The sequence below is a fragment of the Dechloromonas aromatica RCB genome (assembly GCF_000012425.1).
This window is the reverse complement of record NC_007298.1, coordinates 1,232,501-1,289,143: the sequence shown is the minus strand read 5'-3', so window position 1 is coordinate 1,289,143 and position 56,643 is coordinate 1,232,501. Positions and strand designations below refer to the sequence as shown.

Here is a 56,643-nt window from a genome sequence, read left to right as displayed (position 1 = left end):
CGCCCGCTCTGGCGAAAGACGCCTTCCTGAAAACCCCGGCGTACGGCTTTTGTCTGTGCTTAGCCCAGGCCGAAGCCCGCACTGCGTTCGTCAGCGGGAACAGCAAATGAAATGCGGATAGCGGTTCCTGTTTCCGATGCTGCCCGGGTCAATTGAATACTCGCCTGATGACGATCGGCGACTTCCTTGACGATAGCCAAGCCAAGTCCGGTTCCTTCGCCGGCCGCCTGATTCACTCGGTAGAAGCGTTCAAATATCCGATCCTGCTGTGCGGCAGGAATGCCAGGCCCGTTGTCTTCGACCTCGATAAAAGGCCGGCCATCGGCCAGCCCGCTGCGGACAGTGACGGTTCCGCCATCCGGCGTGTAGCGCAGGGCGTTGTCGATCAGGTTGGACAGCATTTCCCGCAACATCCACTCGGAGCCGGAAACCACCGCTGACTCCGCTTCGAAGCCGAGATCGATGTTACGGGCCAGCGCCTGGTCAAACCAGCCTGAAGCAATGGACTCCAGGAGTTTGCCAAGGTCGACCGGGCGTTTTTCCTGGACCAGATTGGCATCCGGGCCGGAGCGTGCCAAGGCCAGTAGTTGATGGGTCAGATGGCCGAGCCGCCGGGTCGCATCGAGAAGGCGCTTCGCCCGTTGCGTATATTCGCCGGGGAGTTCCTGGGCATGCAATTCAAGCTGGGTTTGCAAACCCGATAGCGGCGTCTTCAACTGATGGGCAGCATTGGCCAGAAATGCCTGCTGGGCGGCCGATGCCGAACGCAGGTCTTCGATCAGGACATCCATGGCCCTGACCAGAGGCTCCGCTTCGGCCGGGATATCGCGCTTGGGCAGTGGGCTCAGATCATGCGGTTGCCGTCGGCTGATTTCTTCGCTTAATTGCGTCAACGGCGCCAGACCGCTGCGCACCCCGATATAAACCAGGGCCAGCGTGGCGATGATCAGCAGGATATTCGGCAGCAGCATGCCCGCCAGGATTTTCGAGCCGGTACGCTCCCGTTTGCGGGTCGTTTCAGCCACCGTGACCGTCACCAGACCGGCCGCTGAATCCACCCGATAACTGGCCTTGCGGATTTTCTTGCCACGGAATTCCCCGTCAGAAAGCGCCGGATTCCGTCCTTTCACCGCCTGCTCGGGGTGCAGATCGGCATCGCCGGCCAGCAATTCATTGGCTGGCCCATGAATCGACAGGAACTCCTCATCGCTGCGATCCGTTCGCAGCACCGCCTCAGCAGCCGCCGGCAGATCGACCTGCAGCCTGGAATCAAGATAGCGGATCCGCCCCGCCAGCGCCACGGCGTCATCGGACAGCGCGTGGTCATAGGCCTCGGCTGCCGGTTCGAACGCAATGCGGTAGTCGAAAGCCAGGCTGACGATCAACAATGCAATCAGAGGCAGCAGCAGCAGATACAGCAAACGGCTGCGCAGCGTGCCAGTGGCGGCTCCTGGCAGCTCAGAGCTCATCGAGTCGGTAGCCAATACCGCGGATGGTGCGGATTTCAATGCCACACCCCTGCAACTTCTGGCGCAGGCGCGAGATGTAGATTTCCACGGCATTGGCGGATATTTCGTTTTCCCACTCGCTCAGACTTTCCGCCATTTTCTGCTTGCCTACGACGTTTGGGCTGGCCAGCATCAATTGCTGCAGAATTTCCCATTCGCGGCCGGTCAGGTCCATGATTTCGCCGTGGGCCGTGGCGACGCGTCGAGCCAGGTCGAGGCGAATGCCCCCGGCAGCCAGTTCCGAGCTGGCCGCCGAAAGGCTGCGCCGAATCAGGGCCCGCATCCGCGCCAGCAGTTCGGGCAACTGGAAAGGCTTGACCATGTAGTCATCGGCACCGAGGTCGAGGCCGCTGATGCGGTCATCCAGGCCATCCCTGGCGGTCAGGATGAGGACCGGCACCTGCAGGCCACGCAGCCGCACACGACGAATCAGCTCAAGCCCACTCATGCCCGGCAGACCGATATCGATAATGGCCAGATCGTAGTGGGTCAGGCCAAGTGCCGATTCGGCGGGTTCTGCCGCCCCCAGCCGATCGACCGTGAAGCCCCCTTTTTCGAGGCCTTCGCAGATGCTCTCGGCCAGCATGGTGTCATCTTCGACAAGCAGGATGCGCATGATTCCAGTCACTTAATCGATGGTTTGGCATGGGACTTCGATCATCATAGCGCAGCTTGCCACCAGAGATTTGCCAGTCAGAAAAGGTGGAAGGCTCCCACAGGAGCCTTCCGTGGTGCTCCCAAGAAACAGGAGAGAGTGAATCCTGGAGCACCGTGGGGGAAAGTTGAACGGCAATCAGATCCAGCCACTATCTCCGCCGTTGTCGAGGCCATCGCTCAGGCCATCGAAGCCGGAACCGCTACTGGCCAGACTGTCCGTATCGAAAAAGTTATTCACGACAGGCGTCTCGTGGGGTTGCGGCAATGCGTTGCCGCCAAAAAGGCTGGTGCTGTCGTGATGGCCGATCAGGTGTTCAATCCCCTGAAACAGGAAGGCGCCAGCCGCGACACCGGCCGCCGTTGTGGCCACATTGGTGGCCACATTGCCCAGCCAGCCCGAGCCCAACGACGGTGTCGCCATTTGGGCTGGCATTGCGGCAACCGGTGGAGCGGCGCTCGGAAAGGCCATCCGGCCAGCCGAATTGCCCCACTGGGCTGTTTCGGCAAAACTGCTGCGTGGCTGGCTGGCCCGCAGGGCATCGATTTCACCCTGCAACTGCTCGATCCGGGCTTGCGAATTTGAGACCGCCTGTTCGAGCAGGAATGCCTTCTGAACCAGCAGGTAGGTGGCATCTGGTTGCCGGGCGACCGCCTCGCGTATCAACCCATCAGCCTCGGCATCTTTCTGGCCAGCGCGAGCTGCGACGAGTTGCGACAAAAAGTTGTTCAGCTGATCACGTTCCTGAGTATTCATGCGTTTTCACTCCCAAAAGAAGACAACGCCAAGATAAGGTCGCCCCCTGTGACACTCAAGCCGCGAATTGCAACAGTTTGTCGCTGAAATCTGACACCGTTGTCAGGAATCCCGATATATGAAAATTCCATAAGGTTCATTCGCTATCGTTTTCCTGTTTGCGCCGGCGCATGCCCCAGAAGGCCAGAGGGGGCAGTAGGGTCAGGGTGAACAGGGTGGCCGTGACGACACCACCGACGATCACCACGGCGAATGGGCGTTGCGTTTCGGCGCCGATGGCGCTGGACAGGGCAGCCGGGAGCAAGCCAAGGCCGGCCATCAGCGCCGTCATCAATATCGGCCGCAGGCGGGAAACCGCCCCCTCAGTCACGGCCCGGACCAGCGAAGCGCCGTTATCGACCATGCGGACAATCTCTTCGACCATGATCACCCCGTTTTGTACCGAGATGCCGGCCACGGCAATGAAGCCGACCGCCGCCGAAATCGACAGGTGCAGACCAGCCAGGCCCAGCGCGAAGAATCCGCCGGCAATGTTGAACGGCAGCATGGCGAGAATCAGCGCGGCCAGGCGAATCGAGCGGAAGGCCCAGAAGAGCAGTGCGAAGATGCCGAACAACGAGGCCGGAACAATGACCGCCAGCCGTTTCATGGCGCGCTGCTGGTTTTCGAACTGCCCGCCCCAGACGACGCGGTAGCCCGGCGGTAATTGAACATCGCTGGCCACCTTGGCCATGGCCTCATCGACAAAACTGCCTTGGTCGCGGCCTTGCAGGTTGGCCTTGACCGAGACGTTGCGGCCGCCAGACTCACGGGAAATGCGCGAAGCGCCTTCGCGAACCTCGACCGTCGCAACATCGGATATCCGCACCGTCCCGCCATTGTTGGGCAGGGCAACCGGGACGGCGCCAACGTCTTCAACCGAATTACGGTAAGGCGCGGCAAAACGCAGCACCAGATCGAAACGCCGTTCGCCTTCGTAGAAACCGCCGACGGCACTGCCGCCCAGCGCCGTCTGCACCGCATTGTCGAGATCGGCCATCGACAGTCCGAGACGGGCCATTTTTACCCGGTTGGGCAGTACCGCCACTTCCGGCTGGCCGCTGGGCAGGATGGCGGCGACATCACGACTGCCGTGGATGGTGCGCAGGATGCCGGCAATCTGCTCCGCTTTGTCCTGCAGGATGTCGAGGTCCGGCCCAAAGACCTTGATGGCGATCTCGCCCTTGACGCCGGACAGCGCCTCTTCGACGTTGTCCTGGATCACCTGCGAGAAATTGGTCGGCAGACCGGGAATCGACTTCAGCTTGTTCGACATGTCCTCGACCAGCGCTTCCTTGTCGGCGAAGCGCCAATCGCCGCGCGGCTGCAGGTCAGCCAGAATCTCAATGTTATTCGGTCCCTTCGGATCGGTACCGTCATCGGGGCGGCCGACCTGGGTCACCAGCATCTTCACTTCCGGGTAAGTACGCAGCGTCTTCCGGACGGCACGTTCAACATCCTTGCTCTGCTCCAGCGAAGACCCCGGCGGCAGCGTGATGGTCAGCCACAGATTGCCCTCGTCCAGACGCGGCAGGAATTCGCTGCCCAGCACGGGAATCAGGGAGAAAGCCAGAAAGGCGATCACCCCGGCAATACCGAATGCCTTGCGCGGCGTGCGCTGGCAGCGCATGAGCAGACGGCGATAGGCACGCTGCAGCTTGGCCAGCCAGTCGATGTGCTTTTCCGCCAGATCGGCCTTGGCCAGCACCAGCGACAACAGCGCGGGAACGACCGTCAGCGTGAACAGCACGGCACCGACCAGCGAAAAGGACAGGATCAGCGCCACCGGCGCAAAAATTCGCCCTTCAACACGCTGGAAGGTGAAGATCGGCAGAAAGGCCAAAATGATGATGGCCTTCGAGAACAGGATCGGCTTGGTCAGGCTGGCGGTCACCCAGCGCAGGGCATCGAAGCGCCGCCCGACGGCCGATTCGATGGCCGCCGTCGGATGGTGCACGGCAAGACGGACCATCAGCGCCTCGACCAGCACCACCGCGCTGTCGATGATGATGCCGAAGTCCACCGTGCCCAACGAAATCAGGTTGGCCGGCACGCCCTTCAGATCCATCAGCATGAAGGCGAAAAGGAGGGTCAGCGGAATGATGGCTGCGACGACCAGAGCCGCCCGCCATTCGCGCAGGAAGATGAGCAGCACGGACACCACCAGCAGGGCACCGACCAACAGATTTTCACTGACGGTATGCACGGTGTGCTTGACCAGTTCCGTACGCTGGTAGATCGGCTTGATCGAGACGCCCTTTGGCAGCTGACCATGATTCAGTTCATCGACCCTCAGCAGTACATCGGCGACGACCTTGGATGGATCGCCCCCCTTGGTCATCAGGATGATGCCCTCAACCACCGAATCCTGGTCGTCGTTGGCGACGATACCGGACAAGGGACGATCACCCACCGACACCTCGGCCAAGTCGCCGACCGTCACGGTCTTGCCATCCTTGGCCAGCACCACGGCGGCGCGAATGTCGTCGAGATTGGCGAAAAGACCGACGGCACGGACGACCAGCGATTCCTCGCCACGCTTCATCAGGCCGCCGGAGGCATTCTGATTGCCATTGGCCAAGGCCTGGGAAATCTGGTCGAGTGTCACGCCATAGCGCATCAGGGCGGCCGGATTCACCCGCACCTGGTATTCCTTGACGGCACCGCCAAAACTGTTGATGTCGGCCACCCCCGCCACGCGCCGCAAGGCGGGACGAACCACCCAGTCCTGCAAGGCTCGAACCTCGCGCGGCGGCATGTCGGCCGGTGTGCTCAGGACATAGCGATAGATCTCACCAACGGCCGTCGCCAACGGCGCCAGCTGCGGCTGGATGCCAGGGGGAAAGGAGACGTTCTGCAGTTTTTCCAGGACCTGGTTGCGGGCGAAATAGTCATTAGTGCCCTCCGAAAAGGTCAGGGTGACCACCGACAGCCCAGTAATCGAAACCGAACGCACCTGCGTGGCACGCGGCACGCCGCTCATTTCGCGTTCCACCGGGATACTGATCGTGCGCTCGACCTCCTCCGGCGACTGACCTGGATATTGCGTCACCACCTGGACCTGTACATCCTGGACATCGGGAAAGGCCTCAACCGGCAGATCCTGCAAGGCGCGGAACCCGGCGATGGCCAGTGCGACCGCCATCACCAGAATAAACATCCGCTGCCGGATGACAAAAGTCGAGAAACTGGGCAGCACCTTATTCTCCCTGCGCCAGTTCCGAGGCGAGCAGCATGGCGCCACGCACAACGACAATGTCGCCTGCCTTCACTGCGGACTCAGGCGTCAGGTAGGCAAACTCAGCATCCTGGCGGGCGATGGTGACAATCCGCCGCTCGAAATCGCGCGGCCCGACCTGGACGAAGACATGCGCGGACAGGCCGCCGGTCAACACGGCGCTGACCGGAAGCCGGACCACCTGGGCGGCATCCGGCGCACTCAGCGTGGCGCGGGCAAACATTTCCGGCTTCAGGCGGCCATCGGCATTGTCGACGATGGCACGAACCGGAATCCGCCGAGTGGCGGGATCGACCACCGCGCCGACCCGATCAACCCGGCCGGCAAAGTCGATGCCGGGGTAAGCATCAAGCGTGAAATTGACGGTTTCGCCTGGTTTTGCCAGGGCGCTTGCCTTTTCCGGCAGGTCGATGTTCAGCCACAGGTGGCGCAGGTCGGAGATGATGAAGAGCGGGTTGGCCGCATCCGGACGGACTTCGGTGCCGGGATTGGCCTGGCGGTCGACCACGATGCCGGCCAGCGGAGCGCGCAAGACCAGACGTTGCCCCTCGATCTTGCTGCCAGACGGCACCAGATTGCTCAGGCGCAGGCGGGCTCGTTCGGCCTCGGCATTGGCGGCATGGGCATCGGCTTCGGCCGACTCCAAATCGCGGCGGGCCAAGGCCTCGCCTTCGAAAAGGATTTCTGCCCGGCTCAGCGCCTTGCGTCTCTGGTTACTGTCGGCCTCCGCCTTGCGCAGATCGGCAATCGCCTGGCCGAAATCGGGGGCATCCAGAATAGCCAGCGGAGCACCGGATTTGACGGGATCGCCAATCGACGCCTGCAGCGAAATCACGCGGCCAGCCAAAGGGGGGAAGATGCGGGCAGTCGAGTCTTCGGCCAGCGCCAAACGGGCATTCATCGGCTCGCTCGCTGGCAGCAACGCTGTCGCCACGGTTTCCAGTTTAAGGAAGGCCAGTTGTCCGGCCTCTTCCGGCAAGCTCAGGCGGTTGGATGGCGCATGCGGTTTTTCAACAAGCCCGACAGGCTTCGAATGGCTGGCGCGCCAAACGCCAACACCGCCGGCAAGAAGGAGCGCGGTCAGGACAACGAAAACGGTGCGCCGTACCATCGGGTCGGCCAGGCGGGAACGGAGATCAATGCTGTTTCTGGTCATGGCAGATCCGGGCGATTGGTGGCAGCCGCCCAGGCGGCTCGGGCCTTGGCCGCATCGGCCAGGGCGTTGGTGGTGTCGGTTTCGATGGCAAAAAGGCTGCGGCGGGCATCGATGACATCGAGCGCCGATGCCGCACCGTGATTGAAGGCAAGAACAACCGCGGCATGCGCTTTGCGTGCGGCAGGCAAGGCCTCGTCCTGCAGGCTGCGCGCCCGTTCGCTCATCCGCTCGGCCTCGAAGGTAAATTGTTCAAACTCGGCGGCAGCGGTCGCCCGGACGCGTTCGAGTTCATCGAGGGCGGAATCGCGATCGACATGGGCTCGGCGGATTTCGCCGCGATAGTCGTAGCCTGTAAACAACGGAACGCTGACGCCGACGCCATAAACTGAACGATTCCGGTCATCGGGAGCCCGTTCGACCTGAGCGCCCAGCGTCACATCGCGCACCTGTTGCGCCTTGGCCAGCTGGATCGAACGCTCTGCCGCCTCCAGCCGCTGACGGGCCGCAATGACATCGGGCCGCATTTCGATTTCCGGCGTCGTGATCGCCAAGCGCGAGAAGGCAGGCCAGGGATCCGCCGTGGCCAATCGGGCAGCCTCTTTTTCCATGGCTAGCAACTGTGCCAAGGCGAGGCGCGAGCGACGAAGATCGACCTGTGCCTGGACCGCATCACTCTCGATTTTGAGGGTATCCGTACGGATGCGCGCCACATCAGCCGCCGACAAATCACCCGCCCGAAGACGCAAATCAGCCTTGGCCAGTATCTGGCGGGCAAGCTGCGCCGATTCGTTGGCCAAGCGCAATTTATCTTCGGCTGCTTTCAGATCAAAGTAGGCCAGGCGAGCCAGCAGACGTTGCTGACGCAGACTGTCGGATTCATCGGAACGGTTGGCCTGGAGCAGCGAGTCGGCTACCGCCAAGCGCAGGCCGCGCTTGTTGCCGCGCTCGATCGGTTGATCAATGCGCAGGGTGGTATCTAGATTTCCACCGCTACCGCTACTCCGGCTATTGAAGCCGCTGGTATTCAGAGAGACAACTGGATTCGGTCGGGCGCCAGCCATGTCGACCACGGCCTCGCCCGCGGCTGTGGCACGCCGGGCGCTGATCAATGCCCGGTTGCGCTGCTCGACCATCTGCTCGGCCTCCGACAAATGCAGGGTAAGCAAAGGCAAGGCATCCGCATAGACAGCGCGGCTACCCAGGGCGAGAAGAAAAATGAGCGCAATGGAATGTCTGGATTTCACGGCCGGCACAGTAGCGGAAGGAAGCTGTCGCAAACCTGACATTCGGGCCGGAGACAAAAGGCAAGCCGCCGGGCAAGCTTTGGTCGGCCCGGGTGACAAGACACGCAGTTGCCCGCCTTCAGCAAACCACTTGCTCGATATCAGCTAGACTGGATGCACCAACCGCCCCATTGCCTTGGAGTCACACGTTGAATCGCTTTTTCGTATGCCTGTTCGCGCTGTCCACCTGGGCGGGCTGTGTTATCGCCGATGGCGAAGGCCCGACACCGCTCGGCATCTGGCGCGTCATCGGCGACAAGAGCGGTGAGGTTGAAGCGCTGGTTCGCATATCCGAACGCAACGGAGTTTACGAAGGGCGAATTACGACCGTCTTTCCTCGCCCCGATGTTAATCCGGAGGCCCGTTGTGAACTGTGTCCGGGCGCACGGAAGGATCAACCGATAAAAGGTCTGATCATATTGACCGGCTTGCGGCGCGTCGGTACTGATTTCAAGGATGGGGAAATCCTTGATCCCGATAGCGGCGATCTTTATCGATGCAACCTGCAGGTCTCCGACGACAACCGGAAATTGTTCGTGCGCGGCTTTGTCGGATTTTCCCTGTTTGGACGTACCCAAACCTGGCTACGAGAATAATCTGCATTTTTTCCTGACAGGATTTTGCAAGCTTCAGTGAGTAACCATACGGATTTGGCTGATCATAAATGCAAGTGCAACCGACCTCTTCCCTTCCCTTGGCGTTGTTTCACGGCCTTCTTTCCTCCCCGCAGGAATTTGGCCTGATCACCCATTGGTTGCGAAACAACGGCGTGACCCACCTTGCACCGACCGTCCCGGGCTACACGCTGGCGGTCGATGAGCAATCGCCCGATTGGCGAAAGTGGCAGAGTGCGGCGGTAGATATCGTTGACACCTTCGGCAACGGCGACGAACCGATCATCCTGGGTGGCTTGTGCATGGGCGGTGTCCTTGCCGCCGCCGCAGCACTGAAAACCCGTCGCAAAATCGCTGGCCTGATCCTGATGTCGCCAACGTTTGACTACGATGGCTGGGGCTTGTCTCCGACTCGCCATTTGCGTCACTTTGGCTATTGGACGGGACTGGACCGCTTCTTTTCGGTGACCGAACGCGAGCCCTATGGCGTCAAGAGCCCGAAAATTCGTAAATGGGTGATTCGCGAAATGGCCGAACGCGCCAGCTCGGCCGTCGGTCCGTCGCGCATTCCGCTGCGGGCCTTGCGTGAAGGTGAGCGAATGATGGCCCATGTGCGCGCCCATCTGGCCGACATCGATTGCCCCGTGCTGATCATGCACGCCAGAGAAGATGAAATCACCACGCTGGCCAGCGTGCAGCGATTGTTTGATGCGCTCCCCCAGCACGACAAGGAACTTGCAGTGCTTGAAAACAGCTACCACATGATCACGATCGACAATGATCGTCACGAGGTTTCCAGACTCGTGGAACGCTTCATGAAAAGGGTTAGCACCGAATACCTAGCTTCGAATTTCCCTGTCGCTGCCTGACGGGAAAATTCTGCCACCGGCTCAAGTCGCTCATTGAGCCAACCGAGTCCCACCCAATTGCTACGAGGTCACCATGAACACACTTGAAGAACTCAAACAACTGATCAAAAGCTCATTCGGAATCGAGCCCGAGACACTGAAGGCCGATGCGCCGCTTGCCGACTACGGTCTTGACTCCCTTTCCCTCGCCGAGTTGCTGTTTGCCATCGAGGAACATTTCAACCTGGACTTTCCGGATGACCGGGCTGACGTCAAGACGCTCGCAGGTCTTGCAGCGTTGATTGACGAACTCAAGCTGGCCGCCATCGCATGAAACGACGCGTCGTCATCACGGGTCTCGGACTTGTTTCGCCTCTCGGCGACACACCGGATCAAGTGTTCGAGAGCGTGATGTCTGGCCGCTCGGCCGTTGAACTCTGGTCTGACGACGAAATCGATCCCCCGGCCGTCGTGGCGAGAAGCCCCTTCGATGTTAGCCGCTGGTTCAATCGTCTTCAGCTTGCCGGCGTTGATCGGGTTAGCCAGCTGGCTGTCGCCGCAGCCGAAATGGCCAGAGCGGATGCCGGTCTCGCGGCGCTCGACGAGAACAGTGGCGTCTATGTCGGAAGCGGCATGGGCGGTGCAGCGGCAATAGAAAAGGCTTTCAACAACCATCTCGAATCCGGACGCGTCCCGCCGCTGACCGTACCGGCCTTCATGCCCAATGCACCGGCCGCCCATGTGGCAATGCGGGCAGGCATCCACGGACCGGTATTTACCTATTCGATCGCCTGCGCCTCGTCAGCTGTGGCCATTTCCGAAGCCGCCAAGGCAGTTTCCCGGGGCGAGATCGATTATGCGTTGGCCGGTGGCAGCGAAGCCCTGCTCGTGCCCAGTGTCATTCGTGCCTGGCAAGCCCTGCAAACGCTGGCCTCTCCCACTGGCGACGATCCCTCGAAAGCCTGTCAGCCGTTTAGCAAAGACCGCTCCGGTCTGGTCCTTGGCGAAGGCTCCGCCTTTCTGGTCATTGAATCGCTGGACTCCGCCCTGGCACGGGGAGCGAGAATCTACGCCGAACTGGCTGGCAGCGGCATCTCTTGTGATGCAACCCACCTGACCAAGCCCGATGCGGCCGGACAGGTTCGGGCGCTCCATGCCGCCTTGCGCGACAGCGGCCTTTCTCCGACCGAGATCGGCTACTGCAATGCCCACGGTACGGCCACCCTGGTCGGCGATGTCATCGAGTGCGAGGCGCTTCGGCAAGTCTGGGGGAACGATATCGACCAACTGGCCGTCAGCTCGACCAAATCGATGCACGGCCATCTGCTCGGCGCCGCCGGTGCACTCGAAGCCGTCATTACGACCCTGGCGGTTGCGCGGGGCGCCTTGCCACCGAACATGAACATGACGGAACAGGACCCGGCTTGCGGCATTCGCGTCGTTACCGAACCCGGCACGCCAGCCCCCGACCTGAAAGCGGCCATCAGCAACTCGTTCGCCTTCGGCGGAACGAACGCCGTTCTGGTATTCCGCCGAATAGATTGAAACACGACGACCGAGCCCTGATGATGAAAAGGCTACTTGCTGTTTTTGTCTTGGCGCTAGCGCTGGCACCCCTCGCCGTTGCCGAGGCCCAGCCGGATGCCCAGGCAGCTGGCTGGACGGGCGCCGTGGGCGCCGGGCCGATTGTCTTTCCACACTACAGCGGCGGGAAAGCCACCCAGGCATGGCTGATTCCCCTCATCTCGGCCGAATACAACGACATCCTGTACATCGAACCGCTTCGTGCCGGCGTCTATTTCTGGGGAAGCGAAGATCGAAAAATGGGGCTAGGCTTGGCGATAGAACCACGTTTCGGCTACAAGGCCGGAGATGGGGCCAGGCTGGTCGGAATGAACACGCGAGGCAAAAGTATCGAAGGCGGCCCGGCTTTCGACTGGGATCTGGGCTTTGTCTCACTAAGCGCTTCGCTATTCACCGACCTGACCAATTCCAGCCGCGGAGAATCAGCGCGACTCTATGCGTATCGTCAAATCGTCAAAAACGAAACCTGGAAAATAGGTGCATTCGTCGGTATCGACAGAATGAGCAGTCGTGTCAGCAACTATTTTTTCGGCGTCAATGAGCTTGAGGCGAGTCCCGATCGGCCTGCATTTCACACAGGCAGCGCAACCAATGCGACCGCCGGGTTCGATGGCCGCTACCGACTGGACAAGGATTATTCAGTCCTCTTTGGTCTCCAGCAAACGCGACTGGGTCATGAAGTTGCCCATAGTCCGATCGTGGAAACCCGTCAGGCAACCGTTGCCTGGCTGGGTATCGCCTGGAATCTCTGATCTACGCTACCTGACAAGGCGCCACCTAGTCACGGGTGTTATTGGCGAGAAAGCGATGGATTTGGCGCTTTTTCAATTCCTCCTCCAGCGCCACCTTCACCCGGGAGATAACGCTGCCCCAAGTGCCTGATGCCTCCTGGCGAAAAAGACGCATCACCCCTGGATACCAGGGAGAGTCAGAGCGATCGCTTAACCATCGCCAGTCGGTTTTGTAGTCGGGCAACATCACCCACACCGGTTTACCAAGTGCGCCAGCAAGATGGGCAACGGCAGTATCTACCGTGATCAGCAGATCCAGATTCATCACAATGGCCGCCGTATCCGAAAAATCGGCAAGCCTCGACCCCAGATCAAGCACGGGAAAAGATGCGGACGAATGCGCGACTTCGTTTTCACCGGCGCCTTTTTGCAGGCTGAAGAAACGTACGCCAGATACCTCACCCAAAGGGGCAAGATCAAGAAATGAACCGAGCGAACGCTCGGCGTCATTCTCAAAGCGAGGATTCCCCTTCCAGACCAGTCCGACCCGAAGCGCATCTCCACCATCTGCCATCAGCGATGCCCAGTACCTGGTCTTGTCCGGATCGGCGCTCAGATAGGGCAAGTTGGCGGGAATCGATTCAAGACGAGTCTGACAAAAAAATGGCAAGCTCAAGGGCGGCGACCAGCAATCCCAGGCGCGATCCGGATAGGGGTCACCCACTGCAATGGCCTCATCTATGCCGTCAAAGTGATCAAACAGATTTTTCAGGGCAGGATGGCAAAGCACGGAAACCCTTGCGGCACCGCGCTCTTTCAGTTGCCGGGCGTAGCGGCAGAACTGAATCATGTCACCGTGCCCGGCCTCCAGACTAATCAGAAACGACTTGCCGGCAAGAGGCTCCCCCTGCCAACGCGGAATGCCCAAATGTTTGTCCAGCGCTTGATACCAGTCTCGTGATTCCAGACAAAGCCAGCCCTCGGCGTAGCGCCCCTGGCGCAACAGCAGGTAAGCCAGGTTGAACGAGGCATTCCGGTAGTCAGGTGCCAGCGCCATCGCCGTGCGATAACACTGCTCTGACTCTGCTTCCCGTTTCACACAAGCCAATAGCACGCCCAGATTGGACCAGGCCATGTACGACTCGGGATTCACGGCCAATGCCTCCCGGTAGGTGTTTTCCGCTTCGGCAAAACGCCTTTGGGAGGCCAGCATGGCGCCAAGATTGATGTGTATCTGACTTAGCCCAGGAGCCAATTCAAGTGCCCGGCGGTAGCTCGCTTCCGCCTCCTGGGTACGACCGTCGCTTTCAAGCAGCAGTCCCAGATTGGCGTGTGCTTCGCCCAGCTCCGGCGCCTCAGCGATTGCCGCCCGAAAAGCTCGCTCCGATTTTTCAACATCCCCCAGTCCCATCAGCCGGGTGCCTTCGTAGAACAAATCCTCAGCGGACAAGGAAGGGGCAGTCATTGGCCGATGTTCGTGCGGCAATTCCCGATCGCCGATACCCTGGCCGAAAAGTCACTCATGGCCTCAGGAAATCCCGATACATCGCCTCGGCCCAGACGACATCTTCACCGCCCGGATTGGGGTTGCGCGTCTGCTTGACCTGTTGCAGCAGGAAGCCATCGCCGCGCTGGCGGTAGCTGGTCTCGATCAGTGTTTGTTCGTCTGGCTCGACATTGCTCAGAACGTGGCAAACGCTCTCCGGCAACAAGGGAGGAAATTCGCGACCGGTGGCCTGCGTGGCGATCTGTTGGGCCACGGCCAGCCCCATTCGGTTGGCGACGTGCCCGGTTTTGGGATAGAGCCCGAAGGCCGGCGACACCATGCCGCTCGAGTCGCCAATGATGAACACCCGTTCGTCAGCCGGGCTGCGGAAATCAATCGCGCCCTGTGCGGCCCAGCCACTCGGCCGCCCGCCTTCTTCGTTGCGGATCAGCCCGGCCTGCCAGATCAGGTCGGCCGCCTGCTGCGGAGGGCAAAGCAGGGCTGCATCGAAATGGATATCGTCAATTTCGGTACTCACCGTCTGGCGCGCCGGATCGATTTGGTGAATCTTCGCGTGGTCGAAATAGGTAACCTGATCCTTGAAGCGATCGAGCAAAATCGATCGGAAGGCCGGCATGATCGGATTCGGATCGACGATGATCAATTTGCCTGGAATTTTCCGGGTCTTCAGCCACCAGGCAAGCAGCATCGCCCGCTCGTAAGGCGCCGGCGGGCAGCGATAAGGGGCCGGGGGAATGCTCATCAGCAGGTCACCGCCCTTGAAGCTGGCCAGCCGCTGCTTCAAGGCCGGCAGATCGGCACCGTTCACCATGGCGCCGCCATGGCGATAGCACAGTTCGGCGATCATTGCCGGATCCTCAAGCTGCCAGGCCGCATAGTTCTCCCGGATACCCGGCGCAATAACCAGCCAGTCATAGGACAGCCGCTCATTGCCGGCGATCACGATGCCCGCCGAGCGATCGATGCTGCTCACCTCCGCCTGTAGGAAGCGGTAACCCCAACGTGCGGCAAGCGTCGCGTAGTCATGACGTTCCGGCCCCTGTGCCGCCGCGTCGACCAGCCAGCGATTGCTCAGGGCGAAAGAAACGAAGGCCGGCTGGCGGTCGATCAGCACGACTTCGAGATCGGGCGCCAGGGCGCGCAGGTGGCGGGCGGCCGACAATCCGCCCCAGCCGCCACCGACCACGACGACGCGGCGATTCGCTGCCCGAGTGCTGCCGACCAGCGGCATCAGCCCGGCAGCAAACAGAAACTGGCGACGGGTGGTCTTCATTGGTAGCGCAAGGCCTCTATCGGGTCGAGGCGCGCCGCCTTGCGGGCCGGATACCAGCCGAAGAAGATGCCGACCGTTGCTGCCACGGCAAACGCGACCAGCGCTGCACTGCCGGAGATGACGATCACCATGCCGGTAAAGGCATTGATGCCCAGGGCAATCCCGAGCCCCAGCACCAGCCCGAGCAGACAGCCGGCAAAGGAGATCATCACCGCCTCGAGCAGGAATTGACTGAGGATGTCCTTCTGGCGCGCCCCGATGGCCATGCGAATGCCGATTTCCCGTGTCCGTTCGGTCACCGAGACCAGCATGATGTTCATGATGCCGATCCCGCCAACGAGCAGCGAAATCGAAGCAATCGCACCAAGCAGAATGGACATGGTCCGCGTGGTCGCTGCCTCGGACTCGGCCGCAGCAGAGAGATTGCGCATGAAAAAGTCATCCGGCATGCCTTCGCGCAAGCGGTGGCGCTGGCGAAGCAGCGCCGTCATGCCGGATTCGACCTTGGCCATCGCATCGGCGGATTCCGCCTGCACCATGATCATCCGCACCGAACCGAGGAAAGGCGTACCAAACACCTTGCGCTGCGCGGTGGTCAGCGGAATGATCACCGTATCATCCTGATCGCGCCCATCCAGGTTTTGGCCCTTACTACCCAGTACGCCGATCACGATGAACGGATTCTGCTGGATGCGCATGGTCTTGCCCACCGGGTCGTCAGCCCCGAACAGATTCTCGGCCACCGTCTTGCCGATGATCGCCACCCGCGTTGAGGAGCGGACGTCCGAATCCCCGAAGCCGGCACCATTGACGATGCTCCATGCCCGCGCCTCGAGATAGGAAGGCGTCGTGCCGACCACCGTCGAACTCCAGTTTTGCGAGCCATAGACCAGTTGCCGCGTGCCCTGATGGGTCGGCGCCACATTGGTCACCCCATCCAGTTCGGAGATTGCATCGGCATCGGCCACATTCAGCGTTGGCCCGCCGGCCGAACCGCTGCGCACGCCGGAAGTGGTAAAGGAGCCGGAGAGCACGATGTAGAGATTCGACCCCATGGTGCTGATCGTCTGCTGCACGGCGTACTGGGCGCCCTGCCCGATGGCCATCATGATGACCACGGCACCGACGCCGATCACCATGCCGAGCATGGTCAGCGCCGTGCGCAGGCGGTTGGCCCCCATCGCCAGCCAGGCTTCGCCGAGCATGGCTTTCAGCATGGCAGCCCCTGCCTTTCCGTCAGGTGATCGCTGACGACCTGCCCGTCGAGAAACTTGACCTGCCGCTTGGCATGCTCGGCAATATCCTGTTCGTGGGTGACCAGCACGATGGTGATGCCTTCACGATTCAGCTCATCGAACAGCTTCATGATTTCTTCGCTGGTATGGCTGTCCAGATTGCCAGTTGGCTCATCCGCCAGAATCAGGCGCGGTTCGTTGACCAGCGCCCGGGCAATCGCCACGCGCTGCTGCTGGCCACCGGAAATCCGGTTCGGCAGCGAATCGGCATACTGGCTCAGACCGACCTTGCCGAGCAGTTCACGCGCCTTGGCTCGCCGTGTTTCCTTATCGAAACCGGCATAGACCAGCGGCAGGGCAACGTTGTCCTGCAGACTCATGCGCGGCAACAGGTTGAACCCCTGAAAGACGAAACCCAGCGTCCGGTTACGCAAGATGGCCAGCGCATCCTTGTCCATGTGCGCGACATTTTCACCGGCCAGGAAATAGTCGCCGACGGTCGGGGTATCAAGACAGCCGAGCAGGTTCATGAATGTCGACTTGCCTGAGCCGGACGGCCCCATGATGGCCAGGTATTCGCCTGGCTGGATCGCGAGGTCGACACCCTTCAGGGCCGGAAACAGCCCGGCCGCTGTTTCATATGACTTGCCCAGGCCGACGACCCGGATGACTGCGTCCGTCATCAGAACATCCGCATGCCGACGCTGGACGGCGGCTTGACACCGTTGGTGTTTTCACCGGTGACCACGCGGTCGCCTTCCTTGAGATCGCCACCGATCACTTCGGTGCTGCGATTGTCGGTAATACCCAGCTGAATACTGACCGGCTTGATTTCATTACCCGACAGCACGTAAACCGTTCCGCTCTGACCATCCCGTTTCTTGCCCTTGCCAGGCCCCTGTCCCTTCGCCGCGGAGGCATCGGAACCGCCCCCAGCACTTGGCACGCCACCGTTCGAGGCCGGTTTCTGAGCATTTCCCGCTTTCTTGTCAGGCGCATCGGCCGGCTTGAAGCGCAGGGCGGCATTCGGCACTAACAGCGCGCCTTCGCGCTTCTGCACGCCGATATTGACGTAGGCCGTCATGCCCGGCAGCAGCGTCAGATCGGGGTTATCCACCCGGATACGAACGTTGTAGGTGACCACGTTCTGCTGATTGGTCGGGTTCAGGCGGATTTGCTGCACCTCGCCGTGGAAATTTCGATTGGGGAAAGCATCAACCGTAAAACGAACCGGCAATTTCTCCTTGATATTACCGATGTCTGCCTCGGCGAAGCTGGTATCAATCGCCATCTTGGAAAGATCCTGGGCGATCTGGATCAGCACCGGGGTCTGGAAGCTGGCGGCCACCGTCTGGCCAATATCGACCAGCCTTGCCACGACCACGCCGGACACCGGGGAGGTAATGACCGAATAACCCAGGTTAACCTGATCCTTATCCGCTGCCGCTTTGGCCTGAACCAGCTGAGCCTGGGCCGATTTCAAGCCTTGCAGCGCCACATCGTAATCCTGCCGGGAGACATATTCCTTGGCCAGCAAGGATTTCATCCGGGCTTCGTTTGCCTTGGCCAGATCAAGCGAGGACTGCAAGTTAACGACGTTCGCCTGGCTTTGCCGCACGATCGTCTGCAACAGCGACTGATCGAGCTCGACCAGCTTTTGCCCGGCGCTGACCTTGTCATTGAAATCGACGTAAAGTTTCTTCACCGTCCCGGAAACCTGCGTACCCACATTCACCAAAACGAGCGGATTCAGGGTTCCATTGGCAGAAACCGTCTGCGTCACATCCCCCTTCTCGATGTTGGTCAGCTTGTAACGCTGCTCAGGATTCTGGGCGGAGCGCTGCTGGGAATACCAGATGCCGCCGCCAGCCACGGCCACCGCCACGGCCCCCCCAATCAGAATCTTCCCGATATGTTTCATGGTCTTCCTTCCGCTGCCGGTTGCAGCAGCGTGTAATCAAGTGCGCCCATGGCCTGGGCCAGCGTGGCGCGATAAACATTCCAGTCCAGTTGTGCCTGGATGCGCTGCAGACGTGCACTGGCCAGCGCACTTTGCGCCGACAGCAAGTCGAGTACCGTGCCGACACCGGCCTTGTAGCGGCCGAGCGCAACCTGCGCCGACTGCTCGGCACTGGCCACCAGGTCAGCCGTCGTCTTCAGGCTTTGGGTTGCGGTCGTCAGGCTTTGGTAGGCCTTCCAGACGTCAAGCGCGATCTGGTTCCGGATCCGGTCGCGCTGGGCGGTCCGGACATCGGCCTGCGCCGACGCCGAGCGCACCCGATAGGTGGTATCGAAGCCGGAAAAGATCGGAACGCTCAAGGTCAGCCCGACGCTGCCGCCCTGCGTGATCACGCCAGCCGAATCCTGCCAGCTTGGCCCTGCCCCCAGCGAAATGGTCGGCCGCCCCTGGGCGCGGGCCAGATCGATACTGGCCTCGGCAGCCTTGAGCTGGGCCTCGGCGGCCCGCAAGTCCGGTCGCCGCGTCTGGGCCTCGGCAATCAGCGCATCAACTTCCTTCTGAAAAACCACCCCGGTTGGCGCCGCCGGCAATTCTGCCAGGACGATCCTTAGCTGCGCCTCAAAACCCAGCGCATTGGCCAGCGTGCCCAAGGCATTGCGGGCATCCCCTTCGGCCCGAATACGGTTCAGCGTGGCCTGTGAAAAAGCCGTCTGCGCCTGCAAACGGTCAGCCGGCGTCGCCACGCCAACACCATAGCGAGCATCGGCCGCCTGATAGCTCTCGCGCGCCGAACGCTCGGCCTCAAGGGCAGAAACCACCGCCGCCTGCGTCGCCTGCGCCGAGTAATAGCCCTGCAATGCGGCCAGGAACAAGCTCTGCACGGTCGCATCCTGAGTGGCCGCAGCGGCGTTCAACAGTTGCTGTGCATTCTCGACATTGGCTGAACGCTGGCCGAAATCATAGAGCAGCCAGGAGAGGGTCAGCGCCGCCGTATTCCGGGTATAGGCGCTGTTTTCATATTCGAAACGGGTTGAACCCGCAGTCCCGGTGAGCGTCGGCAACCAACCCGCCTTCGCCACGCCAAGCAGTGCCGCCTGCGCCCGGGCAGCAGCCCAGACTTCCCGCGTCTGCGGGTGATTGCACAGGGCCAGATCGACGGCATCGACGGCCGTCAGCGCACCGGCCGGCAATGCCGTTGCGCACGCCGCCTCGCCGACCCGAGCCGACAACGCTGGCGATGGCTTGAGCGGCACCATGGCATCGGTAGCGAACGGATCATTGAGCCCGCCGGCCCATGCTGACAGACAGCTGGCGCTCAACAGGAAAAAGCAAGGTAAAAATCGCATGGGCGGAAGTTTAGCCTCACCGTGCAAAATCAGTCGTTACAGTTTGTTTCAGACTTTAAATCAAGGCACCGGAGCAACACCATCACCGGCGCTCAAAGGATGCCGGGCAAGCGCTGACGCAATGCGGTAAAATGTTGCCCCATCATGCTATATCCCCTGATCCGCAAATTCTTCTTCTCCCTCGACGCTGAAACCGCCCACGGTATCGGCATGAAGGGCATCGATCTGATGAACGCCGCCGGCCTGGCCTGCGCCGTCGCCAAGCCAGTCGCCGCCTGCCCGGTCGAAGTCATGGGCCTCAAATTCCCCAATCCGGTCGGCCTGGCCGCCGGTCTGGACAAGAACGGCGATCACATCGATGGCCTGGCCAAGCTCGGCTTCGGCTTCATCGAAATCGGCACGATCACGCCGCGCCCGCAGGATGGCAACCCGAAGCCGCGCCTGTTCCGCATCCCGGAAGCGCAAGGCATCATCAACCGGATGGGCTTCAACAACGCCGGCGTCGACAAATTGCTGGAAAACGTCCGCGCCGCCGAATTCCCGAAAAAGGGCGGCATCCTCGGCATCAACATCGGCAAGAACGCGACGACGCCGATCGAGAAGGCCGCCGACGATTACCTGATCTGCCTCGACAAGGTCTACAACGACGCCAGCTACGTGACGGTCAATATCTCGTCGCCGAACACCAAGAACCTGCGCGAATTGCAGAAGGATGAGGCGCTCGATGACCTGCTGGCACAACTGAAAGCAAAACAGCTGCAACTGGCCGAGCAATACGGCAAGTACGTGCCGATGGCTCTGAAGATCGCTCCCGATCTCGACGACGAGCAGATCACCGCCATCGCCGATGCGCTGCGCCGCCATCGCTTCGATGCGGTGATCGCCACCAACACCACGCTGTCGCGCGAAGGCGTCGAAGGCATGCCGAATGCCACAGAAACAGGCGGCCTGTCGGGCAAGCCGGTCTTCGAGAAATCAACAGCCGTGCAGAAAAAACTATCGATCGCCCTCGCCGGCGAACTTCCGATCATCGGTGTCGGCGGCATCATGGGCGGTGAGGATGCGGCCGAGAAAATCCGCGCCGGCGCAAGCCTGGTGCAGTTCTACAGCGGTTTCATCTACCGTGGCCCGGATCTGGTCAGCGAGGTAGCAGAAACACTGGCCCACGTCATGCGGAAATCCGTATAAGCCCATTCGATCCACGCGGTTGTTTGCACTGCAACAAAGCCCGATAATTCGCACCTCAAGCTGGTTAAAACTATGAGCCACTATATATTCATCCTCATCGGCACGGTGCTGGTCAACAATGTGGTGTTGGTCAGAATTCTCGGCCTTTGCCCCTTCATGGGCGTGTCCAAAAAGCTGGAAACAGCCTACGGCATGGGTGCCGCCACGACGTTCGTGCTCACCGTGGGCACGGGGGCCAGCTGGATCATCGACCACTACCTGCTGATGCCGTTTGACCTGATGTATCTGCGCATCATCGCCTTCATCGTCACCATCGCCGCCTTTGTCCAGCTGACCGAACTGGTCATCCAGAAGACCAGTCCGATGCTGCATCAGACGCTCGGCATCTACCTGCCACTGATCACCACCAACTGCGCCGTACTCGGTGTGCCCTTGCTGGCGCTCGGCGCCAAGTACGATTTCGTCGAATCACTGCTCTTCGGTGCCGGCAGCTCCGTCGGCTTCTCGCTCGCCCTGATCCTTTTTGCCGGCCTGCGCGAACGTATCGAGGGCGCCGACGTCCCGACCTATTTCAAGGGCACCGCCATCGCCCTCGTCACCGGCGGCTTGATGTCGCTGGCCTTCATGGGCTTCGCCGGACTGGATAAATACCAATGATCAGCGCCCTAGCCATCATGGCCCTCGGGGCCATCATTCTCGGTGCCGCCCTTGGCTTTGCCTCGATCAAATTCAAGGTCCATGGCAATCCGCTGGTCGAAAAAATCGAAGGCCTGCTGCCTCAGACCCAGTGCGGTCAATGCGGATTCCCCGGCTGCCATCCCTACGCCGAAGCCATCGCCAAGGGCGAGGCCGACATCAATCTTTGCCCTCCCGGTGGCGAAGAAGGTGTCCGCAAGCTGGCTGATCTGCTCGGGCGTGAAGTCAAGGCGCTGAACGCCGAAGAAAAACCAAAACAAGTGGCGGTCATCGACGAAAACACCTGCATCGGCTGCACGCTGTGCATCCAGGCCTGCCCCGTCGATGCCATCGTCGGCGCGGCCAAGCAGCTGCACATCATCATCGCCCAGCAATGTACCGGCTGTGAACTCTGCCTGCCGCCCTGCCCGGTCGAATGCATTGCCATGGCCACCATCCCGGAAACCGTGGATAACTGGAAATGGAAATACCCGGTTACCGAGATCAGGAAAGCTGCCTGATGCTGCAATTATTCAAGTTCAAGGGTGGCGTCAAACCAGCCACCAACAAGGTTCAGTCCGTCACCTTGCCGATTGCCACGGCACCGCTGCCCTCCCGCCTGGCCGTTCCTCTGCATCAGAGCATTGGTGGCACGCCGCGTCCCATCGTCGAGGTGGGTGACAAGGTACTCAAGGGCCAGAAAATCGGTGAAGCCGATGGCTGGATTTCCGCGGCTGTCCATGCCCCGACTTCCGGCACGGTGATCGAGGTCGGCCTCTATCCGGCCGCCCATCCGTCCGGCCTGACGGCGGCGACCGTGGTTATTGAACCGGATGGCGAGGATCGCTGGATCGACCGCCAGCCGGTCGATTACGCCTCACTGGAACCCGAAGCCGTGCGCGAACTGCTGCGCGAGGCCGGCATTGTCGGTCTGGGCGGTGCCGTTTTCCCGACCCACGGCAAGCTGACTGCCTCGAAAACCGTTCCCATGGAGGAAATGGTCATCAACGGGGCCGAATGTGAGCCCTATATCACCTGCGACGACCTGCTGATGCGCGAACGCGCCGAGGAAGTCGTGCGTGGCGCCGGCGTTTTCCGCGACCTGCTGCGGCCGAAGAAGGTGCTGATCGGCATCGAGGACAACAAGCCGGAAGCCGCAGCCGCCATGACGGCGGCCATCAAGGCGCTGGGCGAAGCGTTCAAGGAATTCGAAGTCGTCGTCGTCCCGACCCGTTACCCGGCCGGTGGCGCCAAGCAGCTGATCCGCGTGCTGACTGGCAAGGAAGTGCCGGCCTCCAAGCGTTCGACTGATCTCGGCGTCCAGTGCTTCAACGTCGCCACCGCCTACACGGCCTGGCGCGCCCTGGCCCATGGCGAACCGGTCATCTCCCGGCTGGTCACGATCACCGGCAATGTCGGCGAACCGCGCAACTGGGAAGTGCTGATCGGTACGCCGATGGACGAACTGCTCCGTATCGGCCAGCCCAAACCGGATACCGATGGCATCATCATGGGTGGCCCGATGATGGGCTTCCTGGTGCCTGACACCAAGGCGCCGGTGGTCAAGGCAACCAATTGCCTGATCGCCCATTCGCCAACGCTGTTCCCGCCCAAACCGCCCGAGATGCCGTGCATCCGCTGCGGCGAATGCGCCCGGGCCTGCCCGCACGAACTGCAGCCTTTCGAAATGTACTGGTTCTCCCGCGCCAAGAATTTCGGCAAGACCCAGGAATACGCCATCTTCGACTGCATCGAATGCGGTTGCTGCTCGTTCGTCTGCCCCTCACGCATCCCGCTCGTCCAGTATTTCCGTTTTGCCAAGAGTGAAATCTGGGCCCGCGAACGGGAAAGCCAGGCGGCCGAAGGTGCCAAGAACCGTTTCGAATTCAAGCAACTGCGCGAAGAGCGGGAAAAAGCCGAGAAAGCCGAAAAGCTGGCCAAGGCAGCCGCTGCCCAGGCCGCCAAAAAGGCGGCTGAAGCCCTTGCCGCAGCCAATGCGCCTGAAACGACCGTCGCTGAGCCGGCTCCTGACGCCTCTAGCGCCGCGGATGCTGCAAAAAGGGCAACCATCGAAGCCGCCATGGAACGGGCTAAAGCCCAGCGCGCCGCAGCCCAACCGAAAAATGTCGATCACTTGCCCCCTGCTGTCGAGCAGGACATTGCCGAAATCGATGCGCGCCAGAACCAGGCCGTTATGGCCAATGCAGCCCCGGACGGCGAGAAGAACAGCTAAATCATGGAATTCAACACCTCCCCCTACCTGCTCAAGGAAGCTTCTGTCCAGCGGGTCATGCTCAAGGTCCTGCTGGCCCTGCTGCCGGGCATTGCGGCTTACGTCTGGCTATTCGGCCCGGCTATCCTGATTCATCTCGCCTTGACTACGATCACGGCGCTTGTTGGCGAAGCGCTCATGCTCAAAGTGCGTCGCCGTCCGCTCGGCCTCTTTCTGCCCGATCTCTCGGCGGTAGTGACTGCCTGGCTGATTACGCTGACCTTCCCACCGCTGGTTCCCTGGTGGTTGACGGTGACAGCGACCCTGTTCGCCATCGTTATCGCCAAACAACTTTACGGCGGCCTCGGGCAAAACCCGTTCAACCCGGCAATGATTGCCTTTGCCGTATCCATTGTTTCCTTCCCGGCGCTGATGTCGCAATGGCCCGGTACCGAAGGCCATTTTTCCAGCCAACTGCAAGTCATTTTTGGTCTTGCCCCCCGGCTTGACGGCCTCACCTCGGCAACACCACTGGACGCCATGAAGACGGCGCTGATGCTGGCCGGAGACTCGCATTCCACATCTGTTTCCAGCATCCTGGCCAACCCGGAGGTTTTTGGTCTGGTTGCCGGTCGTGGCTGGGAATGGGTTGCCCTCGCCTACCTGCTCGGCGGCGTGTGGCTGATTCAGCAGCGCGTCATTACCTGGCACATGCCAACCGCCTTCATCGCTGGCATGGTCGTCATCTCAGGCGCTCTCTGGCTCTGGCAACCGGCCACTTATGCCAGCCCACTGTTCCACCTGCTCAGTGGCGGCAGCATGCTCGGTGCCTTCTTCATCGTCACCGACCCGGTTACCGGCGCGACAACGCCGCGCGGCAAGCTACTCTTCGCCGCCGGTATCGGCCTGCTCGCCTACCTGATCCGTGTCTTCGGCGGCTATCCCGATGGCGTTGCATTCGCCGTACTGCTTTTCAATATCTGCGTACCGTTGATCGACATGTACACCCAGCCTCCCGTATTCGGCATGAAGGACCAGTGACATGGTGACGTTCAAGGAACCCACTGCCACTGGCATGGCCACGCGCACGTCGGTCATTCTGGTACTGTTCGTCGCCGCTTTTACTGCCGCCTTGGCGATTGTCTACAACATGACCAAGCCAGCGATCGATGCCTCGGCCGCTGAAGAAAAGATGCGGACGATCAACGAGGTCTTGCCGAACGATCTGTACGACAACGAATTACTGGCTGATACCCTGACCCTGCCGGCCACCCCGGAGCTGGGTCAGGAGGACGAATCCACCATCTATCGGGCACGTCTCAAGGGCGAGCCTTCCACGTTGGTGCTGGAAGCCGTCGCCCCGGATGGTTATGCCGGCAAGATTCGCATGCTGCTGGCCATTCGCGCCAATGGTGAAGTCGCTGGTGTTCGTGTCACGCTGCACAAGGAAACCCCGGGACTGGGTGACTATATCGAACCCAAGAAGGACAAGAACAAGACCCGGCCATGGATTACCCAGTTCAACGGCCTGTCCATCGAAAAGATGCCGACCGCCAACGAATGGAAGGTCAAGAAGGATGGGGGACACTTCGACTCCATCGCCGGTGCCACCGTCACGCCGCGCGCCGTGACCAAGGCCGTGTACAAAGCCGTAAAGTTCGCCACCGAAAACCGCGAACGCCTGTTCGCGCCGAAGAGCGCCAAGGAGTAGAGCCATGTTGATCACGCTCAGCGAAATCAAGCAGATTTCCCTCAACGGAGTCTGGAAGCAGAACAGCAGCCTGGTCCAGATTCTCGGCATGTGTCCGCTGCTGGCCATTACGACCACGCTGGTCAATGGCGTCATGCTGTCCTTCGCCACGCTGCTGGTCATGGCCTTCTCCAATTTCTTCGTCGCCTGCCTGCGCAATTTCATTCCCTACGAAATTCGCATCCCGGTGTTCATCCTTGTCGCTGCAGCCGTCGTCACCGTCATCGACCTCGGCATGAACGCCTACATGCACGACCTGTACTTGATCCTCGGCATCTTCATTCCGCTGATCATCACCAATTGCCTGGTGCTGGGTCGCATCGAAGCCTTTGCCGCCAAAAACAGCCCGCTCGGCTCGGCCCTTGACGGCGCGATGATGGGCGTTGGCATGATCTGGACCCTGGGCCTGCTCGGCGGTATCCGCGAGTTCATCGGAGCTGGCACCGTGCTCGGTGGTATCGAGCTGGTCATTCCCGGCACCTCGGCACTGCAGATCCTGCCGGCCGACTACCCGGGTTTCCTGGTCGCCATTCTTCCCCCCGGCGCCTTTATCTGCCTGGGTTGCCTGGTTGCCTGGAAGAATTGGGTTGAAGCCCGCGCCGCCCAGCGAGCCCAGTTGCCTCCCCCCGCCCCCGTTGCTGCCGGCGGCTGCCACTAATCACCCAGCGCAGCCCATTGCGGGCCTGAGGAAAACGCCCGCATGCGACTCGAAACCATCCGCCAATCCATGCGAGCCACCGGCGCCAAGGATTGCCACATCGACCGGGTACTGCGCGCCTGGACTCAGGCCAAGCCGCTTGAATCCGGGGCTCGCCGCCACCAGCCCGAGAATTTTCTGCCGCAGGCCCTGCGCACGGCGCTCCCCGCCCTGCAAGAAGAACTCTCGGCACTGGCTCGCGTCCGCTCGGAACATCCGGGTGAAGATGGTTCATCACGCCTGCTGGTTGAACTGGCGGATGGTCAAACCGTCGAAAGCGTGCTGCTGCCGCGTGATGGCCTGTGTATTTCAACCCAGATCGGCTGCGCCGTTGGCTGTACGTTCTGCATGACCGGCCGTGACGGCCTGCTCCGTCAGGTCAGCAGCGCTGAAATGGTAGCGCAGGTGGTCCTCGGTCGAGGCCGACGCAAAGTGACGCGCGTTGTGTTCATGGGCATGGGCGAGCCCTCGCACAACATGGACAACGTGCTTGAGGCGATCGATACGCTGGGCACCTACGGCGGAATCGGTCACAAGAATCTGGTTTTTTCAACGGTGGGTGACCGCCGGGTTTTTGACCGATTGCCGCAACAACGCGTCGTCCCGGCACTTGCCCTTTCGCTGCACTCAACCCGAGCCGAATTGCGGGCCGAACTGCTGCCCAAGGCTCCCCACATCGACCCGACCGAACTGGTTGAACTGGCTGAGCATTACGCGCGAACGACCGGCTATCCGATCCAGTACCAATGGACGCTGATCGATGGCATCAACGACAGCATCGAAGAAATGGACGGCATCGTCCGGCTGCTCACGGGGAAGTATGCGATCATGAATCTGATCCCTTACAACGCGACGGCTACGCTGGATTATCGCCGCCCGTCACTCGAGCACATCACCACGCTGACCAAATACCTGCATGCCAAAGGGATCAGGACCACCGTACGCAACTCGGCCGGACAGGATGTCGATGGCGGCTGCGGCCAGTTACGGGCACGCACGCTGGATGCAGGCACGGCCACTGATGCTCAAAAAATCTCGCTGAAACACCTGAAGACAGGTACCCGATCAGCCGCTTAAGCCAGCCATGACAACGCAGTTCTTGCCGCGCGCCTTGGCCATATAGCATGCTTCGTCAGCTCGCCGAACCAGCGATGCCTCGCTCTCGCCGGGCACGCATTCAGCCACCCCGATACTGACCGTACAGCAAATGGCATCGCCAGAGGGAGCGGGCGTTTCAATGCTGGCAAACTGGCTACGCAGACGCTCGGCAATCGCCAAAGCCGCCTGGATAGCGGTTTCCGGCAACAAAACGACAAACTCCTCACCGCCATAGCGAAATGCAAAATCCGACCGGCGCAGGCAATGCCCGATGGCCGTAGCCAAACTCTGCAATACCTTGTCCCCCCCCAGATGGCCGTAGCGGTCATTGACGCACTTGAAGTTATCGCAGTCGAGCACCAGCAGCGACAGGGGTCGCCCATAGCGCCCAGCCCGCTCCAATTCGTTGGGGAGCTGCTCGTGCAGATGGCGTGAGTTGAACAAGCCGGTCAGCGAGTCGGTCTGGCTCAGGGAACGATAGCGCTCTTCACTTTCACGCAAGGCCTCTTCGGCCCGCCGGCGCTCGGTCACATCCTGCAGGGTTTCGATGGCGCCGATCACCTGGCCGGCGCCATTGCGCAGGGGTGCTGCCGTAAAGAACAACCAGCGGCCGCTCTCTCCGAAATGCGGAAAAAAATCTTCGGCTTCGTAACCGCCAAGAATCAGCGGCGATGGCCGAAAGCGCCCGTGATACAAGCGATCGACGGCATTTTCCCTGGCGTCGTCGATGATCAGATCAGCCATGATCGGACGCTTTGAGGCGTAAAAGCTTTGCCACTGGTTGCCAGTACCGATGACATCCTTGGCCAAGGTACCGGTCAACATCTCGCATGCCCTGTTCCAGTGAGTCACCCGATGCTGCGCATCAATGACCAGCATTGCCACCGAAGAACCATCGACGATTTGCGCCAGATACGCCTCATTTTCGCGCAGCGCAGCTTCGGCGAGGCGTCGCTCAGTCACATCCTGCAGGGTTTCGATTGCCCCGATGACCTCACCATCGGCATTACGGATCGCGGCTGCCGTAAAAAACAGCCAGCGTCCCCCATGCCCGAAAGCCGGGAAAAAATCCTCGGCCTCGAAAGCATCCGGAATCAGGGCCGAACGCCGCGATTTGCCATCATAATATTGATCGACCTCGACATCGTTGACGCCATCCACCACGAAATCGGCAAGAATCGGACGAGCCGAATCGTAAAATGCGCGCCACTGTTCGGAACGGCCAATCATGTCCTCTGCCGACACCCCGGTCAGCACGGCACAGGCCCGATTCCAGTGGGTCACTCGATGCTGGGCGTCGATAACGATCGTCGCCACAGGATTACCTTCGACCAGGTGTGTCAGGGCAATGCAATTGCCTTCTGTTGTCTGCGTCATAAGGTCCCCGCCTTCTCTGTCAGGTAGAATTTTGTTTTCTGCAATATCGCGTATTCAACGGCATCTGACAACCCATCTTTCTATCTACTCCGTGAAAAAAGCCAACATCGAACAGTTCTACAGCCGCCTGCGTGATGCCAACCCTGCACCGACGACAGAACTGCATTACGCCACGCCTTTTCAGTTGCTGATTGCCGTCATTCTGTCGGCCCAGGCCACCGATGTCGGCGTCAACAAGGCGACGCTGCGGCTGTTTCCGGTGGCGCCGACACCGGAAGCCATGCTGGCCCTGGGTGAAGAAGGACTGACGGAATACATCAAGACCATTGGCCTGTTCCGGACCAAGGCAAAAAATGTCATGGCGACCTGCCGCATGCTCGTCGAGCAACATGGTGGAGAGGTACCCGATGATCGTGAGGCTCTCGAAGCCCTGCCCGGCGTCGGTCGGAAAACCGCCAATGTCGTCCTCAACACGGCTTTCGGCCACCCAACCATCGCCGTCGATACCCATATCTTCCGTCTCGGCAACCGCACCGGCCTGGCGCCGGGGAAGACCGTGCAGGAGGTCGAGCAGAAGCTGCTGCGTGTCACGCCGGACGAATTCAAAAAGGATGCCCACCACTGGCTGATCCTGCATGGGCGCTACATTTGCAAGGCCCGCAAACCGGAATGCAGCCGCTGCGTGGTCCTTGATCTCTGCAGCTTTCGCGGCAAGACGGTATGAAAGTGGCCAGCGGCCTGGTCACCGGGCACCGGCCTGTACCCGAGCTGGCCCGCGATGCCGTTCAGACCGCCTTGGAGGCAGCCGGACTGCAACGGGCAGATACGGTCATTCTCTTGCTGACCCGCGATTTCATCCGCAGTCCGCAACCCTCAATTCTTGCCGCGGCACGCGCTGCCGGCACCCTCTCGGTCAGCGGCTGCACGACGGGCGGTCTGTTTACCGAGCACGGCTGGCAACTGGACCAGCCGGCGGCAGCAGCGCTCGTCTATACCTCACCAGACAAGCGTACGGCGACCGAATCACCAACCCTTTCCTTCAGCGGCCATGGCTGCCTCCCTTTCGACTGGCAGGAAGATACACCTCGGGCCGGGATGCTCGATGCCGATGCCGTCACCTGGACGAATGGCCGAGCCGCGAGCAACGGTTGTGCCGAGTGCCATCTGCCCGGCCTGAATGTTCGGATGGCCCGTTCCAGCGGCCTGCGTCTGTTGAGCGAGCCGTTGCCTGTCGAGCATTGCCATGGCTATGAATTGGGACGCGTCGGAGGCCATCGGGCGGTTGACAGCCTTTATCGCGCCCTGCCGCCGGAATTGCGCGAGCGCCCGCCGCTGCACCAGATCGCCATCCTGCGCCACCTGGACGAACCGGGCATTGCCATCCTGTCAGTCAATGGAGACGGCTCGCTGACCTTGGCTGATACCTTGAATGACGGCGAGACAATTACCTGGGCGGTCCGCCAACCACTGGCCGCCGAGCATGAGATGCGCCGGACGCTGAAGGCCGTGGCTGACGCCGATAAACCGCCGGATTTCGGACTGATGTTCTCCTGCATCGGTCGCGGACCACTGTTTTACGGCGACGATGACCACGATCTGCTGGCCTTTCGGGAGACTTTTCCCAACACTCCCTTGCTCGGCGCTTATGGTACCGGGCAGATCATTCCGCAAGGCGGCCAAAACCGCCTGTTCCACAACACCGTACTCACCCTGTTATTTGAAAGCATCTATGTTTAATCCCTCCCGCGATCAGGTTCGCCGCTTTTTCTGCGATGCCTGGAAGAAGCACATCGAACGCCTGCCACTGGTCGGCGCCGAGGTCACGGCCGCCGACATCGCCGCCCGCCATCCGGAGTACCAGGCGATGCTGAACGATGCCAATGCGGCCGTGGAAAAGGAATGGGTACCGGAAGGCGGAGAGATGAACCCCTTCCTGCACCTGTCGCTGCACCTGGCCATTCATGAGCAGGTCAGCATCGACCAGCCGCCGGGCATTCGCATGGCCTACGAACAGTTACGGGCCCGGATGGACCCGCACGATGCCGAACACGTGCTGCTCGAATGCCTGGGCGAAACGATCTGGCGCGCCCAGCGCGAAGGCAAGCCGATGGACGCCATGGCCTACGTCGACGCGGTGCGCCGCAAGTCCAGCCTGATCTGAACCCGACCGGGCGTTCTTAACGGGGAATCTGGTAGCTGTTCTGCGTCATCAGATCGATGCCGCATTCGATGCCTTCGACCCAGTTGATGAAATCGTTGATCGCCTGCTTGCCGACAAAACGCGCACCGTGCTGCGGCACGATTTGCTCGATCTCGAGTTGGCGAACCATGTTGGCCCAGAATCGGCAGACCTTGCGGGACACAATGTAGCGACGATGGAAGGGCTCCATGTATTTCACATGACTGGCAAAATCCGTGACCGGTAGCGCGGCTTGCTCGTGGCTGACCATTGAGGTGCCCAGATCGCCGGAAAACAGGATTTTCGAAATCGGATCGTAAAACTGGAAGTTGCCTTCGGCATGCATGAAGTGGGCCGGCAGAGCCAGTATCTTGCATTGGCCAAGGCGAATGACGGCGCCCTGATCGGGAATGCCGAGGATGCGGTCGGAAATGTCCTTGCCGGTGGTGAAATGCGGTACGAAACGGGTCCACAGGCTGGAAATCATCACCTTGCAATGCGAGGCGATGAACCATTTATTGACCGAGGCAATGATGTCCGGGTCCGGGTGCGAGGCCAGAATGTAGTCCAGATCCTTGGACGAAAAATGCTTCTGCATGTCCATCAACAAGCCGGTGTAGGTCATGTTGCCACCGGGATCGATCAGGGCGCCATGGCCGTGATCGACGACCAGGAACTGGTTGCACTGAACGGCACCGCTCGCCGTATCGTCCACCAGATCGTAGAACGCGTGGACGATGTGATTGCCATCATTGAAAAGCTCAACGGCCATAATACCCCCAATCAAAGAGGGGCAATTATCTACACAATGTTTCCGGCTGACCAGTGCAAATTAGCTAGTTAATTTTAACTATCATCAGACGGAGGGGCGACTTTGATGACTTCTTCCAGCGAGGTCACTCCCTGAGCCACCTTCAGGGCACCGGAAATGCGTAGTGGTCGCATGCCCTCGCGGAAAGCCTGCTCGCGTAACTTGGGAATTTCAGTCAGTGGCTTGATCAGCCGGCGAATCTCAGGCGAGTTAACCAGAATTTCGTAAACGCCCACCCGACCGGTATAGCCGGTCATTCGACACTCCAGGCAGCCGACCGGCTGCCAGATCTGCGCCGGCTCTGCCGATTTCCAGGGAGCCACCAGCGAACGCCAGGCAGCGCGTTGATCCTCGGTGGTCGGCGTCGGCTTTTTGCAATGCGGACACAGTGTCCGGACCAGGCGCTGGGCCATGACACCGAGCAGGGTCGAGTTGATCAGATAGGCCGGCACACCGAGATCGAGCAGGCGAGTAATCGCCGACGGCGCATCGTTGGTATGCAGCGTCGACAACACAAGGTGACCGGTCAAGGCTGCCTGGATGGCCATTTCGGCGGTTTCCAGATCGCGGATTTCACCGATCATCACGATGTCCGGGTCCTGGCGCATCAGGGCGCGAACGCCGTCGGAAAAACCAAGATCGATGCTCTGCTGAACCTGCATCTGGTTGAAGGCAGCCTCGACCATTTCAATCGGGTCTTCAATGGTGCAGACGTTAACCTCCGGTGTCGCCAGCTGCTTCAGCGTCGTGTACAGCGTCGTCGTCTTGCCCGAGCCGGTCGGACCGGTCACCAGAATGATGCCGTTTGGCAAGGCGGTCATCTGCTTCCAGCGCGCCTGATCCTCGTCAGAAAAACCGAGTGAGCGGAAATCGCGAACCAGCACTTCCGGGTCAAAAATCCGCATGACCAGCTTTTCACCGAAGGCGGTCGGCAACGTTGATAAACGCAGCTCGACCTCCTGCCCGGCCGGCGTGCGCGTCTTGATCCGGCCATCCTGCGGCCGACGCTTCTCGATCACATCCATCCGGCCCAGCAGCTTGATGCGGCTGGTCATGGCGTTCATGACCGTCATCGGAATCTGGTAGACCTGATGCAGCACGCCGTCGATACGGAAACGAACGATACCGAGGTCGCGGCGCGGCTCGATGTGGATGTCGGAAGCCCGCTGGTCGAAGGCGTATTGCCATAGCCAATCGACAATGTGGACGATGTGCTGGTCGTTGGCGTCGAACTGCTTGTTGCCCTTGCCCAGTTCGACCAGTTGCTCGAAGCTCGACAGGCCGGAAGTGACCTCGCCCTTGGCTGCCGCCTTCTTGACCGACTTGGCCAGATTGAAGAATTCGACCAGGTAGCGGCTGATGTCATCCGGATTGGCCATCACCCGGCGAATCTGCTTGCGCAGAATCTGCTGCAACTCCTCAACCCATTCGCGAACGAAGGGTTCAGCCGTCGCGATGACGATTTCCCGCGTCGTCACCTGCACCGGCAGGATACCGAAGCGAGCGGCGTAGGCGCTGGACATCACCTCGGCAACACCGGTGAAGTCGATTTTCAATGGATCGATATGCAGGTAGTCGAACCCGCAGCGGGCGGCCAGCCACTCGGTGAGCACTTCCAGACTGAGCAAGCGGATAGGCGGCTTGGTTGTGCGCCATTTTTGATCGGCGATGACGATCAGGGGATGAATCTTTCCCCCATGCAAACGGCGCTCGGCCTTCAGCGAGTCGGCAGCCTCACGGCTAACCAGCCCATCCTCCACCATCCAATCGAGCACTTCGGTCAGTGCCAGGCGATGTTCGCCTACATTCTTGTCATTCATGCGCGGCAATATAGCATGCAGTACGTAACGATTTGTAAGCAGCCGTCCCCCTGTTTGCACTCCTTTACAACTTGCCGGGAACATTCGCCGCCAGGCACCTAGAATGAAACCGTAACCACTCACAAGGAGCAGAAAATGAAAACCCGTCTGATGATGATCGCCACTGCCTTGATGACTTCCCTGATCTGCCTGCCGGCCAGTGCCCAACCCGGACCTGGAACGGGTGCCATGGGGGGTGGAATGACAGGCATGGGTCCAGGAATGGGCGCCGGAATGGGGCCAGGCATGGCACAGGGCGGAGGGCCGCGCGCCCGCGCCCCACGCGACTGCAGCCAGGCACCGAACCCCACCGCCTGCACGGCGCACCGCGAGGCTCGCGCCAAAGCCGTCGAAGCCTGCAAGGACAGCGCCGGACCGCAGCGCCGGCAATGCATGCACGAGCAGATGCAGAACTTCGACTGCGCCAAGTCAGGCAACCCGCAGCAATGCGAGTCACGCAAGATGGCCTACAAGGAATGCCAGGGCCAGGCCGGCCCCGCCTTCCGCCAGTGCGTGCAACAGAAGATGCCACCGGTCGACTGCAGCAAGGCCCCCAATCAGGCCCGCTGCGACCTGCACCAGAAAGCCCGCGAAGCCTGCAAGGACAAGCTCGGCCCGGAACACAAGGCGTGCCTGCGCGAGCAGTTCAACGTCAAGTAATCTCGCTAGGTCACGTTATCGCGTCAAATAACTTTCTCGCCCGAAGCCGGTTCGTACCTCAAGAAGGCATTTTGAGGTACGAACCGGCTGTTCCATGAGGGCCGTCCCGGCGCCGTCGGTATAGCGAATCGAATCCTAGCTATTCAGCAGCGACGTCAGTGATTCAACCTCTTCCGCCGAATCAAGCAGAATGGCGCTCAATGTATCGCCGTCCACCTGCAGATTGATATCGGCCGCCATGCCCTTGCAGCCCATTCCTGAAAGTTCGAGGAGCGGCGATTCGATCGATGCGAGCTGATCGGCCAAAAGCAAGGTATCGCCCAGCGACTCGGCCGGCATCGCAAGATAGCCATCCCAGAGCGTTTCCAGCGCGTCGCGAATAGCCGCCGGAACCCCCAGGGTATTTAACACGGCCCTGCCCACGAGCGCTTCCCCTTCGTCCGACCATGCTTCCAGATTATTCTGAAACAGTTCCGGAAACTCGGCCGCACGCGAGATCAGGTAGAAGCCACCTACTTCATGCACGATCCCGGCAAAGAATGCGGCTTCCGGGTCTTGCCGGGTGACGCGTCGGGCGATGACCCGAGCCAGGGAAGCGACTTGCGCAGTGTGCTCCCAAAGCCGCCGCGCCAGCGCCTGATGCTCCGGTAATTTCGACATGCCCTGCATCTGACGAACCAGGAGAGCCGTTACCAGCGTACGCAAGGTATTGAAGCCGAGCCGGGAAATAGCGCTGCGAACATCACTGATGCCCCGCACGGACGGGTTGTAGGCGACCGAATTGGCCATGGCGACCACCTTGGCCGAAAGGATGGGTTCAGCCGCGATCAGCTTGCCCAATTGTTCGGTCGAGCAATCCGGGTCGTCGAGCTTGCGTCGAACCAGCAAGTCGATTTCGGCATGGGTCGGAAACACCATCTCACCGCGACTTGCATCACCAGCAATCTTCTCGAAAACAGCCTTAACGTCCATTTTTCGACCTTTCTCAGCAGGATTTACCGTAACCGACGATAGCGCCGGGAATCTGTTGGAGCGGCATGGTCTGATCTACGCCGCCCAGTTTGATGGCTTCCTTGGGCATGCCGAACACGACACAGCTACTTTCGTCCTGGGCGATGGTTTTGGCACCGGCATCGTGCATCTCCTTCATGCCGCGCGCCCCGTCGTCGCCCATGCCGGTCATGATAATGCCAAGCGCGTTGGCGCCGGCAAACTTGGCAACCGAGCGGAACAACACATCGACCGACGGTTTGTGGCGATTGATCAGCGGTCCGTCGGCAACATCGACGACGTACTGGGCGCCGTTGCGTTTCAGCATCATGTGCCGCCCGCCCGGAGCAATCAGGGCCAGGCCGGGCAACACGCGGTCGCCGTTGCGGGCTTCGCGAACCTCGATCTGGCAAAGACCATCCAGGCGTTCGGCAAACATTGCGGTGAATTTTTCCGGCATGTGCTGAACAATGACAATGCCTGGCGCGGTTGCCGGCAAGCGGGTGAGCACCGCCTCCAGGGCCTGCGTGCCTCCGGTCGAGGTGCCGATGGCGACAAGCTGGTCGGTGGTCCGTTCAAGTGCCCGGTGGCTACCGGTGCTGAGCATCGCATCGGCCGACAGCTTGGGGCGATTGATCGCCGGGTTGGCACTGGCGCTCAGGGCGCGCAGGTTGGCCCGGGCTGCACTGCGCACGGCTTGCACGATATCGTTCGAGGCATCTTCAAGGAAACTCTTCAGGCCGATCTTGGGCTTGGTGATGATCGACACGGCGCCTGCAGCCAGTGCTTCAAAGGTGGCCTGGGCCCCCTTTTCGGCCAGCGACGAGCAGATCACCGTCGGGGTTGGATGCTCGGCCATGATCTTCTTCAGAAAGGTGATGCCGTCCATGCGCGGCATTTCGATATCGATGACCAGCACATCCGGCCAGCGCACCTTCATCTTCTGCAGGGCAAAGATCGGGTCTGAAGCGACATCCGTGACTTCGATTCCCGGGTCGCTGGCCAGTGCTTGCGCGACGACCTGGCGAACCAATGCCGAGTCGTCGACAATCATCACCTTGATCTTGTCAGCCATGCGCATTCCTGATCTCGGCGTCGGCGCCTTGTGGGAAGGCGAGCCAGACGTCGCCGCTCCATACGTCGAAATGCAGTTTTCGCCGGCCGCTGCCGCCAACGTGTTCGACCATCAGCGCGATATGGTTGGCGGCGAGCAGTTGCCGGCCAAGCGCCACGTTGCGCGGACCGATATCCATCTGCTTGCCGGTAGGGCCGGTCAGCATGTTGGCGCCCCCGAACAATTTGGCCTGGTACTCGCCGGGTCTGGTTCCCGCTGCCGCCACGTGCTGCAGGAACAATTCGAAGGCTTCGCTGCCGAAACGACCATCCAGTGCGGCATTGGGTGGCCGTTTGCGCTCGGTCAGCATGTAATGGCACATGCCGCCGATGCGTTTCCGGGGATGCCACAGGGTAATCGAGACGCAGGAGCCGAGCAGGGTCGAGATCCGCGTATTGCTCTCGCCGAAGTGAAACTCCCCGGGATTGAGAAAGACTTCGTGCAACTCGCTCGGCGCTGCGCTCATGGCTTGCGGTAGATGGTCGGCATCACTGCATCGACCCGGTCGGTAATGCCATTGAGTGTTTCAGAGTGTCCGATGATCAGGTGACCACCCGATTTCAAGCGGGGCAGCAGATTGTGCACCACCTTGGCCTTGGTCGGCGGGTCGAAGTAGATCATCACGTTGCGTAGAAAGATCACCTCGAATTCGCCGATATCGGCATCGATCGGATTCATCAGGTTGATCTGGTAGAACTTGGTCTTCTTGCGGAGTTCCGGTGCGATCAGGAACGTACCAGCCTGTGAGCGGACGCCTTTCAGGCAATACTTTGTCATGTAGCCGGGCGGGATGCCCTCGGTGCGGGCCAGAGAATAATGCCCGGTCGCCGCCTTGGCCAGCACCTGCGTGCTGATGTCCGAACCGACAATTTCCCAGGGCGTGTTGGGCAAGTGGTCGGCGAGCACCATGGCCAGTGTATAGACCTCCTCGCCACTTGAACTGGCGGCGCTCCACACACGGAAGCTCGATGGGCTGCTCCGCTTGCGGATGATTTCGTCGCGCAGGAAGGCGAAGTGCTTGGGCTCACGGAAGAAATAGGTTTCGTTGGTGGTCAGCAGGTCGACCATCGTCTGCAGCTCTTCCGGGTGATCGCCGGTGGCCAGCATGCGGTAATACTGCGAGAAGGTGTCGAGTTCGTACACCTTCAGGCGGCGGGTCAGGCGGCCGACCAAAAGGACTTTCTTGGCCTCGCTGAGGCTGATCCCGGCGATCTTGTAGATCAATCGCTGGAAGAGTGCGAATTCCTGGTCGGTGATGGCGTAGGTTGCTGCCATTAGAACAGCTCGATCTTCTTCTCGGTGGACTTCGGTTTCTGGGCGAGCGTGTCGGCGTAGCTCTTTTCTTCGCGAGCGATCGTTTCTGCCGTCGCCATATTGGTCACCATGCGCCGGCAGAAGGCATCGCCGGTCATCGGCAGGAACAGCACCTTGCGCGACCATGGGCCGAGAAAGTCGGAAGCGAGCAGAGGAATGCCTTCGCGATCCAGCCATTCCTTGGTGAACTCTGCGTTGCGCAACCCGATGCTCATTGACGGCCCTGAGGTATTGATAATCGTGCCGCCACCGAAAGCCTTGGCCTGAAGGCGCAGCTTTTTGGCGCCACGCTGGAGCAGCGCATTGAGCAGGGCTTCCATGGCATAGGCGCCGGAAAGCAGCGAATCGACATCGTCGTTGCTGCCCCGCCGGATGTTGGGCAGCATGAAATGATTCAGCCCCCCAACCCGCGCTTGCGGATCGAACAGGCAAACGGCGACGCAGGAGCCAAGCAGCGTCGCCAGCGGCCGTTCGGGTTCGATCGCCCAGGCCCCTGGATGGATGGTCCGGGCCAGGCGTTCGATCTCCTGTGAAGGGAGTTTGCTGTAATCCATGTGCTAGGCTGCTTTGGCTATGGCGATAGCGGCCTGGTCAGTGCGCTCCCGGTGGGGTAGCCGCATCGGCCGCCCCACCATCGGCTGCCGTCAGCATGGCAATTTCCTCGATGGAAAGTACGTTGTCGATGTTGAGCAGGATGACGAATTTGCCATTGACCTTGCCCATGCCGAAAATGAAATCGGCTCGAATCTTGGCGCCAAACGACGGTGGCGGTTCGATTTCGCTGCCCGGAATTTCCAGCACCTCGGACACCGCATCGACAATGATCCCGATATCGTGGCGTGCATCTTCGTCTGGCACCTCGACAATGACGATGCAGGTCCGTCGCCCGACCGCAGTCGGCTGACCGTTGAAGCGGGCAGCCAGATCGATGACCGGCACGACGCTGCCGCGCAGGTTGATGACGCCGCGAATGAAGGTCGGCATCATCGGAATTTCAGTCAGGTTGCCGTACTCGATGATTTCCTTGACGTTAAGAATGCCGAGACCGAACATCTCGCCGCCCAGGGAAAAGGTCAGATACTGGGCTGGAGCCTCGGCTACCGTGGCAACAGCAGCATTTTTGTTGGCTTGCACGAGTGATCCCATGATGACTCCTCAATAACGCTCGAAGTCACCCTCGTTGATCTGAACCGCTGCCGTCCGGGTTGCGACGCGCGGTTTGGCGCCCCCTGCCGAACTACGGCTGGGCGGGGCGAAATTCTGGGCGCTACGCCGCTGGCCATCATCGAGTTGGAAGAAGGTCATGGTCTGCTGCAGTTGCTCGGCCTGCGAACCAAGTTCCTCGGCAGTTGCGGCGAGCTCTTCGGAAGCCGACGCGTTCTGCTGGGTGGCCTGGTTCAACTGCCCCATGGCACCATTGATCTGGGCCACACCGGACGATTGCTCAGCCGACGCGGCAGCAATTTCCTGAACCAGATCGGACGTCTTGCGAATCGACGGCACCATCTCGACCAGCAGCGTGCCGGCCCGTTCGGCCTGCTTGACGGACGACGACGCCAGGCCACCGATTTCCTGAGCGGCGACTTGCGAGCGTTCGGCCAGCTTGCGAACCTCGGCGGCGACCACCGCGAAGCCCTTGCCATGATCGCCGGCACGGGCCGCTTCGATGGCAGCGTTGAGAGCCAGCAGGTTGGTCTGGTAGGCGATGTCGTCGATGATGCCAATTTTGTCGGCAATGCTCTTCATCGCTTCCACTGTCTGCATGACTGCCTCGCCGCCATCGGAGGCTTCGGCGGCGGCCTTCGAGGCCATGCCGTCGGTGACCTTGGCGTTTTCGGTGTTCTGCGAAATGGATGCAGTCATCTGCTCCATGGACGATGTCGTTTCCTCGACCGAAGCCGCTTGCTCGCTGGAGGACTGCGACAGCGACTGGGCGGTGGCCGAGACCTGGCCGGCGGCGTTGGTCAGGTTGTCGGCCGCGGTGCGCACTTCGCCGATGATCTGCGTCAGCTTGCCGATCATGTTCTGCATGGCGGCCATCAGGTGGCCGATTTCGTCCTGACTATCCGACTCCAGTTTTACGGTCAGGTCGCCTTCGGACAGCGCCGTAGCCGCCCTGACCGCCTCATTGATCGGACGGGTGATACTGCGCGTCACCCACCAGGCAAAGCCAGCGGCAATCAAAATGGCACCAATGGCCATGGCGAGGATCAATTGCTTGGCGTTGTTGACCATTTCCGCGGCATTCTTGCCTTCCTTCTCCATCATGGCGGACTGGAAGGCGATCAATTCATTTACGGCGGCGATGTAGTCGGCTTGCGACTTGCGAACCTTGGTAATGAGCAGATCAACCGCCTCGTCCTTCTTGCTCGCTTTCAGAAGTTCTAGCGCAGCCTCCTGGTCTCCGAGGTAAGCCTTGCGGGCCTCGGTAGCCTTGGCCAGAGTTTTTTTCCCCTCCTCACTGAGGATCAGCTTCTCGAGTTTGGCAAAGCTTTCGGTAATCTTTTTCCGCGCATCGGCGACGCGGTCCAGTTCCTTGCTCACATCTTCCGGGCGTTTGACCAGTGCGGCGTTGCGTATGGCGCGGGCAACGAGATTGATGTTGTTGACAATGTCATTGGCGATGACGGTTTTTGGGAATTTGTCGCTGACCATGTCGTTGATCGACTCGTTCAACGTGCCGAGGCGGGTGTAGGAAATGACGGAAATGGCCGTCAGCAGGATCAGGACAAACCCGAATCCCAGGCCAAGGCGGGTGCCAATCTTTAGGTTTTTGAACATGATCTACCTCTTCTCGGTACGGCGATGAATTAAATATCGGGGGTGGATAGGGAAATCTGGGGGCGGACGGCCGGCAGCATTTTTTGGGCCTCAGCCTGTGTGACAGCATGGACCAGGGCGGCCACGTCGAGAATCAGCGCGACCTCGCCGCTGCCCAGGATGGTCGAGCCGCCAATGCCACGCAGATGCCGGAACATGGCACCGAGTGGCTTGATGACCGTCTGGAATTCCCCCATCAGCTGGTCGACAACGATGCCGGCGCGTTGCCCGCCAAACTGGACGACGACAATGCTTTCGCGGGGCGGCGGTTCACCCGGCACTTCAAACAGCTCGCGCAAGCGGATGAAAGGTAGCGCTTCGCCGCGCAGGTTGAGGAAATTGCGCTCGGTCAGCTGGTTCTTGAGTTCGATGCACTCGACCACAGTGTCGAGCGGAATGACGTAGGCGGCCTTGCCAACGCCGACCAGGAAACCGTCGATGATGGCCAGCGTCAGCGGTAGGCGGATGGTGAAGGTGGCGCCTTGGCCGTCGACCGAGGCGACATCGACCGCGCCGCGCAGGGCCTGAATGTTGCGACGGACGACATCCATGCCGACGCCGCGCCCAGAGAGGTTGGATACCTTGTCTACTGTCGAGAAACCCGGTTCGAAGATGAGATTGACGATTTCGCTGTCCGAAAGCGTTTCACCGGGCTGGATGACACCACGTTCCAAGGCCTTGGCGGTGATTTTTTCCTTATTCAGGCCGCCGCCATCGTCGGAAATTTCGATGACGATACTACCCGAGTCGTGAAAGGCATTGAGCGCGACGCGGCCACAGGCCGGCTTGCCGCGTTCGAGGCGCACGGCGGTCGGTTCTATGCCATGGTCCAGCGAATTGCGGACCAGATGCATCAAGGGGTCGCCGATCTTTTCGACCACAGTTTTGTCGAGTTCGGTCTCGGCGCCGCTGATGACCAGTTCGATTTCCTTGCCGAGTTCTTTCGAGACGTCACGGACGACGCGGTTGAAGCGGGTGAAGGTGTCACCGATCTGGACCATGCGCAATTGCAGGGCCGAATCGCGGATGTTTTCGACAAGCCGCGAGAGCACCGAGGTGGCTTCGACCAGATCACCTTGCTTGCTTTTCTGGGCGAGCAGGTTGGCCGAGGCTCCGGCAATGACCAGTTCGCCGACCAGATCGATCAACTGGTCCAGCTTGTCGGCCTGAACACGGACCAGGCGGGCTTCCTTGGCTTTCTTGTCATTGATCTGGGCCTGCTTGACAACGGCCGCATCGACAATTTCCTTAAGCACCACCCTGTGGTCGACGAGGATTTCGCCGAGTTGGTGGCCAGGGCTAGCATTGTCCGGCGATAGATTCTCGGCTGAGAACTTTTGACTCAGCAGGCCTTGGTCAAGTTCGCCCTGGGTCAGCGCGCCACAGCGGACCAGGATTTCGCCGAGCCGCATGGTGTCTTCCGGCAACTCCTGAATGTGCTTGATGTACTCGGACAGTTTGCTGTTCGGCGGCAGGATGCGCAGGTCGCAATCGTCGCGCACGAAATCGAAAACACGCTCGATGTCGGCCTTCGAACTGCGGGTCTGCAACTGGATTTCAAAGCCGATGTAGCAGGACTCGGGGTCCATCTCGGCCGCTGCCGGCATGGCTTCGCTGATCGTTTCTATGCCGAGAATTTCACCCAGCGTACTCAGGTAGCGGATGAAGGAAAGTGGGTCCATGCCGCCACGCAGCACGTTTTCGCCAAAACGGACCGAGATGTGCCAGCTGTCGGTCAGGACGATACCGCCACCGGAGCTTTCGACTTCAACAGTGGCGTCGTGCACAGCCAGCGAGGACGCTTCCGGCGTCGCGGCGGTTTCGCCTTTGCCATCCAGAAAATGTTTGAGCCGCTCCGTCAGCGCATCGCCGCGGGCCTGGCATTCGGCATCCGGTGCCTCGCTTTCGGCAGCCAGCACCTCGATCAGGCTGACCATGTGGTCGCAGCATTCGAGCAGCAGCGTGGCGAGTGGCGGGCTGACCGCCAGTTCATTGTTGCGCAGTGCGTCGAGCAGATTTTCGACCCGATGCGTGAAAGCTTCGATGAAATGGCATTCGATGACGCCGGAGCCCCCCTTGATGGTATGGGCGGCGCGAAAGATGCCGTTGATGTTGTCGTGGTCGTTCGGATTCTGCTCAAGCTGCAACAGCCCGGCTTCCATGTCGGCCAGCTGTTCGCGACTTTCCTGAATGAAGACGCTGGTGATTTCGTCCATGCTGTTTTCTCCGCTGCTCAGGGGGCTTCGTGTGCCGGGATAACCAGCGGATCGCCGAATTCGGCGGCCATGTTGCAGAAGTCGATGACGGAACTGACGGCTTGACTGTGAGCGACGATACGCACGCACTTACCGGTTTTCTGGGCTTCCTTCTTGAGCAGGATGAGCAGTTGCAGGCCGGCGGTATCCATTTCCGACACCTGTGCCAGATTCAGTTCCAGTTCGTTGGTCGCAGCCAGTGCATTGAGGAGCACGGGTTTCAGCTCAAGGGCGTGGTAGATGGTGAGGTCATCGGAGATAACGAGCGGTGGGCTGGATGACATGGTGTCGTTCCCTAGAACAGTTCGATCCGCGATGAGGCCGGGGCCGGGGTTGCTGTCTCGCGTTTGAGTGTGCTCTGGTGGGTCGAACGCTGGCTCTCCATGACATAGCGTGAGTACAGCGCTTCCAGATGCTGGGCGATCGGCTGGTAGGTAAAGGCGGGGTCTTCATAGGCGCGCAGGCGTTCGGCCAGCAATCCGGCGTGTTCGTCGAGTTGCGACAGTGCCTGCACGGCGTGTTCGATCTGTTGCCGGCTGACGTCCTGGAACTGCACGCTGGCCTGAGCTTCCATGAACATGCCAGCCAGTTGCGTGCTGCTTTCCCGAACCTGGACGAGAACGTCGGCTTCGTGGCGCATCAGTTCCTCGTAACTTTGACCCAGTTCATTGAGCTGGCTGGAAAAGAATTCCAGCAGTTCTCGCTCTTTGGCCAGGTTCACATTCGATAGCTTGTCCTGGAATTGCGTTTCGATGTTTTCGGCAACCCCCGAAATACCCCGACTGATCTTGACGACCGCGGCCTCGGTCTCGCCCGACAGTTTGCGTACTTCGTCGGCGACGACGGCGAAGCCACGCCCCGCTTCGCCGGCCCGCGCCGCTTCGATGGCTGCATTGAGGGCCAGCAGGTTGGTCTGCCCGGCCACATGCTTGATCAACTGGACCAGTGATTCCAGCGAGCGAGCTTCCTGAACAACTTGCGTGACCCGTACCTGATCCTGATCGGCTTCCTGCAGGCGTTGTTGCACGTAGCCTTCCATCTTGGTCACGATGCTCTGATTCTGGGCAATTCGGGCCTCGGAGTCGTGCACCAGCTGGGCTGTTTCATCGGAGGTCGTATTGACGAAACGATCCAGCTTGGTCACCACTCCATCAATCGTTTGCAGACGTTCGACAATGTCGAAAGCGGCTTTCTCGGTATCGTCGATCACCCGCTTCAGCTGGCCGCGTACCACCTCGTTGAAATCGTGAACCTGTGTCAGTTCGCTGGAGACCTCCTCGGCTACCTTGTGGAAGGTGTCGCGCTTGCTCTCGCCTTTCTCGGCCATATGGCTGAGACCCAGCATGTAATCCCGGAAAAAGGCTTTCGAAACAATACGCTGCCCGATGAAGGCGACCAGGACGATGAACAGTGTTCCCAGAGCATCGGCAGCCGGCGCCGGCGCGAAGGTGCGATGAAAAATATCGTGAAAGAAGAAGACGGCGCTTGCCGCGCCGAACGCAACCATGGCGGCAACGATCAACTCTCGGCGCAGAAGTTTCGAGAAGTCCATGGTGTCAGCGAACAACCAGCTTGATGGTATTGAGCAACTCATCGGCCGTCGCCGGCTTGACTATCCAGCCGGAGGCACCAGCTGCCTTGGCTTCCATTTTGCGGGACTGCTGGGACTCGGTGGTCAGGAACAGGATGGGCACGAACTTGTACGCAGGCATCTTGCGAACCTCCTTGATCAGATCGATCCCGTTCATCCCTGGCATATTGAGATCGGTGATCAGGAGGTCGATCTTGATGCCGGATTGCAATTTGCGTATTGCCTCTTCGGCGCTCGCAGCCTTCTCGGTGGCATAGCCTGCCTTGGCGAGAATATTGGAAATACTGAGGAGGATGGTGGCCGAATCATCGACGAGAAAAATTGTTTTCATGACTTTAGAATTTGATATATTTGCACTAAATGATAATTAGATTTAGTCACTTCGGATAGCTTTTATATAGTCGGCGTTGACCCACATCAATAAAACAAGATGGATTTTCTTGGCATCAACCAGCCAAAAACAATGACCGCTTCCGAAAACTGATCAGCTCCCTACCTGCCGGTGAGGCCCCTGTTCCAGGCAAGTTATCACGAGGGGGCCGGCGCGAATACACCTTTCTCTCACTTGCCGATCGGCGTTCCGATCAACATGAGAAGGGCATTTGATGTGCTCTGCCGATAGATTTGAGCACCAAGTGTGGAAAGGCTTGTTCTGCTAGCGTCCGCGCAACGGCTTGAGCAGATCGGACAAGCCGTTGTGGTCGATCTCCTGCATCAGGGCCAGCAGCCGGCCGATCTGGCCTGGTGGAAACCCCTCGCGGGCGAACCAATTGAGGTAATTGCCGGGCAAGTCGGCGATCAGCGTGCCCTTGTGCTTGCCAAAAGGCATGGCCACGGTTACCAGGCGTTGCAAGTCTTCGGGATTCATTGGCTAGGGGTTTCAGGCGAAGCTGCCATTGTGCCAAAACTCAGCCGTGGAAAATCATCCACAAGGCGGTGGCCAGCAACATCAGCGCGAAAGCGACGCGCAGGCGGCGTTCCGGTAGGCGATGGGCGATGCCCACGCCGTAGGAAACGGTCAGCGCGCCGCCCAGTGCGAACAGCACGCCCATCTTCCAGTCGACCAGTCCGACCTTCGAAAAGGTCAGCAGGGCGACGATTGAACTGGGCATGACCAGGGCGATCGCGAAACCTTGCGCCATCGCCTGGGTCTGCCGGAAGAAGGTAACCAGAATGGGCGGCGTGATCATGCCGCCACCAATACTGATCAGGCCCTGACAGGTGCCGCCGACCAGCCCGACCAGTGGAATCAGCCGCTCCGGCAACGAGAATGACCAGCGCGAGCGCCCGGCGCGCAGGGACCACAGGCTGTGGATCGCTAGCCAAAGGAGGAAGGCGCCGAAGTAGCGACGCAGTTCGCTGGAGGCCAACCCACTGGCGTAATGGGCCGTCAAGGTCGTCGCCGTCACGGCACTCAGCACGAGCAAGGCAGTACGCAGTTTCGGCAGCGGCTGGCGCTGGGTGTAACGCCACAGAGAAATGCTCAGGTTCGGGACCATCATGACCAGCGCCGTCCCTTGCGCCAGCTTCTGGTCCATGCCGAACAGCCCAGTCATCACCGGAATGGCGATGATGCCACCACCAATGCCGAAGATACCGCCGGCCAGCCCCAGGGCAGCACCGATCAGTAACGGCAAGACAAGGCTCAGGGCAAGAATCATGACCGGACTCGAAAAAGTATCGGCTCATGATACTGCTTTGCTGAAAGGCAAAAATATCGCTAAATTAACTCCATTCGTTAATTTAAATCATCAATAAAACCATGAGTTCCGAACTGGCTTTCTTCAGTCTGCTCGTTCAGCAAGGCAGTCTGGTCCAGGCCGCCCGCGAGCTTGGCCTGACCGGCCCGGCGGTCAGCCGTCGCCTCAGCCAGCTTGAGCAACGACTTGGCGTCCGCCTGCTGGCCCGCACCACACGGCGGATGAGCCTGACGCCGGAAGGCGAACTTTATCTGGCCGAAAGCCGCCGCATCCTCGGCGAAATCGAGGCACTGGAGCAGGCCCTTAACCGGACCCGGGCGGAACCGCGCGGCCTGCTGCGCATCCACGCCACCTTCGGCTTCGGTCGCCGGCAACTGGCACCGGCTGTCTCGGAATTTGTCCGCCAGCATCCTGCCGTCGATATCCAGCTCACTTTGAGCGACCAGCCAGTCACGCCCGGTGAGCAGGGATTCGACATCGCCATCCGCTTCGGCGAGCCACCGGAGGCTCGCGTCGTTGCCCGCCAGATTGCCTCCAACCAGCGTTACCTGTTTGCCTCGCCGGCTTACCTGGCCAGACGCGGCCAGCCGCTGACGCTGGATGAACTCGTCAACCACGACTGCATCGTCATCCGCGAAGGTACCGGTGCCTTTGGCACGTGGACGCTGTGTTCGGGCAAGCAATGCCGGAACATCAAGGTCAGCGGCAAGTTGAGCAGCAATCACGGTGAAGTCGCCGTCGATTGGGCACTCGACGGCCATGGCATCCTGCTCCGCTCATTGTGGGACACCGCCACCGACCTGCGGGCTGGTCGCCTGGTTCGTGTGCTGCCCGAATGGTCGGGCAGCCCGGCCGACATCTATGCGCTTTACCCGCAGCGCCTGAACCTGTCGGCCAAGGTGCGGGTATTTCTCGATTTTCTGACTGAGCGCTTCGCCGCCTACCGCAGCGCCACCGACAGCGAGGCCGAATTGCCCTGGTAACCCGATGTCAGCGGGAAGCCCGCCACAGGGGATAGAGGCCGAGCAGACCAAGCAGCGGCCCGGGCAAGAGGAGCCACGCGATACTCGTCCCCCAACCGCCAATCCAGGCGGTACCAAGCTGGATCGACACCATGGTGATGGCAAAGCCGATCGAATTCTGGAAAGCCAGAGCGCTGCCAACGATTTCCGGCGGACAGGCGCGAGCCGAAAGTGCCGAGAAATGCGGTGAGTCGGCCACCACGCTGGCGCCCCAGAGCAGCAACAAGGCGATCCTTGCCCAGGCTGGCCAATCGCCAATCAACGGGAACAAGGCACAGCAGAAGGCCGAAACAGCCAATGCTGTTGCTGCCACGCGGGCACTGCCGATACGCTGGCTCCACCAGCCACCGAACAGGCAACCGATGGCGCCGATGCCGATGATGGCAAAGGCCAGCCCGGAAAGCTCACGGCTCCCTGACTCTGCCAATCCACTCAGGATGACCAACGCCGGCGTCAGGGTCCAGAAGGCATACAACTCCCACTGGTGGCCGAAATAGCCCAGTGCCGAGGCCCGGAATTCGCGCACCGAGAAGGCATAGAACACCCGGCCAAGCCGCAGGGGCGGTGCGCCATGCCGACGCTTCAGATGGGGGCCGTCACCGAGCCATGAAATCATAGCGGCAGCGACCAGCGCCAGCCCGGAGGAGATGAGGATAGTCGCCTGCCACGACCACCCTGCCCCGGCCAGCCGGATGCCATGCGGCAAGGCCGTCCCCAAGGTGAGCATGCCGACCAGTTGGGCCAGCGCGGCACCGGCCCGCTCGGGCACCCAACTCACCACCAGTTTCATGCCCAGCGGGTAGACGCCAGCCAGACAGAAACCAACCGCAAAGCGCAGGGGAATGGCCGTGCCCATGCCATCGGCCAGCAGGGCAAAGGCGGCATTGCACAGGGCGCCCAGCACGGCGCAGACGGCGAAGATTCGGCTCGCCGCGAAGCGGTCGGCCAACCCGGACACCGCGAAGGTCAGCGTACCGAGGATGAAACCGAGTTGCACGGCATTGGTCAGTGTGCCGATGTCGGCCGGCGCTATGCCCCAGGCGCGGATCAGATCGTCGGCTGCGCTGTTGGCCGAGAACCACAGCGAGGTGCCGAACAGTTGGGCAATGACGATGACGAGGACGGGGTTTTGCATGGGTCTGTCGGGAACCGGAATAGCCGCAAGCTTATCGCCGTTTTTCGAATCAGCGCCAGAAAAGGAGTGCGGCGTTTCATGACCGTTGGCTGCAGCTCGATGGAAAGAACAAGCCTCCGGTAGAATCGGCGCTCCTGAAGCTCTTCCCCTGCGCATGACCAAACCTGCCACACCCAACTATCTCGCCGGCTATCCCGCGCACCTGACGGAATCCGTACAGCGCCTGATTGAACAGGATCAGCTCGGGAAAGTGCTGCGCCAGAAACACCCGCAGGTTCATCAGATACGGACCGACAAGGCCCTGTACGACTACGTTCAGGAGATCAAAAACACGTATCTGCGCAACGCACCACAGCCGAGCAAGGTGGCCTTTGACGGCAAGCTGCAGACCCTGCAAAAAGCGCTCGGCATCCATACCCGGATCTCCCGCGTCCAGGGCGGAAAGCTCAAGACCAAGCGCGAAATCCACGTTGCCAGCGTCTTTCGCGAGATGCCACCGGAGTTCCTGCGCATGATCGTCGTTCATGAAATTGCCCACCTCAAGGAACCCGAGCACGACAAAGCGTTCTACCAACTGTGCCAGTACATGGAGGCGGATTATTTCCAGCTTGAGTTCGACCTTCGCGCCTACCTTTGCCTTCTCGCAGCCGGTGGTCCGCCATTGTGGGCGGCCGAGGCTTCCGGGGGAATTGGCTGACATGCACGGTCAACCACAACTCAAATCTTCTGCGACCAAACGGAGTAGCAAAGCATGCATCCAAGCCTGATCAGATTGCTGCCAATTGCCTTTTTGCTGCTACTCGGCGGCTGTATGTCGCCGGGCATTCCTCAAGCCAGCGGTAGCGGCGAACAGCCGGTGGCTCGGGCGCTGTTGCAGAAATCAGCTGACGCGCATGGCCTGGCCGCCTTCCGCCAGATCGACGACCTCAGCGTCGGCTATGCCGGTGAGTGGTACGGACTGGTCAGCAAGGTTCAGCCAACGCTGATCGACGCCGATTTCCGCCAGGGGTCACAGGAACGGATCATTTTCAAGGACGGACCGGTCATCGCCCAGCGCCACCTCGGCCCCAAGGGCAACAAGCAGGTCATCCGCCGAACAGGCGATGTGCAGGTTTTCTACAACGATGTAGCCACCACCGACCGGGAGGTGCTGGCAGCCGCCGCGCTGGTCGCCGACGGCTACCGGATGTTCCTGACCGGGCCATTCTATTTCCTCGACGGTAACCTGAGCCTGGAAGTGGGCGAAGACGAAACCGTTGAAGGCCGCCCGTGCACGACGCTGGTCGCCGTGCGTCGTCCCGGCCACGGCCAGTCAGCGGAAGACCGCTACCAGCTGTTCATCGACACCGAAAACCACCTGCTGCGCCGCGTCCGTTTCACGATGGAGGGCCTGGAATCAACGCAAGGCGCTATCGCCGAGGTCGATTTCTTCGACCACAAGGAAATTGCCGGCGTCACTTGGCCAACCCGTTTTTACGAGCGCCTGCGCAAACCCATCCCGAGCCTGCCGGTACATGACTGGCGACTGATCGGGCTGGATGTGAATCGCGGGCTGAGCGAAGCCGACATTGCGGGGCCTAGCTTCTCAGCCAAAGCTGCTGAAGCCGCTCGACCGATCAAATAAGAAACGATGAGCCAACTGACCGAACTGCACGCCGATATCGACGCCCGGGTGGCCAGCATCCGGGAAAACAAGGCCGACTGGCTTTGCGGCAAAGGCTGCGATAGCTGCTGCAAACGACTGGCCGAGGTGCCGCGACTGACCGCGGCCGAATGGGACCTGCTGCGCGAAGGCCTGGCCGGGTTGGCCCCGGATCACCTGCAAGCGATCAGCCGTGAGATCACCGCCGTGGCCAATTCAACAGCCCGCCCCGTCATCTGCCCGCTGCTCGACCGCAGTAGCGGTGCCTGCCCGGTCTATCTGCACCGCCCGGTCGCCTGCCGCACCTATGGTTTTTACATGCAGCGCGACCTTGGGCTGTTTTGCCGCGACATCGAAAAAGAGGTGGCTGCTGGCGCCCTGCCGGACGTGGTCTGGGGCAATCACGATGCCATCGACCGCCGGCTGGCCGGTCTGGGCGAAAGCCGGGCGCTGACGGAGTGGTTTGCAGACTGGCAAGCAACCGGCGACGCCGCCGGGCAAGCGACGACGTTTGTGTTTAACGACGGGAAGTAACCGGAGATTCCATCATGAACATGTTCAAGCGCTTGCCAGGCTTTACCCGCACACCGGACGGGAAGGAACGGCTTGTTCTCCGAATGATTCCCAAGGTGTTTTTCTACGGTAGCTTGCTGCTGGCGATCCCTTCTCTGCTGGCCCGACTAATCGCCGCCCCAGAGAATACGCAGGCGATCATGACGACCGACATCTACGTCATCAGCCTGGTCATCCTGCACGGGACAGTTGTCGTGACGGTGGCGATTGCCGCCTTCATCATCATGCTGATGAAAGGCCCGGCCTACGTCGCCGATGCCTACCCGCTCGATGAGGACGAAAGTCTGGAACCCAGGCCGGAACGGGATCGTCATGTCCGATGATTCTCAGGGAACCCCGGAGGAAAATTCCGCCCCGGTTCCCCACGGACGCTGGTCGCGCCTGGCCCGTCTGGGCTCATTGGCCGGCGGCGTGGCCGGCAATATGCTGGCCGAGGGCGCCCGCCAGTTTGCACAAGGCAAGCGGCCAAAAATCCAGCAACTACTGCTGACGCCGGCCAATGCCCGCCGGGTGGCCGATCAACTGGCGCAACTACGCGGTGCGGCCATGAAAGTGGGGCAGCTGCTATCGATGGATGCCGGCGAACTGCTGCCGCCCGAACTGGCCGACATTCTTGCCCGACTGCGCGCCGACGCCATCCCGATGCCGATGAGCCAGGTGGTCAAGGTGCTCAATACCAACTGGGGCGAAGGCTGGGATCGCCATTTCGAGCGTTTCTCCTTCACCCCGATGGCAGCAGCCTCGATCGGCCAGGTGCATTTCGGGCAAAGGAAAGATGGCCGCCACTTGGCGATCAAGATCCAGTACCCCGGCGTTCGCCAGAGCATCGACAGCGATGTCGACAATGTGGCCACCCTGCTCCGTGTTTCCGGCCTGCTGCCCAAAACGCTGGACGTCAAACCACTACTGGAAGAAGCCAAAAAGCAATTGCATGACGAAGCCGATTACCGTCGAGAGGGCGCCTGCATGATGCAGTTTGCCGGCCTGCTGGCCGATGCCGACGAGTTCATGGTGCCGGAAATGCACGACGATCTGACCACGGAAAACATCCTGGCGATGACCCGCCTGGATGGCGTGGCCGTCGAGTCCCTGAGCCATGCCCCGCAGGCGGAGCGGGACCGCATCATCAGCCAGTTATTCAGGCTGCTGTTTCGCGAGATTTTCGAATTCCGGCTAATCCAGACTGACCCGAACTTCGCCAATTACCGATACGCCGCCGCGTCACAGCAGCTCATGCTGCTCGACTTCGGCGCTACCCGGGTGTACCCCGCGGCCATGATCGACAGCTATCGCCACCTGATGCTCAGCGCCATTGCCGATGATCGTTCGGCGATGAACCAGGCGGCCCAGGCGATCGGCTATTTTCAGAGCGATATTAAGGAGGGGCAGCGCCAGGCTGTGCTGGATATTTTCGCGCTGGCCTGCGAGCCGCTGCGACAGGCAGGAGAATACGATTTCGGCAGTTCCGATCTGGCGCTGCGAATTCGTGACGCGAGCATGGTACTCGGCATGGATCGGGATTTCTGGCACACCCCACCGGCGGATGCGCTCTTTCTGCATCGCAAGCTGGGCGGCCTGTATCTGCTGGCAGCAAGGCTCAAGGCGCGGGCGAACTTGCATGAAATCGCTGCCCGCCACTTGCTGGCCGGCTAGCTGGCGGCGCGGATCCCCCCCGTGAGAACGAAGATCTGAATCACACCGGCCTGACTCAGCCAGCGCTCAATTGGTCAGGATGCGAACCTTGACCGTCTTGCCCTTGACCTTGCCGGCCGACAGCTTGCGCACCGTCTCCTTGGCCACAGCACGCGCTACGGCCACATAGGTGCTCTGGTCAGTTACCGTGATCTTGCCGACCTGCTCGCGGGTCAGGCCAGCCTCGCCAGCCAGCGCGCCCATCACGTCGCCGGGACGAATCTTGTCCTTGCGCCCGCCGAGCATCAGCAATGTCGACATCGGCGGCACCAGCGGCGAATCGTCGGTGACTTCCACGGTTTTCAGATCAAGCACGTCGAGCTTGCACTTCATCATCTCGGCGATCGTCGCCACCCGGCGGCGGTCGCCGGAACTGCACAGACTCAACGCCCAGCCCTCTTCATCACCACGGCCGGTCCGGCCGATACGGTGGATGTGGATTTCCGGATCGGGTGTCACATCAACATTGATCACCGCTTCAAGCTGATCGATATCCAGGCCGCGCGCCGCAACGTCGGTCGCCACCAGCACCGAGCAACTGCGGTTGGCGAACTGGATCAGCACCTGATCGCGCTCGCGTTGCTCCAGATCGCCATTCAGCGTCAGCGCATGAATGCCGGCGTGGCGCAGGACATTGACCAGATCACGACACTGCTGCTTGGTATTGCAGAACGCCAGCGTGCTGACCGGACGGTAATGCTTGAGCAGGCGCACCACGGCATCGAGGCGCTCGTCGTCCTTGACCTCGTAAAAGCGCTGGCGAATCTTGGTTTCCTCATGCAGCTCAAGGAGTTTGACTTCCTTGGGCTGACGCAAAAACTGCCTGGCCAGCAGGGCGATGCCTTCCGGATAGGTCGCCGAGAACAACAGCGTCTGGCGCTGCGCCGGGCACCGCTTGGCGACGTAAGCAATGTCATCATGGAAGCCCATGTCGAGCATGCGGTCGGCTTCGTCAAGGACCAGCGTGTTCAATTCGTCGAGCTTCAGGTAGCCGCGCTCCATGTGGTCCATGATGCGACCTGGCGTGCCAACGACTATGTGGACGCCTTTTTCCAGGCTGTTCGCCTGATTGCGCAGCGTTGAGCCACCAACCAGCGACAACACCTTGATGTTCTCTTCAAAACGGGCCAGACGCCGGATTTCCTGCGTCACCTGATCGGCCAGTTCACGGGTCGGGCACAGCACCATGGCCTGCACGGCGAAACGACTGGTGTTCAGGCGATTGAGCAAGGCAAGACCAAAGGCGGCGGTCTTGCCGCTACCAGTCTTGGCTTGGGCGATCAGATCATTGCCGGCCAGCGCCAGGGGCAGGCTGGCCGCCTGGATAGGCGTCATGCTCAAGTATTCAAGCTGCGCCAGATTGGCCAGCATGGCCGGCGACAGCGGTAGCGTGTCAAAACTTTGGCCTGCGGTGGTGTCTTCGCTCATGCCCGATTTAATCCTTGCGCTTGCGCGCCGGCATCGGCTTGCGTTGGCGTTGGCCCGGCTTATGAACTTCGGCCTCCGGCTTCGGCTTGGGCACCAGCAGGTTCTTGGCGGTCGTCTTTTCCGAAGCGCGATGAGCCAGAATGGCTTTTGTCACGTCAGCTGGTTCCACAGTAACGCCAGCATGCTCGCCCTTGACGTTGTAAGCCGAGAGGCGGTCCTTGATGGCAAACAGGCGCTCCGGAGTTTCCGCCTTGCGCGGAAGACCGGTAACGATTTCCTGCGCCGCAGCGGTCAGCACGAAACCGCCCGCCTCTGCCTTGATCAGGCCATGCTTGGCCAGCCGGTCGAAAGCCTCGACCAGCTTCGCCTCGTTGGGAATGTTGTTCTGCAGCAGATCAGCCGCGGCGACGATCTCGACCAGTTCGCCCGGCCGCCGCTTGGAAGAAAGCGCCGTGGCGAGGATAAGAAGGGAGTCAACGTCGTGGACTGGATGCATCGGAGTACCTTTGAATATCTGGGGAATGAGAAACGGCGGGGATTCAGCGGGTCAAAGGCCGGAAAAAAAGCGCCAGCCTGAAATCAGTTTCTCGCAAGGACGATAGTGTACCCGGTTTGCCGCCCAAGGCGGCGCCAAACCAGACAAACGGTGCCACGTTCAACCGGAAATTCATGCCAATTTCCACTCGTAAAAAAGGGCCACCCAAAGGCGGCCCCATCTTCATTGCCCAAGATTCGACAGTTACTTCGCTGACAGCGCCATCATCAGATCGTTGATGCGCTTCACGAAGCCAGCCGGATCGTCGAGTTGGCCACCTTCCGCCAGGGTTGCCTGTTCGAACAGCAGCGCCGCCCAGTCGTCGAAACGGCTTTCCTCGTACTTCAAGCGCATCACCGCCGGGTGCTGCGGGTTGATTTCGAGGATAGGCTTCGAGTTCGGCATTGGCTGACCAGCCGCCTTCATCAGGCGGGCCAGATTGCCGGACGGGTCATGCTCGTCAGACACCAGGCAGGACGGCGAATCGGTCAGGCGATAAGTTACGCGAACATCCTTGACCTTGTCGCCGAGCGAGGTTTTCACCTTCTCGAGCAGTTCCTTGTAGTCATCAGCAGCCTTTTCGGCTTCCTGCTTCTCGGCTTCATCTTCCAGCTTGCCCAGATCAAGACCGCCCTTGGCGACCGATTGCAGGTGCTTGCCGTCGAACTCGGTCAGGTGCCCAACCACCCACTCGTCGACACGATCAGACAGCAGCAGCACTTCGATACCCTTCTTGCGGAAGATCTCAAGATGCGGACTATTCTTGGCAGCATTGAAGGTGTCGGCGGTGACGAAGTAAATCTTCTCCTGGCCTTCCTTCATGCGGCCGATGTAGTCAGCCAACGAAACATTTTGCTCCGCCGTATCGTTGTGCGTTGAGGAGAAACGGATCAGGCCGGCGATCTTTTCCTTGTTGGCATGATCCTCGCCAACACCTTCCTTGAGCACAGAGCCAAAGGCTTCCCAGAACTTGGCGTATTTCTCCTTGTCGTTCTCGGCCAGGTCTTCCAGCATGCCCAGCACCTTGCGCGTACAACCGCTGCGGATGCCGTCGATATCCTTGCTCTGCTGCAGGATTTCACGAGAGACGTTGAGCGGCAGATCGGACGAATCGACCACCCCGCGCACGAAACGCATGTAGAGCGGCATTAGTTGTTCGGCATCGTCCATGATGAAGACGCGGCGCACATAGAGCTTGATGCCGTGACGGGCATTGCGGTCCCACAGGTCAAACGGCGCACGAGCCGGAATGTAGAGCAACTGCGTGTATTCCTGCTTGCCTTCGACACGGGCATGCGTCCACGCCAGCGGATCCTCGAAGTCGTGTGCGACGTGCTTGTAGAACTCCTTGTACTGCTCCTCGGTAATGTCGGACTTCGAGCGAACCCACAGCGCATTGGCCTGGTTGACGGTCTCGTCTTCCTCGGTCATCACCTGCTCGCCGTCCTTCCAGTCCTCCTTTTTCATCACGATAGGCAAGGTGATGTGATCGGAGTACTTGCGAATGATCGATTTCAGCTTCCAGCCACCGAGGAATTCATCCTCGCCTTCGCGCAGATGCAAGGTGACATCAGTACCACGCGTGGCCTTCTCGACCATTTCGACGGTGTAATCCCCCTCGCCACCGGATTCCCAGCAAACGGCCTGATTGGCCTCGACACCAGCGCGGCGGGAAACCACCGTGACCTTGTCGGCAATGATGAATGATGAGTAGAAGCCGACGCCGAACTGCCCGATCAGGTGGGCATCCTTGGCCTGATCACCGGTCAGTGCCGAGAAAAACTCCTTGGTACCGGACTTCGCGATGGTGCCGAGATGCTCAACCGCCTCATCACGCGACAAGCCAATGCCGTTGTCGGAAATGGTGATCGTACGAGCGTCTTTGTCGAAGGCAATGCGAATCTTCAATTCGGAATCATCGCCATAGAGCGCGCTATTGTTCAGCGCCTCGAAACGCAGCTTGTCGCAGGCATCGGACGCGTTGGAAACCAGTTCACGCAGGAAAATCTCCTTGTTGCTGTACAAGGAGTGGATCATCAATTGCAGCAGTTGCTTTACTTCAGCCTGGAAACCCAGGGTTTCGCGATTCGCATTCGCGGTTGCAGACTCGGACATGCTTGAAACTCCCAATGAAACATTAAGAACGTGGGTTGAGAGTTGGGGGCAGAACAGCCGAATTCAAGAGGAAGAAGAGGGTGCTATTTCGGTGCGTAAACGACAAACCCCCGTTAGCTTATGCTAACGGGGGTTTGAATGGGGAGTCTGGCGTTGACCTACTTTCGCGAGCGGTAAGCTCACTATCATTGGCGCGATGCTGTTTCACGGTCCTGTTCGGGAAGGGAAGGGGTGGTACCAGCAGGCTATTGACGCCAGACGTAACTTGTATGCCTCACGTCCTGGGGACGGGAAGCGCAAAATGGGGAAGGTTGTTTGTTGTGACTGCGTATGAGTTGCTGCAGATTACAAGGTTATAGGATCAAGCCGTACGGGCAATTAGTATCAGTTAGCTTAACGCATTACTGCGCTTCCACACCTGACCTATCAACGTCGTGGTCTTCGACGACCCTTCAAGGAGTTCAAGACTCCGGGAAAT

The 56,643-nt window shown here is 60.4% G+C and carries 55 protein-coding genes and 2 rRNA genes (1 of these 57 running past the window's edge); 23 read left to right on the top strand and 34 right to left on the bottom strand.

Going from position 1 to position 56,643, the window contains the following annotated elements; translation table 11 throughout:
• Positions 1 to 59: 59 nt before the first annotated feature.
• From DARO_RS06150 to DARO_RS06125, 6 genes are all read right to left on the bottom strand, one after another.
• On the bottom strand, positions 60 to 1,469 hold the full coding sequence (locus DARO_RS06150; protein WP_011286946.1) for a sensor histidine kinase: 1,410 nt from the start codon (positions 1,467 to 1,469) through the stop codon (positions 60 to 62).
• Positions 1,459 to 2,124, bottom strand: coding sequence for a response regulator (locus tag DARO_RS06145; RefSeq protein ID WP_011286945.1), 666 nt, complete (start codon positions 2,122 to 2,124; stop codon positions 1,459 to 1,461). Before DARO_RS06145 ends, DARO_RS06150 begins: the two co-directional genes overlap by 11 nt.
• 177 nt (positions 2,125 to 2,301) lie before the next feature.
• Positions 2,302 to 2,919: a DUF2076 family protein gene (locus DARO_RS06140; protein WP_011286944.1), complete on the bottom strand. Its 618-nt coding sequence runs from the start codon at positions 2,917 to 2,919 to the stop codon at positions 2,302 to 2,304.
• A gap of 136 nt (positions 2,920 to 3,055) precedes the next feature.
• The gene (locus DARO_RS06135; RefSeq protein WP_011286943.1) at positions 3,056 to 6,157 is read right to left on the bottom strand and encodes a CusA/CzcA family heavy metal efflux RND transporter; all 3,102 of its coding nucleotides are present in this window, start codon (positions 6,155 to 6,157) and stop codon (positions 3,056 to 3,058) included.
• A 1-nt stretch (position 6,158) separates the two neighbouring features.
• Positions 6,159 to 7,352, bottom strand: coding sequence for an efflux RND transporter periplasmic adaptor subunit (locus DARO_RS06130; RefSeq protein ID WP_011286942.1), 1,194 nt, complete (start codon positions 7,350 to 7,352; stop codon positions 6,159 to 6,161).
• Positions 7,349 to 8,596: a TolC family protein gene (locus DARO_RS06125; RefSeq protein ID WP_041224771.1), complete on the bottom strand. Its 1,248-nt coding sequence runs from the start codon at positions 8,594 to 8,596 to the stop codon at positions 7,349 to 7,351. Before DARO_RS06125 ends, DARO_RS06130 begins: the two co-directional genes overlap by 4 nt.
• Positions 8,597 to 8,784: 188 nt before the next feature.
• Here DARO_RS06125 and DARO_RS06120 point away from each other — a divergent pair, with 188 nt between their 5' ends.
• The 5 genes from DARO_RS06120 (at position 8,785) to DARO_RS06100 (ending at position 12,433) form a co-directional block, all read left to right on the top strand.
• Positions 8,785 to 9,231 carry a DUF2147 domain-containing protein gene (locus DARO_RS06120; protein WP_011286940.1) on the top strand — a complete coding sequence of 149 codons (447 nt, stop codon included), beginning with the start codon at positions 8,785 to 8,787 and terminating at the stop codon, positions 9,229 to 9,231.
• 68 nt (positions 9,232 to 9,299) lie between these two features.
• Positions 9,300 to 10,118, top strand: coding sequence for an alpha/beta fold hydrolase (locus tag DARO_RS21585; protein ID WP_011286939.1), 819 nt, complete (start codon positions 9,300 to 9,302; stop codon positions 10,116 to 10,118).
• A gap of 73 nt (positions 10,119 to 10,191) precedes the next feature.
• The gene (locus DARO_RS06110) at positions 10,192 to 10,431 is read left to right on the top strand and encodes an acyl carrier protein (RefSeq protein ID WP_011286938.1); all 240 of its coding nucleotides are present in this window, start codon (positions 10,192 to 10,194) and stop codon (positions 10,429 to 10,431) included.
• Entirely contained in the window at positions 10,428 to 11,642 is a 1,215-nt protein-coding gene (locus DARO_RS06105; RefSeq protein ID WP_011286937.1) for a beta-ketoacyl-[acyl-carrier-protein] synthase family protein, read from the top strand. Before DARO_RS06110 ends, DARO_RS06105 begins: the two co-directional genes overlap by 4 nt.
• Positions 11,639 to 12,433 carry a MipA/OmpV family protein gene (locus tag DARO_RS06100; RefSeq protein WP_041224242.1) on the top strand — a complete coding sequence of 265 codons (795 nt, stop codon included), beginning with the start codon at positions 11,639 to 11,641 and terminating at the stop codon, positions 12,431 to 12,433. Before DARO_RS06105 ends, DARO_RS06100 begins: the two co-directional genes overlap by 4 nt.
• A gap of 25 nt (positions 12,434 to 12,458) precedes the next feature.
• On the opposite strand, the gene DARO_RS06095 is transcribed toward DARO_RS06100, so the two are convergent.
• From DARO_RS06095 to DARO_RS06070, 6 genes are read right to left on the bottom strand one after another with little or no spacing between them, the layout of a single operon-like run.
• Entirely contained in the window at positions 12,459 to 13,877 is a 1,419-nt protein-coding gene (locus DARO_RS06095; RefSeq protein WP_011286935.1) for a tetratricopeptide repeat protein, read from the bottom strand.
• Positions 13,878 to 13,932: 55 nt separating this feature from the next.
• A complete protein-coding gene (locus DARO_RS06090) occupies positions 13,933 to 15,192 on the bottom strand; it encodes an FAD-dependent oxidoreductase (RefSeq protein WP_011286934.1) in 1,260 nt (419 codons plus the stop codon).
• The gene (locus DARO_RS06085; RefSeq protein ID WP_011286933.1) at positions 15,189 to 16,409 is read right to left on the bottom strand and encodes an ABC transporter permease; all 1,221 of its coding nucleotides are present in this window, start codon (positions 16,407 to 16,409) and stop codon (positions 15,189 to 15,191) included. Before DARO_RS06085 ends, DARO_RS06090 begins: the two co-directional genes overlap by 4 nt.
• Positions 16,403 to 17,110 carry an ABC transporter ATP-binding protein gene (locus DARO_RS06080; protein WP_011286932.1) on the bottom strand — a complete coding sequence of 236 codons (708 nt, stop codon included), beginning with the start codon at positions 17,108 to 17,110 and terminating at the stop codon, positions 16,403 to 16,405. Before DARO_RS06080 ends, DARO_RS06085 begins: the two co-directional genes overlap by 7 nt.
• On the bottom strand, positions 17,110 to 18,348 hold the full coding sequence (locus DARO_RS06075; protein ID WP_011286931.1) for an efflux RND transporter periplasmic adaptor subunit: 1,239 nt from the start codon (positions 18,346 to 18,348) through the stop codon (positions 17,110 to 17,112). The genes DARO_RS06080 and DARO_RS06075 overlap by 1 nt, the downstream gene beginning before the upstream one ends.
• The gene (locus DARO_RS06070) at positions 18,345 to 19,706 is read right to left on the bottom strand and encodes a TolC family protein (RefSeq protein WP_497463032.1); all 1,362 of its coding nucleotides are present in this window, start codon (positions 19,704 to 19,706) and stop codon (positions 18,345 to 18,347) included. The genes DARO_RS06075 and DARO_RS06070 overlap by 4 nt, the downstream gene beginning before the upstream one ends.
• A gap of 171 nt (positions 19,707 to 19,877) precedes the next feature.
• On the opposite strand from DARO_RS06070, the gene DARO_RS06065 reads away from it, so the two are divergent.
• The 8 genes from DARO_RS06065 to DARO_RS06030 all read left to right on the top strand — a co-directional run bounded on the left by DARO_RS06065 (position 19,878) and on the right by DARO_RS06030 (position 27,332).
• Entirely contained in the window at positions 19,878 to 20,921 is a 1,044-nt protein-coding gene (locus tag DARO_RS06065; RefSeq protein WP_011286929.1) for a quinone-dependent dihydroorotate dehydrogenase, read from the top strand.
• Between the two features lie 72 nt (positions 20,922 to 20,993).
• Positions 20,994 to 21,578 (top strand): electron transport complex subunit RsxA, encoded by a 585-nt coding sequence (gene rsxA / locus DARO_RS06060; RefSeq protein ID WP_011286928.1) that lies wholly within the window; start codon positions 20,994 to 20,996, stop codon positions 21,576 to 21,578.
• Entirely contained in the window at positions 21,575 to 22,117 is a 543-nt protein-coding gene (gene rsxB / locus DARO_RS06055; protein WP_011286927.1) for an electron transport complex subunit RsxB, read from the top strand. Before rsxA ends, rsxB begins: the two co-directional genes overlap by 4 nt.
• The gene (gene rsxC, locus DARO_RS06050) at positions 22,117 to 23,829 is read left to right on the top strand and encodes an electron transport complex subunit RsxC (protein ID WP_011286926.1); all 1,713 of its coding nucleotides are present in this window, start codon (positions 22,117 to 22,119) and stop codon (positions 23,827 to 23,829) included. Before rsxB ends, rsxC begins: the two co-directional genes overlap by 1 nt.
• A gap of 3 nt (positions 23,830 to 23,832) precedes the next feature.
• The gene (locus DARO_RS06045) at positions 23,833 to 24,849 is read left to right on the top strand and encodes an RnfABCDGE type electron transport complex subunit D (protein ID WP_011286925.1); all 1,017 of its coding nucleotides are present in this window, start codon (positions 23,833 to 23,835) and stop codon (positions 24,847 to 24,849) included.
• A gap of 1 nt (position 24,850) precedes the next feature.
• Positions 24,851 to 25,519, top strand: coding sequence for an electron transport complex subunit RsxG (rsxG, locus tag DARO_RS06040; RefSeq protein ID WP_011286924.1), 669 nt, complete (start codon positions 24,851 to 24,853; stop codon positions 25,517 to 25,519).
• Between the two features lie 4 nt (positions 25,520 to 25,523).
• Positions 25,524 to 26,216 (top strand): electron transport complex subunit E, encoded by a 693-nt coding sequence (locus DARO_RS06035; protein ID WP_011286923.1) that lies wholly within the window; start codon positions 25,524 to 25,526, stop codon positions 26,214 to 26,216.
• Positions 26,217 to 26,258: 42 nt separating this feature from the next.
• On the top strand, positions 26,259 to 27,332 hold the full coding sequence (locus DARO_RS06030) for an RNA methyltransferase (RefSeq protein WP_011286922.1): 1,074 nt from the start codon (positions 26,259 to 26,261) through the stop codon (positions 27,330 to 27,332).
• Here DARO_RS06030 and DARO_RS06025 read toward each other — a convergent pair.
• The gene (locus DARO_RS06025; protein ID WP_011286921.1) at positions 27,321 to 28,730 is read right to left on the bottom strand and encodes a diguanylate cyclase; all 1,410 of its coding nucleotides are present in this window, start codon (positions 28,728 to 28,730) and stop codon (positions 27,321 to 27,323) included. The two genes, DARO_RS06030 and DARO_RS06025, sit on opposite strands and share 12 nt — an antisense overlap.
• Before the next feature lie 91 nt (positions 28,731 to 28,821).
• On the opposite strand from DARO_RS06025, the gene nth reads away from it, so the two are divergent.
• Genes nth through DARO_RS06010 form a run of 3 tightly spaced genes read left to right on the top strand, consistent with a single transcriptional unit; the run spans position 28,822 to position 30,891 of the window.
• Positions 28,822 to 29,454 (top strand): endonuclease III, encoded by a 633-nt coding sequence (gene nth / locus DARO_RS06020; protein ID WP_011286920.1) that lies wholly within the window; start codon positions 28,822 to 28,824, stop codon positions 29,452 to 29,454.
• A complete protein-coding gene (locus DARO_RS06015) occupies positions 29,451 to 30,467 on the top strand; it encodes an FIST C-terminal domain-containing protein (RefSeq protein ID WP_011286919.1) in 1,017 nt (338 codons plus the stop codon). Before nth ends, DARO_RS06015 begins: the two co-directional genes overlap by 4 nt.
• On the top strand, positions 30,460 to 30,891 hold the full coding sequence (locus DARO_RS06010; RefSeq protein WP_041224240.1) for a DUF1841 family protein: 432 nt from the start codon (positions 30,460 to 30,462) through the stop codon (positions 30,889 to 30,891). Before DARO_RS06015 ends, DARO_RS06010 begins: the two co-directional genes overlap by 8 nt.
• A 16-nt stretch (positions 30,892 to 30,907) precedes the next feature.
• Here the strand turns inward: DARO_RS06010 and DARO_RS06005 are convergent, their stop codons facing one another.
• Both DARO_RS06005 and tfpB read right to left on the bottom strand, forming a co-directional pair.
• Positions 30,908 to 31,681, bottom strand: coding sequence for an oxygen-binding di-iron domain-containing protein (locus DARO_RS06005; protein WP_011286917.1), 774 nt, complete (start codon positions 31,679 to 31,681; stop codon positions 30,908 to 30,910).
• A 74-nt stretch (positions 31,682 to 31,755) separates the two neighbouring features.
• Positions 31,756 to 33,540: a type IV pilus assembly ATPase TfpB gene (gene tfpB / locus DARO_RS06000; protein ID WP_041224239.1), complete on the bottom strand. Its 1,785-nt coding sequence runs from the start codon at positions 33,538 to 33,540 to the stop codon at positions 31,756 to 31,758.
• Between the two features lie 135 nt (positions 33,541 to 33,675).
• Here tfpB and DARO_RS05995 point away from each other — a divergent pair, with 135 nt between their 5' ends.
• A complete protein-coding gene (locus DARO_RS05995) occupies positions 33,676 to 34,239 on the top strand; it encodes a hypothetical protein (protein ID WP_011286915.1) in 564 nt (187 codons plus the stop codon).
• 135 nt (positions 34,240 to 34,374) lie between these two features.
• On the opposite strand, the gene DARO_RS05990 is transcribed toward DARO_RS05995, so the two are convergent.
• The 13 genes from DARO_RS05990 to DARO_RS05930 all read right to left on the bottom strand — a co-directional run bounded on the left by DARO_RS05990 (position 34,375) and on the right by DARO_RS05930 (position 45,984).
• A complete protein-coding gene (locus DARO_RS05990; RefSeq protein ID WP_011286914.1) occupies positions 34,375 to 35,211 on the bottom strand; it encodes an HDOD domain-containing protein in 837 nt (278 codons plus the stop codon).
• A 13-nt stretch (positions 35,212 to 35,224) separates the two neighbouring features.
• On the bottom strand, positions 35,225 to 36,304 hold the full coding sequence (locus DARO_RS05985; RefSeq protein WP_011286913.1) for a protein-glutamate methylesterase/protein-glutamine glutaminase: 1,080 nt from the start codon (positions 36,302 to 36,304) through the stop codon (positions 35,225 to 35,227).
• A complete protein-coding gene (locus DARO_RS05980; RefSeq protein WP_011286912.1) occupies positions 36,297 to 36,809 on the bottom strand; it encodes a chemotaxis protein CheD in 513 nt (170 codons plus the stop codon). Before DARO_RS05980 ends, DARO_RS05985 begins: the two co-directional genes overlap by 8 nt.
• Entirely contained in the window at positions 36,806 to 37,618 is an 813-nt protein-coding gene (locus tag DARO_RS05975) for a CheR family methyltransferase (protein WP_011286911.1), read from the bottom strand. The genes DARO_RS05980 and DARO_RS05975 overlap by 4 nt, the downstream gene beginning before the upstream one ends.
• Positions 37,618 to 38,211 carry a chemotaxis protein CheD gene (locus DARO_RS05970; RefSeq protein WP_011286910.1) on the bottom strand — a complete coding sequence of 198 codons (594 nt, stop codon included), beginning with the start codon at positions 38,209 to 38,211 and terminating at the stop codon, positions 37,618 to 37,620. Before DARO_RS05970 ends, DARO_RS05975 begins: the two co-directional genes overlap by 1 nt.
• A gap of 37 nt (positions 38,212 to 38,248) precedes the next feature.
• On the bottom strand, positions 38,249 to 38,803 hold the full coding sequence (locus DARO_RS05965; RefSeq protein WP_011286909.1) for a chemotaxis protein CheW: 555 nt from the start codon (positions 38,801 to 38,803) through the stop codon (positions 38,249 to 38,251).
• A 9-nt stretch (positions 38,804 to 38,812) separates the two neighbouring features.
• Positions 38,813 to 40,438 (bottom strand): methyl-accepting chemotaxis protein, encoded by a 1,626-nt coding sequence (locus tag DARO_RS05960; RefSeq protein ID WP_011286908.1) that lies wholly within the window; start codon positions 40,436 to 40,438, stop codon positions 38,813 to 38,815.
• 29 nt (positions 40,439 to 40,467) lie between these two features.
• Positions 40,468 to 42,693: a chemotaxis protein CheA gene (locus tag DARO_RS05955; protein ID WP_011286907.1), complete on the bottom strand. Its 2,226-nt coding sequence runs from the start codon at positions 42,691 to 42,693 to the stop codon at positions 40,468 to 40,470.
• Between the two features lie 17 nt (positions 42,694 to 42,710).
• Positions 42,711 to 43,016, bottom strand: a complete 306-nt coding sequence (locus DARO_RS05950) for an STAS domain-containing protein (protein ID WP_011286906.1) — start codon at positions 43,014 to 43,016, stop codon at positions 42,711 to 42,713.
• A gap of 11 nt (positions 43,017 to 43,027) precedes the next feature.
• The gene (locus DARO_RS05945) at positions 43,028 to 44,284 is read right to left on the bottom strand and encodes a methyl-accepting chemotaxis protein (protein WP_011286905.1); all 1,257 of its coding nucleotides are present in this window, start codon (positions 44,282 to 44,284) and stop codon (positions 43,028 to 43,030) included.
• 4 nt (positions 44,285 to 44,288) lie between these two features.
• A complete protein-coding gene (locus DARO_RS05940; protein ID WP_011286904.1) occupies positions 44,289 to 44,654 on the bottom strand; it encodes a response regulator in 366 nt (121 codons plus the stop codon).
• Positions 44,655 to 44,978: 324 nt separating this feature from the next.
• Positions 44,979 to 45,191 carry a DUF3820 family protein gene (locus DARO_RS05935; protein ID WP_011286903.1) on the bottom strand — a complete coding sequence of 71 codons (213 nt, stop codon included), beginning with the start codon at positions 45,189 to 45,191 and terminating at the stop codon, positions 44,979 to 44,981.
• A 40-nt stretch (positions 45,192 to 45,231) separates the two neighbouring features.
• Entirely contained in the window at positions 45,232 to 45,984 is a 753-nt protein-coding gene (locus DARO_RS05930) for a sulfite exporter TauE/SafE family protein (RefSeq protein ID WP_011286902.1), read from the bottom strand.
• Between the two features lie 101 nt (positions 45,985 to 46,085).
• Between DARO_RS05930 and DARO_RS05925 the strand changes: the two genes are divergently transcribed.
• On the top strand, positions 46,086 to 47,006 hold the full coding sequence (locus DARO_RS05925) for a LysR family transcriptional regulator (RefSeq protein WP_011286901.1): 921 nt from the start codon (positions 46,086 to 46,088) through the stop codon (positions 47,004 to 47,006).
• 7 nt (positions 47,007 to 47,013) lie between these two features.
• Here DARO_RS05925 and DARO_RS05920 read toward each other — a convergent pair whose 3' ends face one another.
• On the bottom strand, positions 47,014 to 48,180 hold the full coding sequence (locus DARO_RS05920) for an MFS transporter (protein ID WP_011286900.1): 1,167 nt from the start codon (positions 48,178 to 48,180) through the stop codon (positions 47,014 to 47,016).
• 154 nt (positions 48,181 to 48,334) lie between these two features.
• Between DARO_RS05920 and DARO_RS05915 the strand changes: the two genes are divergently transcribed.
• The 5 genes from DARO_RS05915 to DARO_RS05895 are packed head-to-tail and all read left to right on the top strand — an operon-like array spanning position 48,335 to position 52,048.
• Positions 48,335 to 48,877, top strand: coding sequence for a YgjP-like metallopeptidase domain-containing protein (locus tag DARO_RS05915; protein WP_011286899.1), 543 nt, complete (start codon positions 48,335 to 48,337; stop codon positions 48,875 to 48,877).
• Positions 48,878 to 48,931: 54 nt separating this feature from the next.
• Positions 48,932 to 49,804 carry a hypothetical protein gene (locus DARO_RS05910; protein WP_011286898.1) on the top strand — a complete coding sequence of 291 codons (873 nt, stop codon included), beginning with the start codon at positions 48,932 to 48,934 and terminating at the stop codon, positions 49,802 to 49,804.
• 6 nt (positions 49,805 to 49,810) lie between these two features.
• The gene (locus DARO_RS05905) at positions 49,811 to 50,356 is read left to right on the top strand and encodes a YkgJ family cysteine cluster protein (protein ID WP_011286897.1); all 546 of its coding nucleotides are present in this window, start codon (positions 49,811 to 49,813) and stop codon (positions 50,354 to 50,356) included.
• 14 nt (positions 50,357 to 50,370) lie between these two features.
• On the top strand, positions 50,371 to 50,718 hold the full coding sequence (locus DARO_RS05900) for a hypothetical protein (protein ID WP_011286896.1): 348 nt from the start codon (positions 50,371 to 50,373) through the stop codon (positions 50,716 to 50,718).
• Positions 50,708 to 52,048 carry an ABC1 kinase family protein gene (locus DARO_RS05895; protein ID WP_011286895.1) on the top strand — a complete coding sequence of 447 codons (1,341 nt, stop codon included), beginning with the start codon at positions 50,708 to 50,710 and terminating at the stop codon, positions 52,046 to 52,048. Before DARO_RS05900 ends, DARO_RS05895 begins: the two co-directional genes overlap by 11 nt.
• Before the next feature lie 66 nt (positions 52,049 to 52,114).
• Here DARO_RS05895 and dbpA read toward each other — a convergent pair whose 3' ends face one another.
• The 5 genes from dbpA to DARO_RS05870 all read right to left on the bottom strand — a co-directional run.
• Positions 52,115 to 53,515, bottom strand: a complete 1,401-nt coding sequence (dbpA, locus tag DARO_RS05890) for an ATP-dependent RNA helicase DbpA (RefSeq protein ID WP_011286894.1) — start codon at positions 53,513 to 53,515, stop codon at positions 52,115 to 52,117.
• Positions 53,516 to 53,522: 7 nt separating this feature from the next.
• A complete protein-coding gene (locus tag DARO_RS05885) occupies positions 53,523 to 54,011 on the bottom strand; it encodes a hypothetical protein (protein WP_011286893.1) in 489 nt (162 codons plus the stop codon).
• Between the two features lie 243 nt (positions 54,012 to 54,254).
• Positions 54,255 to 56,165 (bottom strand): molecular chaperone HtpG, encoded by a 1,911-nt coding sequence (gene htpG / locus DARO_RS05880; RefSeq protein ID WP_011286892.1) that lies wholly within the window; start codon positions 56,163 to 56,165, stop codon positions 54,255 to 54,257.
• Positions 56,166 to 56,310: 145 nt separating this feature from the next.
• Positions 56,311 to 56,424 (bottom strand): 5S ribosomal RNA (gene rrf / locus DARO_RS05875).
• A gap of 98 nt (positions 56,425 to 56,522) precedes the next feature.
• Positions 56,523 to 56,643: ribosomal RNA gene (locus DARO_RS05870) — 23S ribosomal RNA — on the bottom strand (it continues 2,761 nt past the right edge of the window).

Coding starts and splice junctions, on each gene's coding strand:
- rsxA (WP_011286928.1), top strand. CDS start 20,994: ATGAGCCACTATATATTCATCCTCATCGGCACGGTGCTGGTCAACAAT.
- DARO_RS06065 (WP_011286929.1), top strand. CDS start 19,878: ATGCTATATCCCCTGATCCGCAAATTCTTCTTCTCCCTCGACGCTGAA.
- DARO_RS05905 (WP_011286897.1), top strand. CDS start 49,811: ATGAGCCAACTGACCGAACTGCACGCCGATATCGACGCCCGGGTGGCC.
- DARO_RS05995 (WP_011286915.1), top strand. CDS start 33,676: ATGAAAACCCGTCTGATGATGATCGCCACTGCCTTGATGACTTCCCTG.
- DARO_RS06090 (WP_011286934.1), bottom strand. CDS start 15,192: ATGAAGACCACCCGTCGCCAGTTTCTGTTTGCTGCCGGGCTGATGCCG.
- DARO_RS06110 (WP_011286938.1), top strand. CDS start 10,192: ATGAACACACTTGAAGAACTCAAACAACTGATCAAAAGCTCATTCGGA.
- tfpB (WP_041224239.1), bottom strand. CDS start 33,540: ATGAATGACAAGAATGTAGGCGAACATCGCCTGGCACTGACCGAAGTG.
- DARO_RS05955 (WP_011286907.1), bottom strand. CDS start 42,693: ATGGACGAAATCACCAGCGTCTTCATTCAGGAAAGTCGCGAACAGCTG.
- DARO_RS05940 (WP_011286904.1), bottom strand. CDS start 44,654: ATGAAAACAATTTTTCTCGTCGATGATTCGGCCACCATCCTCCTCAGT.
- DARO_RS05950 (WP_011286906.1), bottom strand. CDS start 43,016: ATGTCATCCAGCCCACCGCTCGTTATCTCCGATGACCTCACCATCTAC.
- DARO_RS06145 (WP_011286945.1), bottom strand. CDS start 2,124: ATGCGCATCCTGCTTGTCGAAGATGACACCATGCTGGCCGAGAGCATC.
- DARO_RS05935 (WP_011286903.1), bottom strand. CDS start 45,191: ATGAATCCCGAAGACTTGCAACGCCTGGTAACCGTGGCCATGCCTTTT.
- DARO_RS06140 (WP_011286944.1), bottom strand. CDS start 2,919: ATGAATACTCAGGAACGTGATCAGCTGAACAACTTTTTGTCGCAACTC.
- dbpA (WP_011286894.1), bottom strand. CDS start 53,515: ATGAGCGAAGACACCACCGCAGGCCAAAGTTTTGACACGCTACCGCTG.
- DARO_RS05970 (WP_011286910.1), bottom strand. CDS start 38,211: ATGGATTACAGCAAACTCCCTTCACAGGAGATCGAACGCCTGGCCCGG.
- DARO_RS05885 (WP_011286893.1), bottom strand. CDS start 54,011: ATGCATCCAGTCCACGACGTTGACTCCCTTCTTATCCTCGCCACGGCG.
- DARO_RS06035 (WP_011286923.1), top strand. CDS start 25,524: ATGTTGATCACGCTCAGCGAAATCAAGCAGATTTCCCTCAACGGAGTC.
- DARO_RS05930 (WP_011286902.1), bottom strand. CDS start 45,984: ATGATTCTTGCCCTGAGCCTTGTCTTGCCGTTACTGATCGGTGCTGCC.
- DARO_RS06030 (WP_011286922.1), top strand. CDS start 26,259: ATGCGACTCGAAACCATCCGCCAATCCATGCGAGCCACCGGCGCCAAG.
- DARO_RS05915 (WP_011286899.1), top strand. CDS start 48,335: ATGACCAAACCTGCCACACCCAACTATCTCGCCGGCTATCCCGCGCAC.
- DARO_RS05985 (WP_011286913.1), bottom strand. CDS start 36,304: ATGGCTGACAAGATCAAGGTGATGATTGTCGACGACTCGGCATTGGTT.
- DARO_RS06045 (WP_011286925.1), top strand. CDS start 23,833: ATGGAATTCAACACCTCCCCCTACCTGCTCAAGGAAGCTTCTGTCCAG.
- DARO_RS05895 (WP_011286895.1), top strand. CDS start 50,708: ATGTCCGATGATTCTCAGGGAACCCCGGAGGAAAATTCCGCCCCGGTT.
- DARO_RS06015 (WP_011286919.1), top strand. CDS start 29,451: ATGAAAGTGGCCAGCGGCCTGGTCACCGGGCACCGGCCTGTACCCGAG.
- DARO_RS05920 (WP_011286900.1), bottom strand. CDS start 48,180: ATGCAAAACCCCGTCCTCGTCATCGTCATTGCCCAACTGTTCGGCACC.
- DARO_RS06130 (WP_011286942.1), bottom strand. CDS start 7,352: ATGACCAGAAACAGCATTGATCTCCGTTCCCGCCTGGCCGACCCGATG.
- DARO_RS05910 (WP_011286898.1), top strand. CDS start 48,932: ATGCATCCAAGCCTGATCAGATTGCTGCCAATTGCCTTTTTGCTGCTA.
- DARO_RS06005 (WP_011286917.1), bottom strand. CDS start 31,681: ATGGCCGTTGAGCTTTTCAATGATGGCAATCACATCGTCCACGCGTTC.
- DARO_RS05960 (WP_011286908.1), bottom strand. CDS start 40,438: ATGTTCAAAAACCTAAAGATTGGCACCCGCCTTGGCCTGGGATTCGGG.
- DARO_RS06080 (WP_011286932.1), bottom strand. CDS start 17,110: ATGACGGACGCAGTCATCCGGGTCGTCGGCCTGGGCAAGTCATATGAA.
- DARO_RS06095 (WP_011286935.1), bottom strand. CDS start 13,877: ATGACTGCCCCTTCCTTGTCCGCTGAGGATTTGTTCTACGAAGGCACC.
- DARO_RS21585 (WP_011286939.1), top strand. CDS start 9,300: ATGCAAGTGCAACCGACCTCTTCCCTTCCCTTGGCGTTGTTTCACGGC.
- DARO_RS05925 (WP_011286901.1), top strand. CDS start 46,086: ATGAGTTCCGAACTGGCTTTCTTCAGTCTGCTCGTTCAGCAAGGCAGT.
- DARO_RS06010 (WP_041224240.1), top strand. CDS start 30,460: ATGTTTAATCCCTCCCGCGATCAGGTTCGCCGCTTTTTCTGCGATGCC.
- DARO_RS06150 (WP_011286946.1), bottom strand. CDS start 1,469: ATGAGCTCTGAGCTGCCAGGAGCCGCCACTGGCACGCTGCGCAGCCGT.
- rsxC (WP_011286926.1), top strand. CDS start 22,117: ATGCTGCAATTATTCAAGTTCAAGGGTGGCGTCAAACCAGCCACCAAC.
- DARO_RS05975 (WP_011286911.1), bottom strand. CDS start 37,618: ATGGCAGCAACCTACGCCATCACCGACCAGGAATTCGCACTCTTCCAG.
- DARO_RS05945 (WP_011286905.1), bottom strand. CDS start 44,284: ATGGACTTCTCGAAACTTCTGCGCCGAGAGTTGATCGTTGCCGCCATG.
- DARO_RS06085 (WP_011286933.1), bottom strand. CDS start 16,409: ATGCTGAAAGCCATGCTCGGCGAAGCCTGGCTGGCGATGGGGGCCAAC.
- htpG (WP_011286892.1), bottom strand. CDS start 56,165: ATGTCCGAGTCTGCAACCGCGAATGCGAATCGCGAAACCCTGGGTTTC.
- rsxB (WP_011286927.1), top strand. CDS start 21,575: ATGATCAGCGCCCTAGCCATCATGGCCCTCGGGGCCATCATTCTCGGT.
- DARO_RS05980 (WP_011286912.1), bottom strand. CDS start 36,809: ATGAGCGCAGCGCCGAGCGAGTTGCACGAAGTCTTTCTCAATCCCGGG.
- DARO_RS05965 (WP_011286909.1), bottom strand. CDS start 38,803: ATGGGATCACTCGTGCAAGCCAACAAAAATGCTGCTGTTGCCACGGTA.
- rsxG (WP_011286924.1), top strand. CDS start 24,851: ATGGTGACGTTCAAGGAACCCACTGCCACTGGCATGGCCACGCGCACG.
- DARO_RS06025 (WP_011286921.1), bottom strand. CDS start 28,730: ATGACGCAGACAACAGAAGGCAATTGCATTGCCCTGACACACCTGGTC.
- DARO_RS06075 (WP_011286931.1), bottom strand. CDS start 18,348: ATGAAACATATCGGGAAGATTCTGATTGGGGGGGCCGTGGCGGTGGCC.
- DARO_RS05990 (WP_011286914.1), bottom strand. CDS start 35,211: ATGGACGTTAAGGCTGTTTTCGAGAAGATTGCTGGTGATGCAAGTCGC.
- DARO_RS05900 (WP_011286896.1), top strand. CDS start 50,371: ATGAACATGTTCAAGCGCTTGCCAGGCTTTACCCGCACACCGGACGGG.
- DARO_RS06105 (WP_011286937.1), top strand. CDS start 10,428: ATGAAACGACGCGTCGTCATCACGGGTCTCGGACTTGTTTCGCCTCTC.